Consider the following 57,158-nt stretch of genomic DNA (forward strand, 5'->3'; position numbering starts at 1 on the left):
CGGGCGCTCCCCAGTTCTTCGCCGGCATGTCGCTGTCCGCGGCCGTCCTCTTCGACCGCGCACTGAAGCAGACCCGCAAGGCCGCCCTCCGTGAGCAGGGCCTGGTGCCGCGCCCGCTGCCGCAGATCCGTATCGTCCGCTGGCTGCGTGCCCCCCGCGAGACCTACAGGGCGTGGTCGCTGATGCTGCTGGAGGGCGTGCGCAGCCTGGACGAGGCGGTCGACGAGGTGCGCGAGGACAAGCGGCAGAAGGAGACGAACCGGCTCCGCCGCCGCGAGCAGGACCGTCTGGAGCGGGCCCAGCTCAAGGCCATCAGCCGGGGCCACCGCGGCTTCGTCGGACGCGGCCGGCAGGACGAGGTGCACCAGGTGGAGCGCGCCTCCCAGCCCACTGCGGAGCCTGCCATATCGGCGCCGGAGCAGCTGCCCGTACGCCAGCGGCCCTCCCTTCAGCCCGTCCGCAAAGGGTCTGACCCGATCACGGTCGACCTGACCGCGGAGGACGACACAATGGCGCTGCCGCGCCTCGACTCCCTGGAGCGCAAGCTCAAGGACCTTGAGCAGCAGTTCGGCTGATCATCCAGTGCCGGACGGCACCTCGGGACGGGGGCGTGACCTTCAGGGTCACGCCCCCGTCCCGTTGTGTGGAGGCGCCTTCAGGCGGCGTCCGCGTCCAGTTCGAACCACACCGACTTGCCCACCTCGTGCGGCTGGACGCCCCACGCGTCCGCGAGGGAGTCGACCAGGACCAGGCCCCGGCCGTGGGTTCCGTCCCCGGAGTCCGGGGCGCACACGCGCGGCCGACGGCCCACGAAGTCCCGTACCTCCACACGCAGTTGGCCGGGTCCCACGACGGCCGTCAGCACGGCCTCGCGGTCGGTGTGGACGAGAGCGTTGGTGACGAGTTCACTGGTGAGCAGTTCCGCGATCTCCGAGCGGCCCGGTTTCCCCCAGTGGCGTAGCAGTTCCCGCAGCTCCCGGCGAGCCTCGGGCACCGCCCGCAGATCCGACCGTCCCAGCCGCCGCCTGAGCTGTGACGGGTGTCCCCGTTCCGTCGTGTCGGTCTCTTCCCCCGCCGTCTGCGCCGAGGAGGCCCCGATGGCCACGGGACCGCCCCCTCGTGCCTGACTGTTCATGACCCCCGCCCGCACGCTGTTGCCGGATCCCCTCCTGATCGAACACGTTCACGGGGATCCATGCCCGCTCGGGCACGGGCCAGTCATGTCACGCCGATGACGACCGGGTGTTCGGCCATGTCCTGAACCGGCCCCGGCCCGTACGTCGCCTCCCGGACCGTCCCGTACGCGCCAACGGTGCCGGGGACCCGGCGTGAAACAGCCCCTCGCACAACCCCCCGAGCTGATTCACGCGGTCCACGGCACCGACGAACCTGGCCGAAACCTGACCTTCCGCCTACTTGCCCCGGAGGCCCTTGGTGCCGATGTGAATGATCTTGTGGGAGCCGCGGCTCATGTCGACGAACAGCTTCGTGGTCGTGTCGCGGCTCCAGGTGAGGGTGATGACGGCCTCGGTGCGGTTCTTCGCCGTGCCGTTGTCGGTGACCTTCCACTTGAGCGGGGTGTTCTGTGCCCGCAGCACCCCGTCGGCGTGCTCCCGGTCCTCCCAGGCCTGCAACTGCTTCAGGTAGGTCGGGGCGATGTAGTAGGCGCGCAGCGCGGTCGGCAGGTCGCCGCTTCCGTCCGGGTCGCTCTCGGCGTCGATGTAGGCGCCGTAGAAGTCGGCGATCCGGGTGAGGTCGTCGGACGGATCGCCGCCGACGCTGCGCGGCGCGCCGGCCGAGGCCTGGGCGGTGACGCCGACCCCGAGGGCCACGGCGAGCACACCGGCGGTGAGGACGGTGCGGGTCTTGGTGCTCATTTCTGATACCCCGTTTTCTGCGTTTCTGCTTTTCTGCGGTGATGACTCATGACTGAGGTGGCTGATGGCTGTCGGGGCCGTCCTCCCCTCCCCCGAGCGGGAGGACGGCCCCCGTCCGTCAGTGGAGCTTGTTGACGGCCGTGACGGTCGTCCTCTTGAACGCCTTCACCGGCGCGTCCTGGAAGCCGCCCAGCTGCCCCCAGTCCACGACCGTCACGGTGCTCCCCTCCCGGCCGAGCGACAGCAGCCGGATGTCGCTGGCGCCCCAGGAGGTCTCGGTGTGCAGGGCGTAGACATGGGCGCCGTCCCCGACGGGCAGGTCGCCGTGGTCCTGGAAGGCGGCCCGGGTCTCCGGGTCCTCCATCTCGATCCGGTCCGCGCAGGACACGATGTCCTCGTCCAGCTTCGCGACCCGGCCCTTCGCCGCGCTGACACTGGCCAGTTCGACGCTGACCTGACGGGCACTGGTGTCGAGATCGGTCCGGAACTCCCGGTACCAGGTGTGCTGTCCGCCGCCGAGGGCGATGCCCAGGCAGGTGTCCTGCTTGACCGCCTCCGGCACGCCCGCGGTGACCTTGCCGGCCGTCCAGGACGAGCTGGGGTGCGGCGGCAGGTCGGCCGCCGCGAGGAAGCCGGGCGCCTTCGGGGCGGCCGCCGCCGGGACGGCGAGCGTGGTGCCTACGGCCAGTGCGGCGCCGGCGAGTACGGTGAGCGCGCCTGCTCGGGTGCGCTTGGGCATGGGTGGTCCCCCGTTGGATCGGTGCATGGGTGTGGGATGCCGCGGACGGCGCCGGCTGGTCGGTCCGGCCCTGGTCGGTGCGACACCAGAAGCATCGGCTGTCATCCGCGGCAACCGCAACGGCAACCGCCCGTTCCGCCGGCCTGGAACCATCCCAGCCCTGCTGACGTGCAGGTATATGAGTGCCTGGGATACGGACGACCGGGGGAAGGTGCCCGTGCGCGAGGACGTCGAGGAGTTCGCGGCGCTGCTGCGGCAGTTGAAGGACCGTACGGACCGGAGTTACGGCTCCCTGGCCCGCCGCCTGAACATGAACACCTCCACCCTGCATCGCTACTGCGCGGGCGAGGCGGTGCCGCTCGACTTCGCTCCGGTCGAACGCCTGGCCGCGTTCTGCGGGGCGACCCCGGAGGAACGGCTCGAACTCCACGAGCGCTGGTTACGGGCGGTGGCGGCGCGGCAGCGACCGCGGACGACGGAGAACACCGGTGCCCAGGAGCCGGAAGCCGCGGCCGAGAGCGGAGCGGACCCGGTACCGCAGCCCGGGCCCGTGGCCGGGCCCACGCCCGCACCCCGCCCCTGGTACCGCCGTCGCCGCACCCTGGTCGGCTCGGCCGTGGCCGTCGTCCTCCTGGTGACGCTGGGCAGCCTGATCGCCCCCTCGGACGACCGGCCGCCCGCCGGCACCGCCGCCCGGTCCCCCGGTTCCTCCCCCACGACCGCCGCCGGCGACGCCCGGCGCCACGACCCCACACCCACCGGCCCGGCACCGGACGCCTCCGGCCCGCCCGGCCGCCGCTCGCCGTCCTCTACTCCGGCCGGCACCAGGACCCCCTCGTCCTCCGCCCCGAGCACGTCCACCAGCCCCGCCCCGACCGGTGTCCCGCTCGCCTGGACCGCCAGTTCCCAGGTCTGGGAGCTGGGCTGCGACCACGACTACGTCATCGACAAGCAGCCGGCGCAGGTCCCGCCGCCGCCCGTCCCGCAGGACGCCGGCACCTGGGCGGCCACCCAGAACGCGGTGCACGGCCGCGACACGATCGTCCAGATCTCGGTGCAGGGCCGCTCGTCCACGGCCGTCGTCCTGGAAGACCTGCGGGTGCGGGTCGTCGGCCGTTCCGCGCCCGCACCCGGCATCGCCTACTCCATGGCCGACGGCTGCGGCGGCGGCCTCACCCCGCGCTACTTCGACGTCGACCTGGACAAGGACCGCCCCCTCGCCCGCCCGGTGGCCGGCGAGGGCCCGGACGGGCAGACCGTCTCGACCATGCGGCTGCCCTACCGGGTCTCGTCCACGGACCCGGAGGTGCTCCGCGTCAACGCGCGCACCGAGGGCTGCGACTGCCGCTGGTACCTCGAACTGGACTGGTCCTCACAGGGCCGCTCCGGCACGGTCCGGATCGACGACCACGGCCTGCCGTTCCGCACCAGCTCCATCAAGGGCCTGCCGGAGTACTGGTACGGCTTCGTGGACGGTGTCCGCCAGTGGGTGCCGGTCGAGGGCTGATCCGGACGACGCCCCTTACGGCCTCGGCACGTTGCGCAGATTGGTGCGGGCCATCTGGACCATCCGGCCCACGCCGCCGTCGAGGACCATCTTGGACGCGGAGAGCGCGAAGCCGGTGACCATGTCGGCCTTGATCTTCGGCGGGATGGACAGCGCGTTGGGGTCGGTGACGACGTCGACCAGGGCCGGACCCTTGTGCTTGAAGGCGTCCTTCAGCGCACCGGCGAGCTGCCGGGGCTTCTCGACCCGCACCCCGTAGGCACCGCAGGCCTGGGCGACGGCGGCGAAGTCGGGGTTGACGTTGGTGGTGCCGTAGGAGGGCAGGCCCGCGACCAGCATCTCCAACTCGACCATGCTGAGCGCCGAGTTGTTGAACAGGACGACCTTTACCGGCAGGTCGTACTGCACGAGCGTCAGGAAGTCGCCCATCAGCATGGCGAAGCCGCCGTCCCCGGACATCGACACGACCTGCCGCCGCCGGTCGGTGAACTGGGCGCCGATCGCCATCGGCAGCGCGTTGGCCATCGAGCCGTGCGAGAAGGAACCGATCACCCGGCGGCGGCCGTTGGGCGTGATGTACCGGGCGGCCCAGACGTTGCACATGCCGGTGTCGACCGTGAACACCGTGTCGTCGTCGGCGAGTTCGTCCAGTACGGAGGCCACGTACTCGGGGTGGATCGGGATGTGCTTCTCGACCTTCCGGGTGTACGCCCTCACCACCCCCTCCAGCGCGTCCGCGTGTTTCTTGAGCATCCGGTCGAGGAACCGCCGGTTCTCCTTGGCCCGCACCCGGGGCACCAGACAGCGCAGCGTCTCGCGTACATCGCCCCACACGGCGAGGTCCAGACGGGACCGGCGGCCCAGCACCTCGGGGCGCACGTCGACCTGGACGATCTGCACGTCGTCGGGGAGGAAGGCGTTGTACGGGAAGTCGGTGCCGAGCAGGATCAGCAGGTCGCACTCGTGGGTGGCCTCGTAGGCGGCGCCGTAGCCGAGCAGTCCGCTCATGCCGACGTCGTACGGGTTGTCGTACTGGATGTGCTCCTTGCCGCGCAGGGCGTGGCCCACCGGGGACTTGATCTTCCCGGCGAGTTCCATGACCTCCGGGTGGGCGCCGGCCGTGCCGCTGCCGCAGAACAGCGTCACCTTGTCCGCCGCGTCGATCATCGCGACCAGCTTGTCGAGTTCCTCGTCCCCGGGGCGGACGGTGGGCCGGGAGGTGACGAGCGCGCTCTCGACGGGATGGTCCGGGGCGGGCTCGTCGGCGATGTCGCCCGGCAGGCTCACCACGCTCACCCCGCTGCGGCCGACCGCGTGCTGGATGGCGGTCTGGAGCAGCCGGGGCATCTGCTTGGGGCTGGAGATCAGCTCGCTGTAGTGGCTGCACTCCTGGAAGAGCCGGTCGGGGTGGGTCTCCTGGAAGTAGCCCAGGCCGATCTCGCTGGAGGGGATCTGCGAGGCGAGGGCGAGCACCGGGGCCATCGAACGGTGGGCGTCGTACAGGCCGTTGATGAGGTGCAGGTTGCCCGGGCCGCAGGAGCCGGCGCAGGCCGCCAGCTTCCCGGTGACCTGGGCCTCCGCGCCGGCCGCGAAGGCGGCTGTCTCCTCGTGGCGGACGTGGATCCAGTCGATGGCGGAGTTGCGGCGGACGGCGTCGACCACCGGGTTGAGGCTGTCGCCGACGACGCCGTAGAGGCGGCGCACTCCGGCGCGGACGAGGATGTCGACGAACTGCTCGGCGACGTTCTGCTTGGCCATGACGGACGGATGCCCCTTCCCTGTGGGCGGATACCTCCCATCCACGCACAGGGACCGGCGTCACGCCTCCCAGACGACCGCCGCCGTACGGTCGTCGGCGTAGCCCTTCACCCGCACCTGGGCGTCCGCGAGGAACGCGGCGAGGCCCGGCGGGGTACGGCCGGACCAGCGTCGGGCCAGGTAGGCGCAGAGGGCGGGCTCGCCGCGCAGCGGGTCGGCGAGCCCGCCGCTGCACATCACCAGGGCGTCACCCGGGCGGGCTACCGAGGCCCGGAAGAGGAAGGGGTCGCGGGGCGGTTCGGGGGCCGGTTCGTAGGGGCTCGGCGGGGTCGGGATGCCGAGGTCCATGGTGAGCCGGTCGCCCTCCGGGGTCTCGGCGGGCGGCGAACCGTAGCCGACCACGGCCTCGCCGACGGTGTCGGTGTCCACGTGCGGTTCGATGTCCTGCCACTCGCCGTCCCGGAGCCGGAACAGCCCGCCCTCCCCGACCCCGAAGAAGACCCGGGTACGGCACTGGGGATGGGCGGGGATGAGCAGGCAGCGCAGGCTGGCCGCGTACTCCTCGGCGGCGACGCCCTGTTCGGCGGCGCTGGCGCGGAGTTTGCCGAGGCTGCGGTCGGTGAGCCGGTGCAGCCCGGACTTGAGGTCGCCGCGCCGGGCGGCCTGGATGTCCTCGGTGAGCCGCTGGTGGCTGCGGCCCACCGCCCGGGCGATCCACTCGCAGATCTCGGCGGCGGCCCGGTGGGCGCCGGGCGTGGCCCGGGCGCCGGTGGCCACCGCGACCAGGAGCAGCGCCTGGTCGCCGGCCCCGAACCGGGCGGTGAGCAAGGCGTCGCGGCGCGGCTCGCCCCGGTACCGGGCGGAGTCGCCGCGCTGGGAGACGGCCCGCAGGGTGCAGGTGCCGTAGCGGGCGCCGTCCAGCACGGTGTCGGCGACCAGGTCGTCGAGTTCGTCGGGGTCGGCGGCGGGCAGGGCGGTGGGTTCGGCGTCGTAGGTGGGCGGGCCGGAGCCGACGTACTCCACGGAGGAGACCGGGGCGGCGTACGGCGGGGGCGTGGCCAGGTCGGCGCGGGTGGCGGGGTGCGAGTCCGCCCAGGCGTCGTCGTCCGCCTCCGGGAACTCCTGGTCCTCCTCGTCCCACGGCCAGGGCCTCCGGGCGGTGGTGGTCTCCTCGCCCGGTGCCTCGGCGGGGGCGGCGGGCGCGCGTTGCGCGGGCACGGCCGGCGGCGCCGACGGTCCCGGCACGGTCGGCGGCGTCGGCACGGTCGGCGGGGCCGCCGGGGCGGGCGACGGCACCCGAGCGGCCGGCGGGAGCGGTGCGGTCGGGAGCCCGGACGGGCCCGGCTGCACCGGCACGGCCGGTGGGACCGGCGGAGTCGATGGGGTCGGCGCGGTCGGTGGAACCGATGCGCCCGGTGGGACCGGTGGGACGGGCGGCTCGGTGCCGGGATCCTCCGCGACGCCCCGCCGTCCCCGTCCCCGACCACGTCCCGCCACCGTGTTCTTCACCGAGGCGAAGCGGTCGTCCAGGGAATCCGGTGCGGCCGTGGGGCCGGTGTCTTCGGTGGAGTCGTCGTACAACTGCCCCCACCAGTCGTCCTCATGACGGGTGGGCCTACCCCCTGGCTGGCTCATGCCCCTAATTGTCCACCGTGCGGGCCGGATGAAAACGGGGCATCGGGAAAATCCCGCACACGCCCCGGTGTCGAACGGCGCGTCGAGGGACACGCTGAACACCCGTGCGAGGAAAGGGGGTCGACGACACGCGTGAGAGAGACGGTACGGATGACACGTGTGAGTCGCCGGGTGGTCCCACCCCCCACGGGAGAACCACCCGGCGACACCTGAGTGACCCGACCCCGGGTCACCGTTCGCACGGCCGGACGCGGTGGCGTCGGCCGGAGGCCAGATTGTGACGGGTGTTCCTTGCGACCAGCTGTGAATCGCGGATCCGGATCCCCTGTGAAGGTGCTGCGATGACGTGATCTTGGCAGAGTGACCGCCGGTACGGCGATGATGTGCGGCGGCGGGTTTGCGCCGTGGCCGGTTCCCGCCATGGTGCCCGACGGCGAGGGAGGAACGCGGGTCGATGCTGGCAGCGCTCGGTCTGGACGAGAGGGACGAGTCGGCGTACCGGACGCTGGTGTCCGTGGGCGCCGCCGATGTGCCCGATCTGGCGCGGCGCCTGACGCTGGCCGAGCCGGACACCGAGCACGCGCTGCGCCGGCTGGAGCGGCACGGCCTCGCCGCCCAGTCCTCGGGCCGGCCGGGCCGCTGGGTGGCGGCACCGCCCGGGGTGGCACTGGGCGCGCTGCTCACCCAGCAGCGGCACGAGCTGGAGAAGGCGGAGCTGGCGGCGGCGCTGCTGGCCGAGGAGTACCGGGCGGCGGCCGCCGAGCCGGCGGTGCACGACCTGGTGGAGGTGGTGACCGGCGCCCCGGCCGTCGCCCAGCGGTTCCTCCAGCTCCAGCTGGGCGCGGCCGACGAGGTGTGCGCGCTGGTCACCGGCAACCCGATGGTGGTCTCCGGGATGGAGAACGAGGCGGAGGAGCAGGCGGCCGGACGGGGGGTGCGCTACCGGGTGGTGGTGGAGCGCGCGGTGCTCGACCTGCCGCACGGGATCACGGAGTTGACGGCGGCGCTGGGCCGGGACGAACAGGTGCGGGTGGTGGACCGGGTCCCGACCAAGCTGGTCGTGGCGGACCGCGCCCTCGCGATGGTCCCGCTCACCTCGCACACCTCGGAGCCCGCCGCGGTGGTCGTGCACGCCAGCGGCCTGCTGGAGCTGCTGTTCGAACTGTTCGAGTCGGTGTGGCGGACCGCGCTGCCGCTCCGCCTCGGCACGTCCGGGGTGACCGAGGAACAGCCGGACGCCCCCGACGCCACCGATCTGGAGGTGCTGTCCCTGCTGCTGGCCGGGCTGACCGACGTGAGCGTGGCCAAACAGCTCGACCTGGGCCTCAGGACCGTGCAGCGCCGGGTGAAGCGGCTGATGGAGCTGGCCGGGGTGACGACCCGGCTGCAACTGGGCTGGCACGCCTACGAGCGGGGCTGGGTGGCCCGGGACTGACGCGCGCGGCACTCTGGGCAGATGGGAGCAGGGGAACTCCTGCTGGTCGGCCTGGTGCTGGTGCTCGGCCTGTGCGAAGTACTGGTGCCCGGGGTGCCGGGCTCGTGACTGGTGTGGGCCGCGGTGCTGTGGTGGGCGCTGTACGACCCGCGCCCGGTGGCATGGGCGGTCCTGGTCGGCGCCACACTCGTCCTCCTGCTCACCCAGGTGGTCCGCTGGACGCTGCCGCCGCGCCGGCTGCGGGCGAGCGGCGCCACCGCCCGCATGGGCGTGTACGCCGGTACCGGCGCCGTCCTCGGCTTCGTGCTGCTCCCCGTGGTGGGCGCGATCCCCGGTTTCATGGCCGGGATCTACCTGCACGAACGCCTCCGCCTCGGCCGCCGCGCGGAGGCACTGGCCGCGCTGCGCACGACGATGGACGCGGGCGGCTCCAGCGTGCTGGCCGAGCTGTTCGCCTGCCTGCTGATCACGGCGGGCTGGCTGGTGGCGGTGGTCTGGGGCGGCTGAGGGCTCAGAGCAGGTCGACGAGCCGGACGGTGGCGGCCAGGGCGCGCATCCCGGCGTCGTTGAAGTGCAGGTGGTCGCCGGGGTCGTAGGCGGGCCGGATCCGGGTCGGCTGCTCCGGGTCGCGGACGACGGCGTCGAAGTCGGCGTACGCGTCGAAGACGTGCCGGGTGCGGATCAGCGCGTTGACCCGCTGCCGTACGGCCTCCCGGGCCTCGGTGTAGCCGCTGAACCCCGCGTACGGCGTGAGCGTCGCGCCCACGACCCGGATCCCGCGTGCGTGGGCGCGGGCCACGATCGTCCGGTACGCGCGCACGAAGTCACCGGGGTCGGTGGCCTCCGGGGTGCCCTTGATGTCGTTGATGCCTTCGAGGACGACCAGGGTCCGGACACCCGCCCGGGTGAGCGCGTCGGCGTCCAGCCGGGTCAGGGCGTCCGGTCCCCCGGTGCTGTCGAGCAGCAGCCGGTTCCCGGAGATCCCGGCGTTGAGGACGCCGATCCGGAAGGGGCGCAGCCGTTCCGCGAGGCGGTCGGGCCAGCGGTGGTTGGCGCCGAAGGAGGAGCCGTTGCCGTCGGTGAGGGAGTCGCCGAAGGCGACCACGGTGCCGAGGGTCACGCTGCGCACGTCGACGCCGGTGACGTAGTACCAGTTCCCGGTGGTCCCGCTGTACGCGGCCCCGTCCTCGTCGGCGGCCCGGCCGGCGCCGTGCCTGGCGAGGTAGCTGGTCTGGAGCGCGACGCGGTGATAGGTGGCGGGACCGGAGTCGCCCGGGGTCTCGACCGTGACCAGCAGGTCGGCGGCGGCCGGGGCGGCGAGGGACACGGGATCACTGACCAGGTCCTGCCCGACGGGTACGACCGCGGTGCCGGCGCCGCCGAAGGTGGCGCCGCGCATCGACCCGGGTACGGCGTCCGCGCCGGTGCCCTGGCGCAGCGCGACGGTGACCGCGCCGAGGCGGAGCGGTGCGCTGCCGAGCCGGTTGCTGATCCGGACCCGTACGGCGCTGCCTCCGACGCTCAGGTGAACGACATTGCGGTAGGCGGCGCCGGGCACGGCGGGAGCAGTGCCGGAAGGCGCGGTCTCCCAGCTCCCCGCCCAGAGCGAGGGGCCGGATTCGGCACCGGCCCGCCCTGTCGTGCCCATCGCGATCAGCAGCGTCGCGCCGAGGACCCGCCCGACCTTGCCCATCCACACCCGCCCTTCCTGAGGCTCACTGGAGGGGAAGGTGACATACGGATGCCGAGCGGGGCGGCAACTTGACCGGGGGACCACCCGGGTGGCGGAGCGTGTTCCTGACGGAGCGGCGCCGTGGATCTGCGGGCCCCATCCCGACCGCGGGTGGTGTGTGGTTGCTCGCGCCCCGCGACGGAGCCGCGATTCGGCACAGCCCCGCGCCCCTTACGGGGCGCTGTCCTAGCCCGCCGCCACCGTTCCCTCCAGCGTCAGCAGCCGCACCTTTCGGTCAAGTCCCCCCGCATACCCGGTCATCGAACCGTCCGCCCCGATCACCCGATGGCAGGGCCGCACGATCAGCAAGGGGTTGGCCCCGATCGCCCCGCCGACCGCCCGCACCGCCATCCGGGACGCCCCGATCCGCGCGGCGATCTCCCCGTACGTCGTCGTCCCCCCGTACGGAACGGCGTCCAGCGCACCCCACACCCGCTCCCGGAACTCGGTCCCGTGCGCGCTCAACTCCAGCTGGAACTCCTTCAGTTCACCGGCGAAGTAGGCGGCGAGCTGCTCCTCGGCCGCCCGGAAGGGCCCCGCGTCCGCGAGCCACCCCGCCTCGACGCTCCGGCCGCCCTTCTGCCCGGGGACGGACAGGGACGTCAACGCCCCGTCCGTATCGGCCGTCAGGAGCAACTCCCCGACCGGCGAGGCGGTCCGCGTCCAGTACGTGACACCCATCAGTTCCTCAGCTCTCCTTCCATCAGCAGGTGCCGGACGGCGTACGACCGCCAGGGCCGCCAGTCGTCCGGTATGTCCAGGCCGGGCGCGGCCACGTCGGGGTCGCCGAGCGCCCGGAAGCGGATCTCGGCGACGACCGCCGGCTCCAGTCCGGGCAGGGCCCGCAGAGCCGCCTCCGCGTCGTCCCGGTCGGCGCCCGGGTCCAGCCGTACGGTGCCGTCCGCGAGCGCGGCGGCGAGTGTGCCGAGGCGGCCGTCCGGCTCGGCCTCGGCGAGCACGGCGGCCTCCGGGAAGAGGTGGGTGAGGCTGCCGCAGGGCGCCGCCAGCGCCTTGCCGTACCGCTGGACCAGCCGCTCGGCGCAGGCGGCGCCGGCCAGGGCCCGTACGGCGGCCTCGGCCGGATCCGCGGCGCCGGGTGAGCGCAGCCCCGGCCGCGCGGCGACCAGCGGAGCGAGCCGTGGGTCCTCGGCGAGCCGCTCGTCGACGGCGTACGGGTCGGCGTCGAGGTCGAACAGCCGGCGCAGCCGCTGGACGGCGGTGGTCAGGTCGCGTGGGTCGGTGAGGCGCAGCCGGGCGTCGAGCCAGCCGCCGGGATGGGCACCGCCGCCCGCTCCGGCCGTGGCACCGGTCCGTTCCTCGACGGCGATGACGGCATGGCCGTACGGCAGCCGCAGGGTACGGCGGTAGGTGCGGGCGCCGGGGGCGCCGGTGACCTCCTCCACGCCGGGTACGGCCTCGCGTTCCAGCAGGTCGAAGACGGGGCCGGCCTGGTAGGGGCCGCGGTGGGCGAGCCGCAGCGGGATCCCGGCGGCCGGCGAGCCGCGCCGGGCACCCCGGCCGCCGGGCGCCGCCTCGCGCAGTGCGCTCGGGGTCGTGGCGTACACGGTGCGGACGGTGTCGTTGAACTGCCGCACGCTGGCGAATCCGCTCGCGAACGCGATCTCCGTGATCGGCAGCTCGGTGGTCTGCAGCAGCACGCGTGCGGTGTGGGCGCGCTGGGCCCGGGCGAGGGCGACCGGGCCGGCGCCGAGTTCGGCGGTGAGCTGCCGCTGCACCTGGCGGGCGCTGTATCCGAGCCGGTCGGCGAGGCCGCCTACGCCTTCCCGGTCCACGATGCCGTCGCCGATCAGCCGCATGGCCCGGCCGACGACGTCGGCGCGGGCGTTCCACTCGGCGGACCCGGGCACGGCGTCCGGGCGGCACCGGCGGCAGGCCCGGAAGCCGGAGCCCTGCGCGGCGGCCGCGGTGCGGAAGAAGCGGACGTTGTGCCGCTTCGGGGTGACGGCGGGGCAGCTGGGACGGCAGTAGATGCCGGTGGTCCGCACGGCGAAGAAGAACGCACCGTCGAACCGCCCGTCCCGGCTGCGCACCGCCTCGTACCTGGTCTCTTCGTCCATCACCCGTCAAGTGTGGGCGATGCGGAAGGGGTGGGTCTGGCGGAAAACGGACGTGGTGCTACTGCCACCGCCCCCGCTTCGCCTCCATCGCCGCCTTTCCCTCCGCCCCCCTCTTCTTCCAGTCCTTCTTGATCTCGGACCGGAGCCGTGCGTCCGTCTTCGCGACGATCCACTGGTTCTCCCGCATCAGCTTGCGGTAGCTCTCCAGCCGGCGCACGGGCAGCTCCCCGGTCTCCACCGCGAGGCGCACCGCACAGCCCGGTTCGCTCTCGTGCCCGCAGTCGGAGAACCGGCACCCCTTGGCCAACTCCTCGATCTCGGAGAACACCTGCCCGACCCCGGTCCCGGCGTCGAACAGGCCCACGCCGCGCAACCCGGGCGTGTCGATCAGCACGCCCCCGCCCGGCAGCGCCAGCAGGTTGCGGGTGGTCGTGGTGTGGCGTCCCTTGCCGTCGACGTCCCGGGCGGCCCGGACGTCCATGACGTCCTCGCCGACCAGCGCGTTGGCGAGGGTGGACTTGCCCGCGCCGGACTGGCCGAGCAGTACGGACGTACCGGAGCGGACGAGGCTGGCAAGGACGTCCAGGCCGTCCCCCGCCATCGCGCTGACGGTGAGGACCGGCACGCCGGGCGCGCTCGTCTCGACGTCCTGGACCAGATGCGCGAGCGTCACCGGGTCCGGGACCAGGTCGGCCTTGGTGAGCACGACGACCGGCTGGGCCCCGGACTCCCAGGAGAGCGCCAGGAACCGTTCGACGCGGCCGAGGTCGAGTTCGACGGCGAGGGACACCGCGATGATCGCGTGGTCGACGTTGGCCGCGAGGATCTGCCCCTCGGACCGCTTGGAGGAGGTGGAGCGCACGAAGGCGGTACGGCGTGGCAGCAGTGTCCGCACGTACCGCGGATCGCTGCCGTCAGGGTCGACGGCGACCCAGTCCCCCGTGCACACCACCTTCATCGGGTCACGGGGTACGACGAACTCGGTATCGGCACGAATGACGCCTGCCGACGTGATGACATCGCACTGCCCACGGTCGACCCGCACAACACGGCCGGGCAGCAGACCCTGCTCGGCGTGCGGAGCGAACTCGGCGGTCCAGCCTTCGTCCCACCCGTAGGAAGCGAGGGCGTGCCGGCCGTCAGTAGTGGCGGAGGTGTTGAGCGAAGTGTGGAACAAGGGAAACCCTTCGAAGGGTGGCCCCGGCGGCGCGCTCGGCGCGCGGAAGATGTGTGGGTGTCAGCCGGAGACCACAGGGGTGGAAACGATGATGAACTCCTGAATGCGGGCAGCACCCGCCACCGTGACAGTCATCAATGTCCTCACCTCCTGATTCCTCAACGAACCAACGCCGTTCCCTCGGGTCCCTCGGGAACGGAACACGACCGTGCCCAGGAACGAGGAAACCGTAGCCTCGTCCCCGGGCACGGCGCCAGCGATTAACCGCGTCCCGTCAGGCGGTGGCCACCGCGCACTCGCCTCGGTCGGCCTTCATCGGTCCGGCCGCGCTGGGACGGACCTCGAAGTCGAACATCGCGGTAGGTACGTACAGCGAGCAGCAGGCGTTGGGGATGTCGACGATGCCGCTGATACGTCCCTCTATCGGGGAGGAGCCGAGCAGCAGGTAGGCCTGCTCTCCGCTGTAGCCGAACTTCTTGAAGTACTCGACGGCGTTGAGGCAGGCCCGGCGGTAGGCCAGCGTCGCGTCCAGGTAGTAGTTCGTGTCCGTGTCGTGGTCGACGGAGATCCCGATGAAGGTGAGGAACTCCGTGTACCTCGGCTCGACGTTGCCCGGAATGAACACGGGGTTGGTGGAGATGCCGTACGTCTCCATGCCGCCCTTGATCAGGTCGACGTGGAAGTCGATGAACCCGCCCATCTCGATGGCGCCGCAGAAGGTGATCTCTCCGTCGCCCTGGCTGAAGTGCAGGTCGCCTCCGGACAGCTTCGCGTCCTTGACGTGTACGGGGTAGAAGACTCTCGATCCGCGGGTGAAGTTCTTGATGTCGTGGTTGCCTCCGTTCTCGCGCGCCGGCACCGTGCGTGCGCCTTCCGCCGCGATGCGCTTGGCAAGGTCTCCGGTGGCCGTGCCGGCGAGTGCGTTGGTGCTGTCCGGAGGTACGGCCAGCGGCGGAACCCGGTTGGGGTCCGTGTCGATCAGCGCCTGCTCGCGGGCGTTCCAGCGGGCGAGCATCTCGGTGGACGGGGCGGTTCCGAACAGCCCGGGGTGGGTGATCCCGGTGAAGCGGATCCCGGGAAGGTGGCGGGAGACCGCCTGCTGTCCGTGGAAGTCCCATACCGCTTTGTAGGCGTCCGGGAAGTAGTCGGTCAGGAAGCCTCCGCCGTTGGCCTTGGCGAAGATGCCGGTGTAACCCCAGCCCTGACCTGCCGCGTCCCCGGTCTGCTGCGGCACGGGACCGAGGTCGAGGATGTCGACGACGAGCAGGTCACCGGGTTCGGCGCCCTCCACGCCTATCGGGCCGCTGAGCATGTGAGGGATGGTCAAGTCGATGTCGCGCACGTCGTTGGCGGTGTCGTTGTTTCCGACCTGGCAGTCGGTCCAGTCGCGGCACTCCATGCGGAACTCCGCTCCCGGCTTCACCATGGCGACGGTGGGGATGTCCGGGTGCCACCTGTTGTGGCCGGGCACGGCCTGGTCACGCATCGACTTGCTTTGGTCCACACTGAAGACAATCTCAGGCATGAGAACTCCTCGTTTCTGATCCGGTCACGTCGGCGCGCCCACGCCTCCGGCCCGTGGGGCAGCCGAGGACGGCCGGGGCTTTCTATGAGTGCGCGGCCACAGCCCCGCGAATGCCACGACGCCGAAGACCGCCAGCGCGATGGCGATCTCGGTGGGGTGCTTCCAGTAGCCGGAGAGCAGCAGCGCGGCGGGAATCACACCGGTGACCCAGCCTTCGATCGCCGTGACCCAACCGGTATAGACCTTGAGGTCGTCCTTCTTGAGACCGAGCAGCAGGAAGAACAGGAACCACAGGTAGGCCCAGTAGAGCCAGATGACCCCGAAGGGGTAGTCCTTGAGGAGCCGGAAATTGGCGTACGAGTATCCCAGGGCGACAATTGCCACGAACAGCGAGTAGTAGCCGACGCCCGTGCTGTCGAGACCGGCGAGCAGGCCGACACCTACATAGAGGTAGGTGAAGCCGAAGAGGTAGATGCCGGATGCCGCCAGGATCTTCATGGGGTCATCGTTGGCGGTGAAGATGAGGTAAGTCGGCGTCAGTACCTGCAGTGCGCCTATGAAAAGGTTGAACACCGCTCCCGCTCGGGCATCGACCTTCCCGAGCAGCAGCAATCCGTTCATGAAGAGCACCGCACCGACGAAGAGCAGTCCCACGTTTCCCACGGGGACACACCTCCTAAGTCCGCGTGGGGAGTGGAATCGCGTGGCGCCAGGGCCGCCGAGGAGCTGCCGAGGATACGGCTCGGCTCCCGGCCCGCGTTGCGTGATTCCGCATTCCGCACACCGCTGCGGGAACGACTTCGTGTTCCGATGCCGAAACCCGCATGAGACGTTCTGCCTTGCCGACCACCGCCTTCAGAGACGCGGCAGCCGCGAGAGCGCCGGGTGCGGGTGCGACCTTCTGCGGCGCGGCAATTGGGAGACCACTGCCGGGGCCTCACGCGCCTGCTCCTCCAGGACATGGAGGGCCGCGACCGCGTGCGAGGTCTGCGTAAGGCCGGGCGACGAGTACACACGTCTGGCAGCGCCTGTGCAAACAGGGCAGCCATACGCCTTGGGTGCCGTCCCGATCGCCAACTTCACATCGAAGGGCCCGCATCGGCTGCAAAGGTATTCATAGGTTGCCATCAGCAGCCTCCGGATGCCGGTGGACGCTGCCAGACCCGAGTGCGCGCGATGCACACCGACTGGCGCACGCCACAGCGCATTTCCTACCTTCAAGGAGACGTCTCGTAAATCCCGGTGTCAAGTTCCGGACGACCGGGCGTGGACCTTCTCATGACGACCCGATGGCGAGCGCCGCCGCTGCTGCCGCAAGACCCACCGCAATACTCGAAACGGCATACAGCAGGGCTTTGCCGACCTGCCCTATCTCACACAGGTGGATCAACTCGTAACTGAATGTGGAGAATGTCGTATAGGCACCGCAGAAACCGACACCGGCAATGACCACGACCTGCTCCGGCAGTGCGTGCCGTGCGCCGAGACCCACCAGCAGCCCCAGCACGAAAGAGCCGGTCACGTTGATCAGCCAGGTGCCGCGCGGGAACACGCCCGGGCTGCGGTACTGCACGTACTGGCCGAGTACGTAACGCGCGACCGCCCCGACGGCGGCCGCCGCAGCGACGGCGAGCAGGGTGATCACCGTACCCACCAGCCGTGCCGGCGGGCGCGCCCGCGTCGCGCGTCGAGCCGAATGCGCCGGGCGCCTGTCAGCCTGCCGATGACCAGGCCCAGAACGGTGGCGGCCAGGCCGGCGAAGAGGCTCCCGAAAATGTTCAACGCCGCGGCCGCGTAGTGGCCGTGACCCAGCAGGCGATCGGTGTCGACCATCCAGGTCGAGAAGGTGGTGAAGGCGCCGAGGAAGCCGACGGCGGCGAACGGCCGCACGTACCGGGTCGGCGGCCAGATCTCGAGCACATACACGAGCAGCACCGCCAGCACGAACGCCCCGGACACGTTGACGGCGAACGTCGTCCACGGGAACGCCGCCCCCGGGGCGGGGAAGGCCAGCACCAGTGCGTAACGGGCCGTCCCGCCCAGCAGACCGCCGAGCGCGACCGCCGCCAGGACGCCCCCACGCACACGTACGCGGAACGGCTCCCGAACTCCTGTCAAAAGCCACATCGAAATAGCCGCATCCCTGTGCACCGGAACACCTCCCCATTATCCCAGGGGATTGCAGTGCCGGCGCGCACTCGACTAAAATTCAAGATCATCGGTGTTACCCGCTTGCCGGTGCCCTACCTGTTCACAGGAGCAATGGCCCCACCGATGGAGGACGGCCATGGCGAAAATCCTTGCGGTGCTCTACCCGGACCCCGTGGGCGGTTATCCTCCCGACTACGCCCGCGACGAGATCCCCACCATCAGCGGCTATCCGGGCGGTCAGACCGCGCCGACCCCGCAGGCCATCGATTTCACCCCGGGGCACCTCCTCGGCTGCGTCTCAGGAGAACTGGGGCTGCGCCGGTTCCTGGAGGGCCAGGGGCACACCCTCGTCGTCACGAGCGACAAGGAAGGGGCGGACTCCACCCTGGACCGCGAGCTTCCCGACACCGACGTGGTCGTCTCGCAGCCGTTCTGGCCCGCCTACCTGACCGCCGAACGCATCGCCGCGGCCCCCCGGCTCAGACTCGCGATCACCGCGGGGATCGGGTCGGACCACGTCGACCTGCCGAGCGCCATCGACCACGGCATGACCGTGGCCGAGGTGACGTTCAGCAACAGCATCAGCGTGTCGGAGCACGCCGTGATGCAGATTCTCACCCTGGTGCACAACTACATGCCGGCTCACGAGTGGGTGACCGCCAAGAAGGGCTGGAACATCGCCGACAGCGTCTCGCGCGCCTACGACCTCGAAGGCATGGACGTCGGCGTCCTCGGGTCCGGCCGCATCGGCCAGGCGGTACTGCGCCGCCTCAAGCCGTTCGACGTCACGCTGCACTACTGCGACGTGCACCGGCTGGACAAGGAGGTCGAGGAGGAGCTGGAGCTGACCTGGCATCCCGACGCCCGTTCGCTGGCCTCCTCCGTCGACGTGCTCTCGATCCACACTCCGCTGCATCCACAGACACAGAACCTCTTCGACGACGAACTGATCGGGGCCATGAAGCGCGGTTCGTACATCGTCAACACCGCACGGGCGCTCATCGTCAACCGGGATTCCGTGGTGCGGGCCCTCAACAGCGGACAACTGGCCGGTTACGCCGGTGACGTCTGGTACCCGCAGCCGCCACCGCCCGACCATCCCTGGCGCACCATGCCCTACGAGGCGATGACGCCGCACGTGTCCGGGTCGACCCTCTCGGCGCAGGCACGCTACGCGGCCGGTGCGCGGGAGATCCTGGAGTGCTGGCTCGACGGCCGTCCCATCCGCCCGGAGTACCTGATCGTCGAGGGCGGTGGGCTCGCCGGGACGGGAGCGAGCTCCTACACGGTCGCCGGATGACCGGCACGGGCGGGGGTGACGTCCGACGGACAAGAAATCAGCGGCAGATCGAATAGAAGATCCACCAATCCGGCTGTGAGCCGATTCACCCACGGTTTACTGGACGGGCACAGGCGAAACCCTTAGCGTCCATAAATAGATTGTTTTCCACATACAGGGATACCGGCGCCGCGGGTAATCTCTCGTAAGAAAACCAGGCGGACGCCGGGAAGGTGGATCAGTGAGCATGGACGCAGTGTGGGTCCGGGGCGTGACCGGCATTCAGATGCACCACGTGACCGACCTTCAGGATGCCGGCAGGTTTTTGGGCAACGCAGCGATGGCGCTGCGGGCCGCGCACGTACGGACCGGCGCCGACCGGTACTCCGGCATCGCCGCCGAGCTCAAGGCTCTGGTGGAGCGGGTGCGGGAGCTGGAGGACGAGGCGCGGTCGAGCATGCACGAACTGCACTCCACCGACCCCGAGCGGTTCGTCCGCTGCCGGGACGGCCACGAGCCGTGGCCCGGCGAGATCCCGGCAGGATTCATCCCGCGCCACACCTGCAAGGACGAGTGCCTCTACCACGACCGCCAGGTCCTCGACGCCATCATGCAGTGCACCTGCGGCCGACCGCCGTGCCGGGCCTGTGAGATCGGCGGGAAGCTCTGACAAGCGCCGGGGCTCCCGGCGATGATCCACGTCGACGTGCCGCCGAGTCGTGCTAGACTGCTTACGTTGCAGTTGTGGTACCCATAAGCCTATGTGCGCCTGACGGGAATGTATCTCCTGCAGGCGCATTATTTGTTTTCCGGCATCTCCGGATGGGGCCTCTGCCTACGGAACGGAGAAGGTCATGGCACAGGGAACCGTGAAGTGGTTCAACGCCGAAAAGGGTTTCGGCTTCATCGAGCAGGACGGCGGCGGCCCCGACGTCTTCGCCCACTACTCGAACATCGCGTCCCAGGGCTTCCGTGAGCTCCAGGAGGGCCAGCGGGTCTCCTTCGACGTCACGCAGGGCCAGAAGGGCCCGCAGGCGGAGAACATCGTCCCCGCCTGATCGCCGGACGCGTATCCCCTGACCGGGGTCGGCACCGACATGGTGCGGACCCCGGTTTGTGCTGTTTCCAGGAAGGCAGAAAGCTGTATGCCCCGCAGGCCCCAGAAACCGAACCGGCGCGCTTCGTCCCCTACACCGCCCGCGTCCTCACCGAGGGAATTCCGGCTGCCGGAAAGCACGACACCCGCACTTCCCGCAGTCGAGGACTTCGCCGAGCTGGACATGCCGGCGGGACTGCTGAAGACCCTGACCGCGCAAGGCCTCACCATCCCTTTCCCCATCCAGGCCGCCACGCTGCCCAACTCGCTTGCCGGCCGTGACCTGCTGGGACGGGGGCGCACCGGCTCCGGCAAGACCCTCGCGTTCGGTCTCGCGCTCCTGGCCCGCACGGCCGGACTGCGCGCGGAGCCCAAGGCGCCCCTCGCCCTCGTGCTGGTACCCACCCGCGAACTCGCCCAGCAGGTGACGGACGCGCTGACCCCCTACGCGACCGCCGTGAACCTCCGGCTGGCCACCGTGGTCGGCGGGCTGTCCATCACCAAGCAGGCCGGTGTGCTCCGGCGCGGCGCCGAAGTACTCGTGGCGACTCCCGGCAGGCTCAACGACCTCGTGGAACGCGGGGACTGTGCGCTCGGCAGCGTACGCATCACGGTGCTGGACGAAGCCGACCAGATGACCGACATGGGCTTCCTGCCGCAGATCACCAAGCTGATCCAGCAAGCGCGGCCCGACGGACAGCGCTTGCTCTTCTCGGCCACCCTGGACCGCAACATCGACCGCCTGGTGCAGCGGTTCCTGACCGACCCCGTGGTGCACTCCGTGGACCCGTCCGCGGGGGCGGTGACCACCATGGAGCACCACGTGCTCCACGTCCAGGACGAGACCGACAAGAAGGCCGTCACCACGCGCATCGCCGCCCGTGACGGCCGGGTCATCCTCTTCCTCGACAGCAAGAGGTCCGCCGACCGGCTCGCCAAGCAGCTCCTGGCCGTCGGCGTCCGAGCGGCGGCACTGCACGGCGGCCGCTCCCAGCCGCAGCGGAACCGGACGCTGGAACAGTTCAAGAACGGCCAGGTCACCGCGCTGGTGGCGACGAACGTCGCGGCCCGGGGCATACATGTCGAGGACCTCGACCTCGTCGTGAACGTCGATCCCCCCGCCGACCACAAGGACTACCTCCACCGGGGCGGCCGCACGGCCCGCGCCGGCGACTCCGGCAGCGTCGTCACACTGGTCCTGCCCGACCAGAAACGGGACGTCACCCGGCTCATGTCGGATGCGGGCATCCGCCCCCGGACGGCCCGCATCACGTCCAGCGACGCGGAGCTGGTCACCATCACCCGAGCCCGCGAGCCTTCCGGCGTGCCCGTCGTCATCGAGGTCCCGCAGCCGGCGACACCGACGGCATCCCGCCCGGACCGGAAGGCCGGCACCGGGCGCGGCAGGCGGTCCGGCCGCCGCCGGAACGGCGGCGAGCCCGGAGCGGCGACGGGTGCCGCCACCGGGACGGGCGGCCGGGGCTCGGACCGCCGGGCCGCGGCCGGGGCGGCACCGGCTGGTGGCACTTCCGGAACCGGTGGGCGCGGTGCTGTCCGCCGGGCGGGAACCGCCGGGGCCACGGGTGGTGCCGTTGCCGCGGGCAGCCGCGGTTCCGACCGCCGGGCCGCGGCCGGGGCGGCGACCGGCGCTGCCTCCGGCAAGGACTCCCGCGGTTCCCGCCGACGAGCGGCGGCCGGCGGAGCCACAGGCGGCGCTGCCGGCACCGGCGGCCGCGACTCCGGGCGCCGAGGCGGCCGCCGCACCTCAGCCACCTAGGGGCACGGCGTAGGGCCAGTGCCGAGGTCGGCCTCGACGGCGAGGGTTGCCGCCGGATTCCACGGCGACCCGGTCGCCGGTGCAGGGGACGGTGTCGTACCGGGCACGGAATGATTGCGGCATGGGCTTCCCGGCACGACGGCGCCGGGGCTGCGGCAGCATGACGGCCCATGAGCAGAGACCGCTACGTCGACTTCCTGCGCGCGTGGGCCATCGTGCTGGTGGTCCTCGGCCACTGGCTGATCACAGCCCTGGTCCGGGAGCCCGGTGGACAGATCACCGCCCCGGAGCTGTTGGCGACCGTTCCCTGGACCCAGTGGCTGACGCTCGCGTTCCAGATCATGCCGCTGTTCTTCCTGGCCGGGGGCCATGCCGCGGGCGGTTCCTGGCCGCGTGCCCAGGCGGCGGGCGGGACGGCCGCCGGGTGGCTGGGGCGGCGGGCGCTGCGGCTGCTGCTGCCGACGGGCCTCTACAGCGGTCTGGTGCTGCTCGCCGTGGGTGTCTGTTCGACGGCCGGCGTGGACGCGGGCACGCTGTCGCTGGTGGGATGGGCGATGGCCATGCAATTCTGGTTCCTGCCGGTGTATCTGCTGCTCAGCGCCCTGACGCCGCTGATGTACGCGGCACACCGGCGCTGGGGGCTCCTCGTCCCGCCGGTGATGGGGGCGGTTGGCCTGGTAGCCGACGTGCTCGTGGTGACGGTGCACGCGCCGTATGTGGGGCTGCTCGACTACGTGCTCGTGTGGGGTGTCGCCTATCAGCTGGGCTTCTGCTGGCGGGACGGTCTGCTGACCGGGCGCCGGCTCGTGCCGGTCGTGATGGCGGCGGGCGGCGGGGTGGCCTTTGCCGCGCTCGTGGCCCTCGGGCCGTTCCCGGTCAGCCTGATCCTGGTGACCGGGCAGGACCCCAGCAACACCGATCCGCCGTCGGCCGCGATGCTGGCGTGGGTGGTGGCCCAGGTCGGGCTGTGCCTCCTCGCCGCGCCTGCGGTGCGGCGGCTGCTGGACCGCGAGCGGGTGTGGCGTGTGGTCCGCCCGGTGGGGGCGGCCAGCATGACCCTGTATCTGTGGCACATGCTGCCGGTGCTGGTCGTCGCCGCCGTGTTCTACCTGACCGGCCTCGCGCCCGAGCCGGTCCTCGGGTCCGCCGCGTGGTGGGGGCTGCGGATCCCGTGGCTGCTGGTGCTCGGCCTCGTCCTGACCGGCGTCGTGTCCGCGCTCCGGCCCCTGGAACGCGGGCTGGCCGTGCTGTACGAACGGACCGCTCCGGCCGCCGGCCTGCAGCGTGCCTGGCCGCTGTGGCTCGGCCTGGCCGTGGACATCGCCGCTCTGGGCCGCTTTGCCGTGCGGGGCTTCGCGCCCGACGGCCGGCTTCCCGTACTGCCCACCATGGGGCTGGCGTTGGGCACGGCGCTGGTGATGCTGACCCGGTGGACGACGGCACGCCGGCTCGACCGGCCCAGGGCGGCCCGGGCTCCGGACCGGGTGTGAGAGCAGCGGCCTGACGAACGCCGTGACGAGAGACCCCGGCGCGCGGCTCGCCGTTCACCCGGCGGGCAGCGGCTCTCCGGACGCGGTCCGCCCGCCCCGCCGCCACCGGATTCCGCCCGGCCGCCGGACAGGCCCTAGGTGGCGAACGGTCCCGGCAGCTCCCCCGACCCCCGCTGGATCAGCCGGGTCGGCATGACCACCGTGCGCGGTGGAGAGACGTCGCCGTGGATCCGGGCGAACAGCAGGTGTGCCGCGCTGGTCGCGAGTGCCACCGGGTCCTGGGCGATCACGGTGACGGGCGGGGTCAGCCGGTCGGCGAGTGCGAAGTCGTCGAAGGCGATGAACGCGAGGCCGGCGGGGAGGACGGTGAGGGCGCTGAAGGCGAGGATCTCGTTGCCGGCCAGCAGGGCGGTGGGCGGGTCGGGCAGTGCCAGCATCGCGTTGACGGCCCTGGCCGCCTCCGGGCCCGGCCGCAGGCCGTCGCCGATCAGCGCCGGGTCGGCGGCGACACCGGCCGCCGCGAGCGCGGCCAGGTAGCCCCGCCGGCGTTCGCCGAACGTCCAGATCCGCGGTGTTTCGCCGATGTACCCGATCCTGCGGTGGCCGTGTGCCACCAGCCGGCCCACCGCCTCCCGCACCGCGCCGAAGTTGTCGACCACCACGGCGTCCACGTTCAGCCCGGGTGCCGCCCGGTCCACGCAGACGATCTTCGTCCCCTGTGCCTGGGCCGGGCGCAGGAAGCGGTGGCTGCCGGCGGCCGGGGTGAGCATCAGGCCGTCGACGCGGCGGGCGGTGAACGCGGCGATCACCTCGCGTTCCCGGCGCGGGTCGGCGCGGCTGGAGCCGATGAGCATGACGCTGCCGCGCTGCCGGGCGACGTCCTCGGCCGCGGAGGCGACGGCGGCCATGAAGGGGTCGGCGACATCGTCGACCAACAGCCCTATGGTCTGGCTCAGTTCGTGGGCGCGGCGCAACTGGCGTGCCACGTCGTCGCGTTGGTAGCCCAGTTTGCGGACCGCGGCCTCCACCCGCGCCGCGGTCCGCGGGGCGACGGCCGCATCGCCGTTGACGACCCGGGACACCGTCATCGCGCTGACGCCCGCTTCCGCGGCAACGTCCTTCATGGTCGGCCGGGTGGCTGCCACGCCACGTCCTCCACCTGCGTCACGTTTGAGCGTCGACTCGTTAACGTTACCAACTCGACGGCATATCAACAGACGTGCAAGTACGAGGAGTTGGGGAGCCCGACCACACGGTCCGGGAACGGCTGCACCACCCTTGACACCCCGCTGCGAGCGCCCCAAGAATCAGCCAAGCTGTTAACGATACCAACCAGAAGGCACAACATGGCCTCTGCAAGGGAACCACTGCTCACCGCACATGGCGTGGTCAAGCGTTTCGGCCACGTCCAGGCGCTCCAGGGCGCCGATTTCACGGCATACCCCGGCGAGGTCGTCGCCCTCATCGGCGACAACGGCGCCGGCAAGTCCACTCTGGTGAACGTCCTGTCGGGCGTCCTCTCCCCCGACGCCGGCGAAGTCCGCCTGGACGGAGCGCCGGTGCGGTTCTCCGGGCCGATGGACGCACAGCGGCAGGGCGTGGAGACCGTGTACCAGGATCTGTCGCTCGCACCGGATCTCGACGCGGCGGCCAACCTCTATCTCGGCCGGGAGATCGTACGCGGCGGCCTGCTCGGGCGGGTCGGCGTCCTCGACCGGCCCGCGATGCGCCGGGAGGCGGTCAAGGCCTTCGCCGAACTCGGCGTGGAACTGAAGGATGTGACGGCTGCTGTGACAACGTTGTCCGGCGGGCAGCGGCAGTCCGTCGCGGTGGCTCGGGCGGTCGCCTTCGCCAACAAGGTCATCTTCATGGACGAGCCGACCGCCGCCCTGGGGGTGGTCCAGCGCGCCCGGGTCCTGGAGACCGTCCGCAGGGTCGCCGACCGGGGCATCTGCGTGGTTCTGATCAGTCACAACATGCCCGAGGTGCTGTCGGTCGCGGACCGGGTGGAGGTGCTGCGGCTGGGCCGGCGCGTCGCGTCGTACACCGCGGCGGACACCACGATCGAGGAGCTCGTCGGGGCGATGACCGGGTCGCTGGACGGCCCGGACGGGGGCAAGGAAGCGGAGGGCGCACGATGACGGCCGAGAGCGAGAAGGCCCCCGTGGCCGTCGGCAGCCGTGCCGGGGTGCCGGACTGGCTCCGGCGCGCGGCAACGCTCAACGAACTGTGGACCTTTGTGATCCTCCTGGCGCTGGTGGTGTTCTTCACCATCGCGGCGCCGGGCAAGTTCTTCACCACGTACGACATCACCCAGATCGCCGTGAACGCGGCCATCTACCTGGTGCTCGGCGTCGGCATGACGTTCGTGATCATCACGGCGGGCATCGACCTGTCGATCGGGTCGGTGCTGGTGCTGGCCGCGGTGGCGGCGGGCGAGTACAACCTCCATCACGGCGGCCCGGCGTCGGGCTGGGGCACGGTCGCGATCTGCGTCGTGATCGCGCTGGCCGTGGGCACGGCCTGGGGCGCGCTGCAGGGCGTGGTGGTGGCCAGCGGCAAGGTGCCGCCGCTGATCGTGACGCTGGGCGGGCTCGGCGCGGCGCTGGGGATCGCCGAACTCGCCACCGGCGGCCAGGACCCGGCCGGCGCGGCCTCCACGCATCTGCAGAACAGCCTCGGCTTCGGCAAGCTGCTCGGCATCCCGTGGATGGTGATCCTGGCCGCCGTGGTGACCGCGATCTTCGGCGCGGTGCTGGCCGCCACCCGGTTCGGCGACCACACCCTCGCCATCGGGTCGAATCCGACCGCGGTACGGCGGGCGGGTATTCCGGTGGGCCGGCATCTGGTGAAGGTGTACGGCCTGATGGGGCTGCTGGCCGGACTGGGCGCGGTGATGTGGCTGGCCTCGTACGGCACGACGTCGATCGCCGGGCACTCCACCGACAACCTCAAGGTGATCACCGCGGTGGTCCTGGGCGGTACCAGCCTGTTCGGTGGGCGGGGTTCGGTGCTGGGCACGGTGATCGGTGTGTTCATTCCGGCGGTGCTGACCACCGGGCTGATCGTGATCGGCGTCCAGCAGTACTGGCAGGACGTGGCGGTGGGCGTGGTACTGGTCGTGGCCGTCTACATCGACCAGATGCGCAGGAAGACCCGGGAACGCGCATGACGCCGTCAGGCATGACCGCATCGCGGGGCACGGAATCGCACAGGACAACTCGATCGCGCAGGACAACTCGTTCGCGTAGGACAAGGAGAACTCTGTGATGGGGAGCATTCGCAGCAGGCGCGGGTTGCTGGTCGCGGTGGGCACGGTGCTGGCCCTCGGCGCGGCCTCGGCATGCGGTTCGTCGGACGACGGTGGCGGCTCGGGGAGTTCGGGCGGCGCCAAGGGCAAGAAGGTCCGGCTGATCACGGGGGTGAAGAGCGACCCCTTCTACATCACCATGACCTGTGCCGCGCAGCAGGAGGCCAAGGCCAAGGGGATGGACTTCACGGCCGACGGTTCCGCGCAGTGGGACGTGTCGGTGCAGCGCCCGCTCCTCGACTCGGTGGCTGCGGCCCGGCCCGACGGGCTGCTGATCTCACCGGTGGACACCAGCGCGCTGACCCCGTCGCTCAAGCAGATCCAGTCGGCGGGCACCAAGGTGGCGCTGGTGGACACGACGGTGAGCGACGACTCCGTCGGGATCACCCGGATCTCGTCGGACAACGAGAAGGGCGGCCGGGTCGCCGCCGACGCGCTGGCCAAGCTGATGAACGAGAAGGGCTCGGTCATCGTCATCAGCGTCAAACCCGGTGTGTCGACGACGGACGCCCGGATCAAGGGCTTCACCGAGGAGATGGGCAAGTACCCGAATATCAAGGTGCTGCCGACGCTCTACGACAACGACCTGCCGGCCACCGCGGCCTCCCAGATCCAGTCGACGCTCGCCGCCCACCCGGACCTGGGCGGTGCGTTCGCGGGCAACACCAACACCGGTACGGGCATCGCCACCGGGCTAAAGCAGGCCGGCAAGCAGGGCAAGGTGAAGGTGGCCGCGTTCGACGCCGAGCCCGACGAGGTCGCCGCGCTGAAGGCGGGCACCCTCCAGGTGCTGGTCGCCCAGGACCCGGCGGCGATCGGCCGGCAGGCGGTGGACCAGCTCGCCGACGCCTTCGAGGGCAAATCGGTGAGCAAGACGATCGGCACCAACATGGTGGCGATCACGAAGGACAACATGAACGACCCGTCGGTCAGCAAGTACTTCTACAAGTCGCAGTGCTGACACCGGGTCTGACACCGGGTCTGACATGGGGTCTGGCAGGGGTGTCTGACGTGCGTGTCTGACATGCCTGTCCGACACGACCTTCTGACAGACGGTCAGCGGCCGAGTGGACCCGCCCTCTTGGGTCCGCCCGGCCGCCGGTTCGTACCGCCTGTCCGGCTCAACTCGACGAGCAGGAGCCGCCGTTCAGCGTGAAGGCGAACGGCGAGGAGTTCTTGCCGCTCCAGGTGCCGAGGAAGCCGAAGGACAGGGTGCCGTTCGCGGAGACCGACTGGTTGTAGTCGGCGGAGTCGGCGGTGACCCGGCCGCCGCTCTGGCTGACGCTCGCGTCCCACATCTGGGTGACCTTCTGGCCGTCCCGGAAGGACCACTGGACCCGCCAGCCGGACAGGGCCTGGGTGGTGGTGACGGTGACGGTGGCCTGGAAGCCGTCGGTCCACTGGTTGACCAGGTCGTAGGAGACCTGGCAGGTGGCCGCCGCGGGTTCCGTGGGCGAGGGAGCGGGAGCGGCGGAGGCGGTGGAGTTGCCGCCGGTGCTCGCCGTGGCGCTGGAGGTGCCCTGGGGCTCCGGGTCGGGGTTCTTGTCGACCGGCTTGCCCGCGGTGGCCGAGGAGGACGGCGCGGCGGAGGCCGTGGGGGTCGCGGAAGGGTCGGCGGACGGGGACGGCGCGGAGGTGGGGTCGGCGACCGGCTGGCGGTCGTCGTGCGAGGCGGTGGCCGTGTCGTCGCCGGAGCCGCCGCCCATCGGCATCATCGACACGCCGAGCGCCACCAGCGAGATCATGACCGCCGCGCCGAGCAGCCCGTGGCGCAGCACCCGGCCCCGGCCGGTGCCCTCCTTGGGGTCGCCGCCGTCGTGGTCGCCGGTGCCCGGGCGGCCCGCGCCGAGCCGTACCTCGGCCGCACGGCGGCGGCGCTCCAGGTAGGCGAGGCCGCCCCAGCCGATGACCCCACCGGCGAGCGCCGCGGGCAGTCCGCCGCCGTGCAGCCGCAGACAGGCTGCGGCCTCGGCGCACTGCACACAGGTGGCGAGGTGCCGGGAGAGGTCCTCGGGCGTGTCGGCGCCGGCGGACCGGGTGACCGCGTCCAGGAGGCGGGCGTAGCTGCGGCACTCGGCGGCCATCGGCGTGTCGAGGTGCGCGCGATGGCAGCGGTCCCGGAACAGGCCGCGCACCTGCTCCAGTTCCTGGGCGGCGACGGCCGGGTCGATGCCGAGCCGGCGTGCCACCGAGGGCAGCGGCAGCGCCTCCACCTCGGCCAGCCACAGCAGTGAGGCGTCCGCCTCCTGCATGTCGCGCAGGCCGCGCAGGGCGACGGGCCGCTGCAACGGCGGACCCGTAAAACGCGCGGCCTTCTCGGAGTTGAGCCACAGCCTGAGGTCCGGGTCGAGCTTGTGGCCCAGACCTTCGGCCTCCCAACTGGAGGCAGTGGTGCGGACGGCGGTGAGCAACAGCGGGATCATCGGCAGCCGGGCGGCGCGCCGTCCGAGACTGCGGACGGGGGTGAAATCCGTGTCACGGGCCTCACGCATACCGAGGGCGAAGGCCTCGGTGGCCAGTTGATTGGCCGTCAGAGAGCCGGACGTGCACAGGTCGGCGTAGGAGAGCACTGCGTCCCAGCATTCGGAGAACAGCGCTGCCTCGGCGGCGTCCTGGGGGATCGGCAGGTCGGGCATGGGTCTCCTGCATCGAAAGCGAGGTCAACTCACCACATCGGCAATGGAGTTGGGGGGAACCTCGCGGCAGGACCCGAGCTTTTCACGTCTCCTGCACAACTGACAAGCGGCATATTCAAAACCGGTTACCGGTGGTCGTGCCACGGATCCTCCGTGTCACCCGTACCACCGGCCCCCGGCGTCATGTCAACCGCCGTGCTCAGCTGCCCGACCGCGCCTCGGCCACCACCCGCCCCCACCCGTCGAGCGCCCGCACCGGGTGTGCCGACCGCGCGGGATCCTCGCGGTCACCGTACCGGGCGAAAGGAGCGCTGACGGCCGATGCGGGTGCATGGCCGTGGTCGCGGTCCGGGCGGAGAACGTGTTCGTGTCCGCCGTGGCCCACAACTCCGAGCTCCTATACGCACCGCAACCGCGTTCCGACTCAGCGTCCTCGTCAGTCTCTCGCATATCGATGCCCGGGAGGCAAGCGCGGTCGCCGCGAAGGGAGGCGCGGGGAGCCCGGCCGACGCCCCCTGGAACGCCAGGAAGGGCGTCGGCGGTCCGCCTGACGCCCTCCTGTATCCGGAGCCCCCACGGGGGGTACACCTTGGGTCACACCTTCGTAGGTTCCTCCGCCGGAAGACTGTCCATGAAGGAGCTGACGGAGAAGACGGCGTTGCCGGGGCCGGGCGGGCCGTAGCCGGGGGGCGAGGACAGGCCGAAGTCCTCCATCGTCTGACGGTAGGCCTGGAGCAGGCGGATGTGGTACTCCAGCGGGGCGCCCTGCGGATTGGCCTTGCCGAGCGGGGTCGTCGGCTCGGGGCACCAGGTGGTGAAGCGGGGCGTGATGCCGTGCGACATGAAGAAGCGCAGGCCCTCGGTGGTGGACTCGATCGCCTCGTCGACCGTCTTGAACCCGAACGGCTCGGCCATCTCCACACCGGCCACGAAGTTGGGGATCACGTTGCGCGCGCCGAAGACGTCGGCGGAGTCGAGGATCCGCTTGTGCCACTCGTCGCGGCCGACGTAGCGCTCCTTGCCCGGGCAGTACATCTTGAACAGGTACTCGTCCCACACCTCGTAGTTGGGGTGGTAGATCTGCACGCCGTAGTCCTTGAAGCGCTGGACGTCGTCCTTGGGCAGCGCCTGGGCGACGACCTTGCCGATCCAGCGGTTCGGGAAGTGCTCCTCGATGGCCTTGGCGTACATGCCGTAGAAGTCGGCCTCGTCACGGCCCTGGAGCTTGGAGGTGATGGCGCCGCCGGTGAGGGTGTAGGCGGTGGAGGTCTTCGCCGTGTCGTACCGGTCGATGATCTCCAGGGCCTCCAGGACCTCGTCGACGTCCTTCACTCCCGTGTACGGTCGGCCGGCGGCCTTGTGCTGTCGCCAGTTGTGGTTGATGTCGCAGTACTGGCACTCCTCCTTGGCGCCGAAGTACTGGCAGACCCGGAAGACCGTGAGGTAGATCAGGTAGCCCCACTGGATGGTCGGGGCGACCTCCATCACGGACTTCCCGCTGGCGAGCTTGTGCCGGTAGTACTCCGGCATCGGCGGCACCCCGACGTCGGCGATCCGCTTGCCGTCGAGGTAGAGCCCGAGCAGCCCCTCCTCGTCGGCGGCCACGCGGTACGGCGAGGTGGGGTTCACGCGCACGGACACGACGGTCCGGCGCAGGTCATACGGGCCGCCCGTGAGGATGATCTCCTCCGGCGGCCGGCGCAGCGCGGCCTCGCCCAGCTCGGGCAGGGTGCCGTGGTCGAAGGAGAAGATGAAGTACGACTTCGGCTTGACCTCGCCGTTCTCGTTGTCGCTCAGGGCGGACGGGTCGAAGGCGACACCGCCCCGGAGCAGGTCCTCCTTGAAGACGGCTTCCCTCGGTACGTGCGGGAACCTCTCCATCAGATCCTCGACCAGCGCGGTACGGCTGCCCATCCCGTGTCTCCTTCCGACTCAGGCGTTCGACTCCTCACGGTATGCCCCCGCTCGTTCGCCGGCCGTGCCGGGTCCCCTCAGGTCGTGCGATTCGTCCTGGTCAGTGATGTTTCGTCACTCTTCCTCAGCTGCCGCCGGCCCGCCGCGTCGACTCCCGCAGCACCACATGTGTCCCCAGCACCAGGTGCTGCCCGTCCGGCAGGTCGTCGCGGTGCAGGGCGAGGCGGACCGCCGCGCGGCCCAGTTCCTCCTGGGGCACGTGGACCGTGGTGAGCGTCGGGTGGACGTCCCGGGCGACCGGGATGTCGTCGTACCCGGCGACCGCGATGTCGTCGGGGATACGGCGGCCGGACTCGCGCAGGGCCTGGATCACGCCCGCGGCGATCATGTCGGTGGCGGCGAAGACCGCCGTGAACTCCCTTCCGGAGGTGAGGAGTTCGCGGGTCGCCTGGTAGCCGTAGGAGCGGGAGAAGACACCGTCGGTGATCAGGCCGGGGTCGGGGGTGAGGCCGAGGAGTTCATGGGCGCGGGTGTAGCCGGCGATGCGCTGGGCGCTGGTGGAGAGGCCTGGGACGCGGCCGAGGTAGGCGATGCGCCGGTGACCGCCGGAGAGGAGGTGGCTGGTGAGGGCGAAGGCGCCGCCCTCGTTGTCGTAGTCGACGACCGTGGCCGGGACGCCGGGGCCGAGCGGTGGCCGGCCGACCAGGACGAGCCGGGAGCCCGCCCGGTCCAGGGCGTGCGCGAAGTGGGTCATCCGGTCGTGGTACGCCTTGTCCTCCAGGGCGCCGCCCACCACGATCACCGCGTCCGCCCGCTGCTCCCGCATGGTCTCGACGACGGCGAGGATGCGCCGCGGGTCGCCGTGCGTGGTGCAGAGCATGCAGAGCCGGCCCTCCGCCGAGGCCTGCTCCTCGACCCCGCGGGCGATGTGCGCGTAGAAGGGGCCGGTGACGTCGTCGACGACGAAGGCGACCGTCTTGTTGGTGGCGCCGCCGAGCGCGCGGGCGTGCGCGTTGACCACGTAGTCCAGCTCGCGCATCGCCTTCAGGACCTTGGCGCGGGTGGTGGCGGCCACCGGGTAGGTGCCGCCCAGCACCCGGGAGACGGTCGACGCGGAGACCCCGGCCCGTGCGGCCACGTCCCGTACCGTCGAGGCGTCCCCGTTCAGCGCCGGCTGTGTCCGCTTCGCCACCGCTCGGCTCCCTTTCGTCATGTGTTCAGGTCACCCTACGAGACGGCCGTCACGCGGCCCGTTCGAGGACCGAGTGGTCGACCGCGTACCGCAGGCCGTCGCCGGCCAGCAGCCGTTCGGCCTCCGTCACGACGGTGAGCCCGAGCCTGGCCAGCTCGTTGCCCTGCGAGCCGGCGAGGTGCGGGGTGAGGTACGCGTTGGGGAGGTCGAAGAGTGGGGAGCCGGCGGGCAGCGGCTCGGGGTCGGTGACGTCGAGGATCGCGGTCAGGCGGCCGGTGCGCAGCTCCTCGACCAGGGCGTCGTGGTCGACGAGCGAGCCGCGCGCGGTGTTGATCAGTACCGATCCGTCGGGCATCAGGGCGAGTTCGCGGGCGCCGACGAGACGGCGGGTCTCGGGGGTCTGCGGGGCGTGCACGGTGACGATGTCCGAGGTGTGCAGCAGCTCGTCAAGGGGCAGCAGCGGGACGCCGAGCCGTGCGGCCTCCGCCTCGTCGACGTAGGGGTCGGCGAGGCTCACCACCAGGTCGTGGGGGCGCAGGAGTTCGATGAGGCGGCGGCCGATGCGGGAGGCGCCGACGACGCCCACCCGGCGGTGGAAGTTGCCGATGCCGGGGACGATGCCGCCGTAGGGGTAGGTGCGCCGGGTGCGCAGCAGGTCGCGGAAGGCGAAGACGTCCTTTCCGGCGAGGAGGATCATCGCGAGGGTGTACTCGGCGACGGGCAGCGCGTTGGCGGCGGCCGCCGAGGAGACCAGGATGCCGCGCTTCCACACCTCGGGCGTGGTGAAGCCCTTGACCGAGCCGGCCGCGTGCAGCACGGCGCGCAGTGCGGGCGCCGCGTCCAGGGCCGCCGCGTTCAGGGTCGGGCAGCCCCAGCCGGTGACGAGGACCTCGGCGCGGGCGAGCGTCTCCCGGGCCCGGGGATCGGTGAAGTCGTCCACCACCAGAGTGGGATCGATTTCTACGCACGCGCGCAGTCGTGCGAGCACCTCCGGCGGGAAGATGTGCGGCACGTTCTGGGCTGTCATGGCGAACACTGCCTGGGGACGCTCGGGCAAGGAAGTGACCTTCCGGCTCGGTGACGCGCGGATAGCAACCGGTCTCTACCGTAGGTCTCGGCGAATGAGAGGGTCAATGCACACGCACTCTCCGGCGGACGAGCAGCGGGGAGCACAGGGATGGGAAGACAGCGATGACGGATCCGGCGCAGACGGTCACCAACTGGGCGCGCAACATCACGTACACGGCCAAGGAGTTCCACCGCCCGGACTCGCTCGAAGCGCTCCGGTCGCTGGTGGCGGGCGGTACGCGGGTGCGGGTGCTGGGCAGCGGGCACTCCTTCAACCGCATCGCCGACCCTGGTCCGCAGGGCCTGCTGGTCTCGATCGCCGGGCTGCCGCCGGTGATCGAGGTGGACACGGCGGCCCGTACGGTCCGGGTCGCGGGCGGGGTGCGGTACGCGGAACTGGCCCGCGCGGTCGACGCGTACGGTCTGGCGCTGCCCAACATGGCCTCGCTGCCGCACATCTCGGTGGCCGGTTCGGTGGCCACCGGCACGCATGGCTCGGGGGTGGCCAACGGGTCGCTCGCGGCGCCCGTGCGGGAGGTGGAACTGGTCCTCGCCGACGGTTCGACGGCGACGATCGCACGCGGCGACGCCCGCTTCGAGGGTGCCGTGACCTCACTGGGCGCGCTCGGGGTCGTCACCGCGCTCACCCTCGACCTGGAACCGGCCTACGAGGTCGCGCAGACGGTGTACGTCGAGCTGCCGCTGGCGGGGCTGGACTTCGCGGCCGTGTCCGGGGCCGGGTACAGCGTGAGCCTGTTCACCGACTGGCGGGAGCCGGGCTTCCGTCAGGTGTGGGTGAAGCGGCGCACCGACCGGGCCACCGTGGATTTCGGCTGGGCCGCGCCCGCGACGGAGGCGATGCACCCGGTGCCGGGCATGCCGGCGGGCAACTGCACCGAGCAGTTCGGGGTGCCGGGGCCCTGGCACGAGCGGCTGCCGCACTTCCGGGCGGAGTTCACGCCGAGCAGCGGGGACGAGCTGCAGTCGGAGTACCTGCTGCCGAGGCCGGCGGCCGTCGAGGCACTGCACGCGGTCGACGCCGTCCGGCAGGCGGTCGCCCCCGTTCTGCTGACCTGCGAGGTGCGGACGATCGCCGCCGATCCGCAGTGGCTCAGCCCCGCCCACGGCCGGGACTCCGTCGCCCTGCACTTCACCTGGGTCGACGACCTGGCGGCCGTACTGCCCGCCGTGCACCGGCTGGAGGAGGCGCTGGCGCCCTTCGAGCCGCGTCCGCACTGGGGCAAGGTGCACACCGTCCCCGGCGAGGTGCTCCGCCGCCGCTACCCGCGCCTCGACGACTTCCGCGCGCTGGCCAGGAGCCTGGACCCCGAGGGGAAGTTCGCCAATCCCTTCGTGCACGATGCGCTGGCTCTGTGACGGAAACCAATTTCACGGACTTAATAAAGCCCTTTTCCTAATACCTTGTCGAAAGCCTGCCGCAGCCCATAGCGTTGCGCCGTGTGAAGCACACATCACGTGACATCCGCACCGCGAACCGCTACGAGGTGCTGCGGCACATCATCGCCGAGTCTCCCACCTCCCGGCAGGAGCTGGCGTCCGTCACCGGGCTGAGTCTGGCCACGGTCGCCACGCTCGTCGGCGAGCTGCTCGACCTGCGGATGATCACGGAGGTCGGCTTCGAGGACTCGGCGGGCGGCCGGCCCCGGGGACTCGTGGCGGTCAACGCCTCGGGGGGCGCGCTGATCGGCGTCGACATCGCGGAGACGTACGTCCATGTGGAGCTGTTCGACCTCGCGCTGAACGTACTGGCCCGCGCCGAGGAGGACATGCGCCCCGGCGAGCACCGGCCCGAGCAGGTGGTGAGCCATGTCGCCGCCACCGTCGGCTCGGTGGTGGCGCAGGCCGGGGTGGAGGGCGCGCGGGTGCTGGGCGTCGGGGTGAGCGCGCCCGGGCAGGTGGAGCGGGACACGGGCATCGCCGAGTACGCGCCCAACTGGGACTGGCACGACGTGCCGTTGCTCGACCTGCTGTCCGAACACATCGCCTACCCGCTCCACCTGGACAATCCGTTGCGCGCCTGCGCGGTGGCCGAGCAGTGGTTCGGGGCGGCGCGCGGGCGCGGGGACACGGTGGTGGTGAACCTCGGCACCGGGGTCGGCGCCGGGCTCGCCCTCGGCGGCGGACTGCACCGGGGCGTCAGCAACAGCGCCGGGGAGTGGGGGCACACCACGCTCGTCCTGGACGGGCGGCCGTGCCACTGCGGAAACCACGGCTGTGTGGAGACCTATGTCGGCGCGCCCGGCATCATGCTGAACCTGCGCGAGTCGAGCCCGGACAGCCCGCTGCTGCACCCCGATGACCAGACGGCCACGATCGAGGCGCTGGCGCGGGGTGTGGCGGCCGGTGACCCGGTCGCGGTCCAGGTGGTACGCGACACGGCCCGGTACATCGGCGCCGGTGTCGCCAATCTGGTCAACCTGCTCAACCCCGAACTGGTGGTGCTCAGCAGCTGGGTCGCCCGCAGGCTCGGTGAGCCGCTGCTCGGCGAGGTCCGCGAGGCCGTCCGGCGGCATGCGCTCGGGCGGCCGTTCGCCGCCGCCGAGATCGTCCTCTCCCCCATCCCCACCGACCCGGTGTGCCTCGGCGCGGCCACGTTCGCGCTGGAGGGCGCGCTGCGGTCGGTGGGGCAGCGCAACGGGGTGCGCCCGGGCCGCGCCGCGTCCGCCTCCCGGTGATCGATTAGTCCAACTCGCGGGTCCTTTAATCCATTGCCGGGCTCGTCGGCGCTCTGCGACCGTCGTTGCGTATCCGCGGCCGGTCGGCCTCCCGAAACCGGCCGGCCGTACGTCGTGTACGGAACGAGGGGGTCCCCAGCGTGGCCGGAAGCATCGAGGTCCGCGGCCTGTCCCGCACCTTCCACACCACCGTCCGGCGCCCGGGTTTCTCCGGCGCCCTGCGATCCCTGGTCAACCCCGAACGCGTCGAGAAGCACGCGGTCTCCGACATCACCTTCGACGTCGCCCCCGGCGAACTCCTCGCCCTGCTCGGCCCGAACGGCGCGGGCAAGTCGACCACCATCAAGATGCTCACCGGCATCCTCACCCCGAGCTCCGGCCACGCCCGGGTCGCCGGCGTGGTGCCGTACCAGGAGCGGGAGCGCAACGCCCGTAACATCGGGGCGGTGTTCGGGCAGCGCACCCAGCTGTGGTGGGACCTGCCGGTGCGGGAGTCGTTCACGATCCTGCGGGACATCTACGAGGTACCGAAGGCCGAACACGCGGCCCGGCTGCGGGAGTTCGACCAACTTCTTGATCTGTCCTCGTTCTGGGACACCCGGGTCCGGCACCTCTCGCTCGGCCAGCGGGTGCGCTGCGACCTGGCGGCGGCCCTGCTGCACGATCCGCCGGTGGTGTTCCTGGACGAGCCGACCATCGGCATGGACGTGGTGGTGAAGGAGCAGGTCCGCGAGTTCCTGCGGTACCAGGTGGCCGAGCGCGGCCGTACCGTGCTGCTGACCACGCACGACATGACCGAGGTCGAGCGGCTCGCCGAGCGGGTGGTGCTGGTCAACCACGGGCGGCTGGTGCTCGACGGCACCCTGGACGAGATCCGCCGCACCTTCGGCTCGACCTGGCAGGTGCGGGCCACCCTCGCCGACCCGCACACCCCGGTCGGCCCACTGCCGGGCATCACCCTGGTGAGCCGGGACGGCCCCCAGGTGGTGTTCGGCCCGGACGGCCCGGCCGCGCCCACGGTCCACAAGGCGCTGAAGCTGGTCATCGAGCGGTACGAGGTGACGGGCGTGGCGGTGGACGAGGCCGACCTGGAGGACGTCATGCGGGCGGCCTACGTGCAGGCCGAGGCGGTCTGAGATGGCCCTGTCCTACGGCTGGCGGGCCGCCCGGGTCACCCCGCTCGGCGAGCTGTACACCCCGCCCCGGATGACCGGGGTCCTGCTGCGGCTGACCGTGCAGGTGGTGCTGGTGGCCTCGCTGTGGCGTGGCCTGTACGCCCAGTCCGGTACGACCGCGGGTCTCGACCGCGGCCAGGCGGTCACCTACGCGGTGATGGCCGTACTGGCCTCCCGGCTGCGGGAGCTGGACCAGTACGCGGGCCGCGACACGGTCATGCAGCATGTGCACTTCGGCACGATCGTCTACTGGTATCTGCGCCCGATGTCACCCCGGCGCTACCACGCCCTGCGCGCGATCGGCGAGCAACTGTACGGTCTGACGTGGGCGTTGACCGGGTACGTGGTCTGCCTGGCGGCCGGAGTCGTGCAGCCGCCGGGTTCGGCGGCGGTGGCGGGCGTCTTCGTACTCAGCCTCGCCCTGGGCCAGTTGGTCCTCTACCACGTCATGCTCCTCATCGACCAGCTGTGCTTCTGGACGCTGCGGAACACCGCCGCGATGCTGATCCTGGTCTTCGCGCAGAACCTGCTGTCCGGGGTGTACGCGCCGCTGTGGTACTTCCCGCACTGGTTCATCACGCTGAGCTCCCTCCTGCCCTTCCAGGCGACCCTGAGCGTGCCGCTGTCGCTGTACGTGGGCCGCATCCCGCTGTCGGACGCCCCCTTCCAGCTGGGCGTCCAGGCCGCCTGGGTCGTGGCCCTCTACCTGTTCACCCGTTTCGTGTGGCGGCGGGCCGCCCGCCGTGTGATCTCGCAAGGAGGCTGAGGCCGATGAACGCCGTACGGATCATGTGGCGCATCACGCGCCTCAACTTCCGCGCCCAGCTGGAATACCGCACCGAGTTCCTGATGATGATCGCGATCGGCGCGGTCTGGCAGGTGTCGGTGATCGTGTTCGCGACGGTGCTGCTCACCCGGTTCGCCGGGATGGGCGGCTGGGACAGCAGCGACGTCCTGCTGATCCCGGCGACCCGCATGCTGTCGCACGGCCTGTTCGTGCTCCTCCTGGGCCGGGTGCACGGTCTGGGCCGGAGCATCCAGGAGGGCAGGATCGACGCCTATCTCCTGCGCCCGCTGCCCGTCTACCGCCAGGTCCAGCTGGAGTTCTTCCCCACCAACGCGATCGGCGACCTGACGGTGGCGGCCGGCCTGATGGCGGGCGCGCTCGGCCGCAGCGACCTGGACTGGACGGCGGGCCGCATCGGCTACCTGGTCGCGGCGGTCCTGGGCGGGATGCTCCTGGAGGCGGCCCTCTTCACGGTGGTGGCCTGCGCCTCGCTGCGCTACCCGGCCGCCGACTACTGGAGCCGCTGGCTGGAGGAACTCCTCGGCACCTTCGGCAGCTACCCCCTGAACGTCCTCCCCCGCGCGGTCGGCGGCCTCCTCACCTACGGCCTCCCCCTCGCCTTCGTCGCCTACTTCCCGGCGGCGGTCCTCACCGGCCACGGCCACTCGACCGGCGCCCCCTACTGGCTGGCGGCCGGATCCCCGCTCCTCGGTCTGCTCGCCTACCTGGCGTCCCGCCGGCTGTGGCGGTGGGCGCTGGGCCACTACACGGGGGTGAACGGCTGACCGGCGGGCGGGGCCGTCAGCCGAGCAGCACCTCCCCGACCCGCTCCGCGAAGGCGGCCGGGTGTTGCACGGTGCCCAGGTGCCCGCCGGGGAACTCGGCGAAGGCCCCGCCGGTGTACTGGGCAGTGAACTCCGCCGTGCGGTGGAGGAGTTGGTCGCGGGAGTCGGTTCCGGCGGCCACCGTGAGACAGGGCAGGCCGGTCGCCGGCCGGTAGGCGGTGAACGGGCGCAGGACGTGGTCGAGGAAGACCCCGAAGGGCGTCGGTTCGCCGGCGGGCGGGCGGCCGCCCGCCAACTGCCCGATGAGCTCGGCCCGCAGCCGCTCCCCGTCGGGCAGCAGGGTGACGCACGGCGGTTCGTGGGCGATCACGCCCCGCAGCCGCCCGGGGTGGCGGGCCAGCAGGTCGAGGGCGGTGATGCCGCCGGAACTGGTCCCGAGGACGTACGCCGCCCCGTCCTCGCCCGCCACCTTCTCCAGCACGCGGTGGGCGCCCTCGCTCCAGTCCGCCACCCGCTGGTCGGCGACCGGTTCGCCGAGGCGGCCGTGGGCGAGGCCGAGCGGGTCGTACGTCACGACGGTGAAGTGCGGTGCCAGGTGGCCGATCAGCGGGTCCAGGCCCATGGGATGGCCGGCGCCGCCCGGGAGGAGGAGCAGGACGGGTCCGGTGCCGGTGATGTCGTAGTGGAGTTCAGGCATGACGGTCGGTCTCCTCCTGGGGCCAGTTCTCAAGGGCGATGTGCAGGGCGTCGATCGCCCGGTCCCAGGACGCGCGGACGTTCCTGGGGGCGTTGAAGCCGCCGCCCGCCTCCAGGGCGCAGTAGCCGTGGAAGGTGGCGCGCAACAGGCGTACGGCGTCGGTGAGATCGGGTTCGGCGAGGCCGTAGCCGCGCAGCATGCCGTAGGTGATCTCGACGGTGCGGCGCATGGCGGGGTCGCCCGGGTCGACGAGGGCGGGGTCGATCCGGATCTGGGTGGCCGCGTAACGGCCGGGGTGGGCGAGGGCGTAGGCGCGGTAGGCGCCGGCGTAGGCGGCGAGCGCGTCCTTGCCGGAGCGTCCGGCCACGGCGACGGCGATGCGGTCGATCAGCTCGCCGCCCGCGAGCCGTGCGATCCGGTGCCGCAGGTCCTGGAGGCTCCTGACGTGCGAGTAGAGACTCGCGTCCTTCACTCCGAACCGGCGGGCCAGCGCGGACAGCGTGACCTGCTCGAAGCCGGCCTCGTCCGCGAGTTCGGCCGCCGCCGCGACCAGCCGGTCGACGGTGATTCCGGCACGGGCCATGCGCCACCTCCCTAGGCTTTCCAGGCTGAATCCTAGAGGTCCTAGGTTTCGAGGTCCAGGCGATTATCAACGGGACGCAGGCGGCGTAGGGTTTCCAGGACTCGGAAGGGGGAGCCGTGACACGTGAGGCGCGACGGGCGGAGCGGGCGGCGCGCGCCAAGGAGGCGGCGACCGGGCAACCACTGTGGAGACAGCGGGACTTCGGCTTCTTCTGGCTCGCCCAGACGCTGTCCGTGCTCGGTGACTCCTTCAGTCTCGTCGCGCTGCCCCTGCTGGTCCTCCAGGCGACCGGGTCGGTGGCCCGGATGGGCCTGCTCACCGCCGTCGGCGGGGTCGCGATGGTGCTGGCGGCGGTCTTCGCCGGGGTGGTCGTGGACCGGGTCGACCGGCGGAAGCTGCTCATCGCCTGCGACCTGGTCCGTATGGTCCTCTACGGCCTGGTCCCGGTCGTCTGGCTCGCCGGACCGCACCTCTGGCTGCTCTACGTGGTCCTGCCGCTGTGCGAGGCCGTCGGCATGCTCTTCGCCGTCGGATACGTCACCGTCGTACGCGGGCTCGTCGACGTCACCCGGCTCACCGAGGCCAACGGGCGGGTCAACGCCACCGCGGCGGCGGCCGGTGTCCTCGGCCCCCTGGGCGCGGGTCTGATGGCCGCCTGGACGGGGCCGGCCGACGCGGTGGCCGTGGACGCGGCGAGCTATGCCGTGTCGGCCGCCCTCCTGTTCCTGGTCCGGGTCCGGGAGCGCACCGGGGACGACCAGCCGGCCGGGAAGCGGGGCGTGTGGCGCGACCTGCGCACCGGGATCGGCTACCTGGTGCGGCACCCCGTCCTGCGGTCGGTCACCGGGCTGCTGGCCGTCTTCAGCTTCCTCAGCCTCGGCATCAACGACCTGGTCATCTACCACCTCAAGCACGACCTCGGCCACGACGACGGCACGGTGGGCACGGTGCTGGCGATCGGCGCGGTCGGCACGATCACCGGGGCGCTGCTGGTCGCCCGGCTCCGGCGGCGGCTGGGCTTCGGGCCGACCTGGATCGCGTCGATGACGGTGTGCGGGCTGGCCTTCGCCGGGCTCGGCCGGGTGGGTTCGGTGCCCGTGGTGGCCGTCCTGTGCGCGGTCTACCTGGCCTGCGTGGGGGTGGCGGGCACCTGTTCCATGTCCCTGCGCCAGGAGATCACCCCGGAGCCCCTGCTGGGCCGGGTCACCTCCGCCCACTGGACCCTCCAGTACGCGCTGGCCCCGGCCGGCGCCGCCCTTCTCACCTGGGCGGCCGAGCGGTACGGCACCGCCGCCGTGGCCGCCGTCGCCGGTGTCTGCTGCACGCTGACCGGCCTCGCCGCCTTCGGCACCCCGATCAGAAGGGCGGCGCCGGTGCCCGCGACGGCCGCGCCGGAACACGGCAACCTTCCCCGCGTCGGCGACGACCAGGAGGCATGACTTCCGCACCGCGCACCACACGTCACCGCCGCGTCCACGCCTTCCGCAAGCCCGCGATCGGGGCCCTCGCGGCCGCCGGTCTGCTGGCCGGCGCCTGGTACGCCACCGCCGGCGCGGCGACGACCCCCGCTCTCCAGGTCACGTCCACGGCGGTGCGCCTCAGCGCCAAGTACCCCTATCTGTCGGCCGGTTACAACAACACCCGGGAGTGGAACCGGACCGCCACCGCGGTCGCCCCCAACGGCACGATCCGGGTCGCCTGGCCCGCCGCCGACGGCGTCCATGTCACCCCGCTCACGACGGCCGGCAAGCGGTCCGGGGCCGACACGGTCGTCAAGGGCGCCAAGGAGGTCGGCGGCCTGGTCGCCCACAACGACGGCTTCGCGCTGCTCACCCGGGTCTCCGACACCAACAAGTGGAAGGAGACGGCCGCCGCGATCGTCCGCTACACGGGCGGCAGGAAGACCTGGTCCGCCAAGCTCACCGGCACCGCCTCCCACGACACCTCCCCCACCCTCGACGGACAGCTCACCTGGAACGGCTCCAAGTACGGCGCCTACTTCGTGGTGCACGGCGCGGGCGGCTTCGCCGACGGCCACTACGGCGACAAGCTGTCGTACGTCAGCGCCAAGGGCGCCAAGCTCAGCGGCGGTTGGAGCGGACGACTGGCGGTCGGGCCTGTTCGTCTCCACCGGCATCGGCGCCCCGGACGTCGCTCCGGTGGTCCAGCGCGAGCAGTGCTGGGCGGCGTGCAGGGCTATGCCCTCGTTGTGGCTGCACCCCCGCGTTCGCCTCCCGGGGCGCCGCCTCCGCGAAGAAGAACCCGGACGACAGCAGCGGCCGCGGCTGGACGGTCACCCCGAAGACCGCCACCCACCAGGTCGCCGTCGCCTTCCTCAAGAACCGCAACTCCGGCCCCGGCAAGGCCGTGTACCTCACCAGCGCCAAGACCGTAGAGAACGTCAATGTCCACCTCGCTCCCTACGGCAAGGACAAACTCCTGCTCTCCTGGGAGTCGCTGAAGAACACCAAGTGCTCGGCGGGCACCTGCAGCGGCACCTTCACCGGCACGCATCTACGGCTGGTCGACTGGAGCGGCAGGTTCGTCAGCGCCGACAAGGTGGTGAGCGCGCGGATCACCGGTGACATCGCGGTCCTCAAGGACTCCGCCCTCACCTGGGCCTACGCGCCGGCCACCCCGGCCTACGGCACTCCGCTCACCGGGGCGTCCCCGACCACGACGACGCTGCGGATCGCCCGTCTCACGCCGTGACGGGTGCCGCCCCGCCCAGCGCCTCGGCCATCCGGCGCATGACCTCGACGGGCAGCGCCGGATTGTTGGCGGCCTCCTCGGCGGTGTCATGCTGCCGCAGCAGTCGGGTCAGCAGCCTTACCGGCAGGTGAGGGTGGCGGGTGGCCGCGTGTCGGATGTTTTGGTGGGGGTCCTCCAGCAGCCGCGCGGCGGCGACGGCGGACAGCCGGGGGTCGGTCGCGGCTCGGTAACGCACTTCCTCACTGGGGTCGCGGCTGAGCCGTTCCACCAGGTCGGGCGTCGACGCCGGGTCGTCCAGGGCCAGTCGGCGCATGCGCGGGCTCGGGTCGTCCGCGTGGCGGAGGAGGTCGTGGCGGGGGAAGTTGGGGTGGCCGCGGGGGCGGTCGGGGACGCTCAGGCTGCCGGTCCACCACTGCCACACCCGCAGCAGCATGTCGGCGGGCGCGTCGTCGCAGGACTCCGCGAGAAAGAGCTGTACGACCTGGTCCTCGTCGTCGGCGAGGCGGGCGACGACGTCCGGTGGCAGGTGCCGGGCGTGGGCGACGCTTCGGCGGACGAGCGGGTGGCTGGAGGCGGCCAGGCGGCGCATGGCCTCGTGGTCGTCATGGAGCGCCACGACCCACGGGAGTGCGTGGTGGCGGCTCTCCGGATGGAAGTCGATGAGGACCGCCTCGCGTTGCTCCTCGGTGAGGTCGCCCCGGATGGACACCTCCCAGCGCACGCGGGCGTCGGGGTCCTCGGCGAGCAGGGCGACCAGGTCGGGGTCCAGTCGCGGGTTCCTGGCGAGGGAACTGCGCTCGTCCGGTTCCCCGTGCCGTGCCAGGTGTTCCGCGAGACCGCGCTCCAGCCGGCAGCTCTCCAGCACCTCGGTCTTCGGGCGCCGGGACTCGTACACCGAGCGGGGCATCGGGTGGTCCCGGTGGTGCAGCGCCTGGGCCCGCTCGCGTACCGTGCCGTCGGGGTCGGCCAGGAGCGCCGCCCGTGCCGCCGCGTCGAGACGCGGCCAGGCGACCGGGCAGGCCGCCGCCCGCACCTCACCGTCGGGGTCGGTGGTGGCCAAGGCGACCAGCACGGCGGTGGGCAGATCCTTGAGGCGTACGGCCTCGCGGCGCACACGTGCGGACGGATCCGCGGCGAGCCCGCGGCGGGTGCCCTCGGGCAGTTCGGCCTGGCGGTCGGCGGCTATCAGCGTGAGGACCCACCGGTACCGCTCCTCCCGCTCGCCCTCGATCACGCGCACCCACTGCTCGGGGGTGATGTTCAGCTGGACCTCGGCCGCGTGCGACCGGATCTTCCAGTCCGGGTGGGCCAGCATCGCGTCCACGACGTCCTCCGGCATGGCGCCGTACCTGGCGACGTGGGATCTCTCCAGCAGCAGCGGCCGAAGGTCCTTCGGGAAGGCCCGGTTGTACGAGAGACCGCGTGCCCAGGCGTCCAGCAGCTTCTCCGTGGGTCCGGGCCCCCGGAACAGCCCCTCCCAGGCGGCCGCCCGGTCCTCCTCGGTCTCCGCGGCGGCGGCCTGCGCGATCGCCTCCTGCCGCTCCCTGATCCGGTCGACGGCGACCAGCCAGACCGTGTACTCCTCCGTCGTGGCCCCCACCAGGGCGTCCCCGTCCAGGGAGAGCGTCACGAACTCCGGCTGCCCGGGCCGTTCACCGAAGACTCCCGCGAGGTCCCAGGCGTCGGTGAGCCGGACCCGTACCCAGCGCCTGCTCGGATTGCCGGAGAAGTTGACGAGGAACACCCCGTCCCCGTCGAGCAGGCCCGCCTCGGACGCCAACCGGTGCCACTGCGCGTTGAGTTCCGCGACCGAATCGGGCCGGTCGAGCGCGACCTCCACGGTCGGCTCCGCCTCCCACGCGATCACGTACCGCCACGCCACCGACGGCGGCACCACCTCCTCGACACACGGGTCCGCCACCAGCTCCAGCCCGGCCCGCCCCAGCAGTTCGGTCAGTTCGTCTCGCCACCCCATGATCCGCATCATGCCCGACGCGGCTCAGCCCGGCGCGATGTGCTCCACATCCACTCCGTCGCCCTGCCGGCGGACCCGCAGCCCGGGGCCCCCGCTCCACAGCACGGTCAGCTCCTCCGCCCCTTCGGCGCGTACCGTCACCGTCTTCCCCAACGGCTCGGCATCCGCCGCCCCGGTGAGCCGGCTCAGCGCGACGAACAGGGTCGGGTCCTCCCCCGTGACCCCGGTCAGCGCCTCGTCGAGGCCTACGACGGGCAGCAGTTCGGCCCGGAGCCCCTCCCGGGCTGCCCACCCCGTCACCCGTACCGGTGTCCCGGGCGCCGCCCCCGCCACCAGGAAGGCCCGCACCTCCACGGCGCCGCGCACCAGCACGGCACTCGTCACGCGGGCCCCCGAGGCGGCCGTGTGCCGGGAGGCCACCCAGCCCTGCCCGACGCCCAGCGGCACGATGTCCGTCCGGCTCGGATCGCCGCCGACGATGAGACTGTTGTCGTACGACGCCGACGGCTCGGTCACGGTCGAGTAGCCGAGCCGGGTGTAGTAGGGGTCGTAGCGGACGTCCTCGCTGCCGTGGTTGTGGAGGCGGACGACCCCGTCCGAACTCGTGGACTGCAGGAGCCAGTTGGCGGGCGCGATCGGCGTGACCGCGTCGCTGCGCTCGGCCGGGCCCGGTTCCTCCGGGGCCGTCCACACCTCGTGGTCCGGCGGGAGCAGCAGGCCGAGGAAGCCCTTGCTCGCCCAGTACGGGGAGGCTGGGCCCGAATAGCCCTGCAGGACGGCGGAGTCGGGGCCGTGCCAGCCGAGGGTCAGAAGGCCTCGCGCGTCCAGGGCGCCCCGGTCCAGGAAGTACTTCAGCGCTCCGGAGGCCAGCCGTCGGGTCTCCCCGGGGGCCAGGGGCGTACGGCCGGTGAGGGCGCCCAGCCAGAGCGGGGCCGTGGTCGCGAAGCGGTAGGTCAGCGAGCGGCCCTGGTGCATCGGGGCGCCGTCGCCGCCGAACAGCCGTGCGTAGTCGGCGAGATGGCTTTCCAGACGGCCGCCGTACAGGTCGAGCAGCTGCTCGTCGCCGGCCAGCCAGGCGTGCAGCACCGGATAGAGGTGCATCGCCCAGCCGTTGTAGTAGTCGAACTTGCGGCCGTCGCCGTCGGTGTACCAGCCGTCGCCGACGTACCACTCCTCGATGCGGGCCAGGCCGTGGTCGACCGCCTTGTGCGCGGCCTCCGGCTCGTGGCCGACCTCGGCGAGGAAGCCGCCGACCGTCACCGGGAACAACTCCCAGTTGCAGGGCCAGGGTTCGGCGGTCAGCGCGTCGGCGAGCCAGGCCGCGGCACGCTGCTGCACCCCGTCGTCGAGGCGGTCCCACAAAAGGGGGCGGGTCAGGCGCAGGGCGAGGGCGACGGAGGCCGCCTCCACCAGCGGCTGGCCGCGGTCCTCGATGCGCGGCCAGACGCCCGACACACCGGCCGCGAGCCCGTCGGCATACCGCTGGAGCGCGGTCTCGTCCCGGCGGAAGGCCGCGAGGAGCAGGGTGCGGGCGTAGCCCTCCAGGCCGTCGGAGAGGCGCCCCGACCAGCTCTGGTGGTCGCCGGGGAGGTGGTAGAGGGCACGGTCCGGGGTGGCGTACGGCTCGACGGCGGCGAGCAGGGCGTCGGCCGCGGCCTCCCAGTGGGCGCGGGTGTAGCCGGTGCGCGGGCTGGGGCCGCGGTCCTCGGGAGGCAGCTGCATCGGTGCTCTTTCTCGCTCGTACCGGACCTCATGCCCGACCGCGTGCCGGACCTCGTACCGAACCTCGTACCGAACCTCGTGCCGTTTGAACCTGGGGCGCCCCGGTTCCGGTCGGGACGCCCCAGGGGCTCATCCCACCCGCACGGTGCCCCGGGGCACCAGATGCCGGGCGAGCAGTTCGTCACGCACCAGGCCCGCGTAGACGGTGGCTCCGTACGCGGAGGTGTGCGTGTTGTCCTTCTTCTCGTTGTACAGGTACAGCGCCTTGGAGCCCTCCACGCCGAGGGACTCCACGAGCGCCTTGGTCTTCGCCGTGAGGTCGATCAGCGGAACGTCCTCGGCGGCGGCGACCGAGCGGATCACCTCAGGATGATTGACGCCGAGCCCGTTGACCAGAAGCGTGATGTCGTTGTTCAGCGTGCCGTCGGAATTGAACCAGCGGCGCACGATCGGTGTCACCAGTACCGGCCGTCCGCCCTTCTCCCGTACGCCCGCCACCAGCGTCTCCAGATTCGCGCGGTAGGTCACCTCGTCGGTCGTCTTGTCGTTGTGCGCCAGCTGGATCAGGACCAGATCGCCCCGGCCGATCAACGGCTGGACGGTACCCCAGAGTTGAGGATTCTGGAGGTAGGTCGCCGTACTTTCCCCGGAGTCCGCGTAGTTGGCGACCGAGACGCCCCGGCGCAGGAACTGCGGGAGCTGCTGGCCCCAGCCGGAGTACGGGTTGGCGGGCTGGTCGCAGACGGTGGAGTCGCCGACCAGGAAGAGCCGGCGGGCGTGCCGGGCGGCGGTCACCCGGATGCCGGCGAGCGCGGGTGCCGAGCCGCCGATCGCCAGGTCGAGGCCGGGCGTTCCGTCGGGTCCGGTCGGCTCGCCCTCCGGCGTCCGGACGTTCACGGTGAAGCTGCGGGTGACGTGCCGCCCCGCCGCGGCGGGCGTCTCGGGGAGCAGCGAGCGCCGGGTCTCCCCGCTGATGCTGGTGCTGGACGCGGCCGCGCCGCCGAGCCGGACCGTCACGTCGTAGTCGCCCGGCGGGACGTCGAAGTGGCAGGCGCCGGCGGTGCAGTCCGCGAGGGAGAACGGCGGCCGCCGTTCCCGGGCCTGGGCCGGGGAGCCCGCCAGGCCGGTGGCTGCGCTGAGGACGACCGCCGCGGCCACGGCGGCACGGACACCGTTGAAACGTCTCACTCGGGACTCCTCCGTCACGGTGACAGGGCCTGGCGGGGACCGTACCGCCACTCACAAGCGCTTTCTAGACCTTGTACCGATTTCACAAGACTGCCAACCCCGGGAAGGCGAAAGCCCTTTCGCGAAATCGATTCAACTGCCACTCTCACAGTCACCCGCAACCCCGCCCCCCGAAGGAGGCACCCCCATGTCCGGAGTCAACGGGAGACCCCTCGGACGCCGTACCTTCGTCCTCGGCAGCGCGGCCGCCGCCGGTACCGCCGCCCTCACCGGCCCGCTCGCCACCACCGCCGCGGCCGCGAGCTTCGGCTGGTCCGACGACGGCTCCAACTACGTCGTCGACACCGGCGCCAGCCTGGTCTTCAAGGTCAGCAAGACCAACGGCGACCTGACCTCGCTGGTCTACAAGGGCACCGAGTACCAGGGCTACGGCGGCAAGAACTCCCACGTCGAGTCGGGCCTCGGCACCTCCACGGTGACCATCGCCCAGTCCGGCACCACGATCCTGATCTCGGTCGCGTACGGCACGCTGAAGCACTACTACGCGGCCCGCAGCGGCGAGAACAACGTCTACCTGTGGACCAACAAGGCCGACTCGTCGGTCAGCGCCACCCGTTACATCGTGCGCGTCAAGGCCGGCCTGTTCCTCAACGACGAGCCGGACTCCTACACCTACGCGCCCACCGTCATCGAGTCCGCGGACGTCTTCGAGAAGTCCGACGGCCAGACCCGCGCGAAGCACTACTCGAAGCTGCGGGTGATGGACTACGACTACATCGGCTGGACCACCGGCAGCGTCGGCCTGTGGATCGTGCGCAGCAACCACGAGAAGGCCTCCGGCGGCCCGTTCTACCGCTCGCTGCTGCGCCACCAGAGCGCGGACGGCGGCGGGCTGTACGAGATCCTGTACTACGGCGAGAACCAGACCGAGTCGGAGCGTTACGGCCTCCAGGGCCCGTACGTCATCGCCCTCACGGACGGCGGCGCGCCCTCCTCCGCCCTCTACCCGGGCACCCTCACCACCTCGTGGGCGGACTCGCTCGGCATCTCCGGATACGTCGCGGCGAGCGGCCGGGGCAAGGTCGCGGGCGTCGGGATCAGCGGCCGGAACACGGCGTACGCCTATACCGTCGGACTCGCCAACTCCGCCGCCCAGTACTGGGGTTCGGCGCGTGCGTCGGACGGCTACTTCTCCATCGGGGGCGTGCTCCCGGGTACGTACACGCTGACCGTCTTCAAGGGCGAACTGGCCGTGTACACCACGTCGGTGACGGTGACCGCGGGCGGCACGACCACCCTCAACACCATCACCGTCCCGTCCTCCAACGACCCCGGCAACGCCTCCGCGATCTGGCGGATCAACAACTGGGACGGCACGCCGGGCGGGTTCAAGAACGCCGACCTGATGACATACGCCCATCCGTCGGACGTGCGGGCCGCGTCCTGGACCGGGAACGTGGTCATCGGCAGCGGCACGGAGACCTCGGCCTTCCCCTGCTATCTGTGGAAGGACGTCAACAGCGGGATCATCGTCTACTTCAGGCTGACGGCCGCCCAGGCCGCCGCAGCGCACACCCTGCGGATCGGCGTGACGACGGCCTACGCGAACGGCCGGCCCCAGGTCGTCGTCAACGACACCTGGACCTCCGCCGTCCCCTCGCCGCCCACCCAGCCGAGCACCCGGTCGCTGACCGTGGGCTCCTACCGGGGCAACAACCACACGTTCACCTACAGCGTGCCAGCGTCCGCCTGGCTGACGGACACCAGCGCCTACAACACGCTGAAGATCTACGTGGCGAGCGGCTCGGGAACGACGTCCTTCCTCAGCGCCGGCACCTCGATCGACGCGATCGACCTGCTGGCCTGATCCGATCCGGCATCAGGTACCGCGCGTCCACTGCTGGTTCGTGCCGCCGTTGCACGTGTACGTGATGAGGGCGGCCGAGTTGGCGGTGGACGCGCCGTTCACGTCCAGGCACTCACCGCTGGTCCGGGCCTTGATGTTGACGTAGGAGCCGGAGGTGACGACCGACCACTGCTGGGCCGTGGCACCCGTGCAGTCCTCCTGGGTGACGTCGGTGGAGTTCTCCTGGAGGCAGAGCGAACTGCCCCGGCCCATCAGCTCGTAGTAGCCGGTGCCCAGGTCCTTGAACCACCACTTCTGGTTGGTACCGCTGTTGCAGGTGTACTGGCTGATCGCGACGCCCTCCCAGAGGGACTGGTTCGGGACGTCGGCACACTTGGCGCTGTGCCGGGCGATCAGCGTGTTGTAGGTGGCGCCGGTGCCGGAGACCGTCCCGGCGGTCGTGTCGACCGACACCTCCGGGTACCAGGACATCGACATCGTGGTGGTGGTCGGGAAGGTCAACGGCAGCCAGACGTAACGGGAGTCGTTGACGGTGCCGCCGAAGGAGTTGCCCCAGCGGTCGCCCAGGTAGAGGTACGAGGTGCCGGACGTGCCGGCGACCGGGAGGACGTACGCGGTCTGGGAGTTGTAGGCGGTGGAGTCGCCGACGTTGGTGAACGCCGTCCAGGGGCCGGAGAGCGAGGTCGCGGTGGCGTACTGCTGCTGGTTGGCGCTCCAGCCGGTGGCGCCCGAGGTCAGCATGAAGTACACGCCGTTGCGCTTGAAGAGGGCCGGCGCCTCGCGGTGGCCGCCCGCCCAGGGGTTGGCGACCAGGCTCGCGATGGCGGTGTAGTCGGCGGTGAGCCTGTAGATGTGCAGGTCGTAGTTCTCGTTGGCGGCCGAGACCATGTAGGCGGTGCCGTCGGTGTCGACGAACGTCGTGATGTCCCGGGACATGTACTGGCCGAGCGGCTGGAAGCTGCCCTGGTAGGTGTAGGTCCCGTCGACGGTGTCGGAGACGGCGACGGCGGCACGGGCCTCGCTGTAGTCGACGCCGTTCTCCTTGTGCATCCACATGACGAACTTGCCGGTGGCGGCGTTGTAGATGACCTTCGGGCGCTCGATGTAGGCGGTGCCGAGTTCGGAGGCGGAGGACTGGGTGAGGACGTGGTTGCGGAACTCCCAGGTCTTCAGGTCGGTGGAGCGGTAGGCGTCCACGTACTTGAAGGTGTTGTCGGAGTTGCGGTCCTCGCCGAACCAGTAGTAGTACGAGCCGACCTTGATGACCCCGCCGCCGTGGGCGTGGACGATGTTCCCCGAGGTGTCGGTGAACTGTGTGCCGTTGGTGACGGTCTGGGCGGCGGCCGCGGCCGGGCCCGCGGTGGCCAGGGCGCCGATCACCGCCAGACAGAGGGACAGCAGGATCGCGTACGCACGTCTCATCTCACACACGCTCCTTCAGGTTCGAGATCACGAACGGCGGTTGCCATCACGAACGTTGTGATCGCCGAAAAGGTAAGGGTGTGTTACGGACAGGTCAACGGGTCTGACGAGACAAGGGGGAAAGCGATTTCCAACAGATCGCGGCCCGCCCGCGTTTTTCTGTTATCCGGCGCCTTCCACCACGTCTCCGATGACGTGCGCAGCCACCTCCACACCACCGCAGCGGCCGCCGGCGCCCTCGCCGCCCTCCTGGCCTCCGCTCCCCCGGCGTCCGCCGCCGGCCCCCGGGACGTCACCGCCGACGTACTCGCCGACCGGGACGTGACCCTCACCGGCGACACGGTCGTCACCGTGCCGGCCGGGACGACGACGTACGACGGCGTCCTGCACGGCGAGGGCACGCTCACCGTGCGCGGCGGCGGCACGCTGGTCCTCACCAGGGACAGCGACTTCACGCTGCCGACGCCCCGGCAACGGCAGGTCGTGCGCACCCAGGGCGGCAACCACCCGTACACGACGGTCACCCACCCCGACCCGCCCGCGATCACGGTCGCGCGCGGTACCACCCTCCAGTACGGCACGGGCGGCGGCACCGGCCTGATCGGCCACTTCCCGTACAACACCCCCGGCTACCAGCTGAACCAGCTCAACGTCCGGGTCGACGGCACCCTGCGCCTGTCCCTCACCCGCACCTTCAACATCGGCACGATCAGCGGCTCGGGCCTGGTCACCCAGCCCCGCAACATGTGGGGCACCCTCGACCTGGCCGGCACCCACCCCTTCACCGGGGTCATCGACAACGGCACCGGCATGGCCGTCGGACGCCCCGAATACCCGGTGGCGCTCCCCCACGCCCGCGCGATCCTCAACCAGGGCTCCTGGATCATCGACACCCCGCTGAACCAGACCATCACCCTGCGGCAGGACTTCTACCAGCGGGAGTACGGCAGTGACGTCAACGTCCACTCGCGGCCGGGCAGCAAGGTGGTCCTCACCGGCCAGTACAGCTACAGCGACCGGGGCGGCGACACCCACCCGTCGCTCAGCGACCCGGCCCTGAACTGGAAGTCGATCGCACACCAGTTGAACAAGCGGGGCACCAACATCGAGGGGGCCGACGTGCGGTGGGGCGACGGCACCACCCATCGCATCTTCATGCCGGGAACGAAGGACACCGTATACATCAATCTGCACGAGGCCAGTGGGCGTCGATCGCGGCTCACCTTCGACTACGACGGCCCCGTGACGCTGGGCGCCCCGATCGGCGGCGGCCGCTACCACGACACGCTGGCCGCGCCCGGCGCCGGGGACATCGTGATCGCGGGGACGCGCGGCAACGACGTGACCTTCGCGGCAGCCCAGGACTACGACGGTTCGACCACGGTCGAGAAGGGCGCGGTACTGCGCCTGGGTTCGGGCGCGAAGGGCGGCGACGGCTCCCTGCTGACCGGCACCGAGCAGCGCCGGATCGTGAACGACGGCACGCTGTACGTCCGCAACACGTCGGCTCCCGTGACTCTGGAGTACGTGGGCGGCGCGGGGTCACTGGTCCAGTCGGGCACGGCGACGACCACGCTGAGCGGGAGCGCGGTGACGTACACGGGAACGACGACCGTGAGCAGGGGCACGCTGGCGCTGCGGTCCGGAGCGACTCTCGTGCACAGCAAGGCGATCCGGCTCACGTCGGCGACCGCGCGGCTGGACGTGGGCCGGGCCGGCCTGCGGGTCGCCACCGCGCTGTCCGGCAAGGGCACGGTGCGGGGCGCGGTGACCAACGACAGCCTGGTGGCGGGCGGGTTGACGGTGCAGGGCGACTACACCCAGCACAAGCAGGGCGAACTGGTCCTGCGGGACAAGCCGTTGAAGGTGACGGGCCGCCTCACCCTGGCCGGCGCCCTCGACATGTCCGCCGCGGGCAGGTCCCCGGCCGGCCGCATCACGGTGATCGCCCACACCGGCACCGCCCGCACCACCGGGTCCTTCGACGGGCTGCGCGAGGGCGCCGAGGTCAAGCTGGCCGACACGGTGCACCGGATCACCTACCGGGGCGGCGACGGCAACGACGTGGTCCTGGACCCGCGGCCGGTGAAGGCCGCCCCGAGGACCGACAGCGCCGGTGCCCCGTCCACCGCTCCCCCGACGGTGACCACCCGCACCGCCGCCGACTCCTCACAGGCCTTCGGCTGGTGGCCGTACGCCCTGGCCCTCGGCCTCCTCGGCGGCCTGATGGTCCCGGCGGGCCTGCGCACCCGGAAGAAGGGGCGGCGGAGGGGCGGCGGGCGACACGCGGCATGACCCGGGACCGGCACCCGGTCGGCCGCGGGCCCCTGCCGCCGGCCGCCGACGCGGATCGGCCGGCGGCCCTCGACCCGCGCCCCGGGTTGCCGTACTCGTGCCCACGACGCCAGTGGGATCACCAGCGGCGGCGCCACTGCCATGATGGCCACACGACGCCATGACCCGTTTCCCTCCGACGGGGTCCGCACGGCCTCACCCCCTGAAAACGAATGACCGCTCTCCAGGAATCCGGCCTGCTAGGCTCTCGGCCGGAGAGCCAAGACGAACATTCGTTTTTCTTTGAAGAGGGGTGCCCCCATGCCGAAGGTGTCCCAGGAGTACATGGACGCTCGCCGTACCGAGATTCTGGACGCGGCCCGCCGCTGCTTCCTGCGCGACGGATTCCACTCGACGTCGATGCAGGATCTGTTCGCCGAGTCCGGGCTCTCGGCGGGCGCGGTGTACCGGCACTTCGCGAGCAAGGACGAGATGATCCTGGCCATCGCCGAAGAGAACATGGACGAGGTCCTGACCCTGGTCCACACCGTCGCCACGACTCGGCCCAGCGGTTCCGTGGGGGCGGTCGTCGCCGATGTCCTCGACCTCGTGTCGGCCCGGTCCGCGGAACACGACACCGCCAGGCTGGCCGTGCTGGCGTGGTCCGAGGCCCTGCGCAACCCCACGCTGGCGGGACAGTTCAGCACCCTGCTGACCCAGATGCGCTCCGACCTCGCGGAGGTCGTACGGGAGCACCAGGAAAGCGGCGCCCTGCCCGCCGAGGTGACCGCCGAGTCGATCGCCGGTGCGCTGGTCTGCCTCCTGCCCGGCTACATCCTCCAGGTCGCCATGCTCGACCCCACGCTCGTGGAGGGAGTGGGCGAAGCGGTACGGGCCCTGTGGCCGGACCCGGCCACGACCTGACCGACTCCGCCGCCGGACGAGCGAAGCTGTCACAGATCGGGACGCCATTCGGTCAATCACCCCATATGGCGTAAAAGCCGCCAAACAGGCACCTCCCGCATCTAAGGACACGAGTTCGATGGCCAGTACTCACGAGGCGACACTCGGTAAGCAGATGAACACGCGCGAGATATCCGACTCGGCGGTCGCGATGCTCGACGAGCAGGGGACGGTGCTCGGATGGACGCGGGCCGCCGAGCGGCTCGTCGGACACCCCGCCGGGGACGTGGTGGGCCGGTCCGCCGCACTCGTGCTGCCGTCCCCCGAGGAAGCGCCGACGATATCGGCGTTCGTCGAGCGATGCCGCGCCCAGAAGGGCTGGTCGGGCACTACGGCGGTGCGCCACCGGGACGGCCGCACGCTCACCGTCAGCCTGCGGATGTCGATGGTGTGGGGGCAGGACGGAGCGGTCCGGTGGCTCGTGTCCGTGACCGACACCCACAAGCTCTCCCAGGAGGCGACGAACGGATCGGTGCGGGAGTCGCTCCTCACCCGCGCGCCGATCGGCATCGTCGTCAGTGACCCGCAGCTGCGGTGCGCCTGGGTGAACGACACGATGGAGAGCCACGACGGCGTCTCCCGCGACCAACGGCTCGGGCGTCGGGTGACCGACGCGCTGCCCGGTGTCGAGGCCGAAGCACTCGAGGCAGTGCTGCGGCAGGTACTCCGCAGTGGCACCACCAGGGTCCACGAGTTCTGGAGGTGGGTGCCGACGACCTCGCGCCAGGAACGCGTCCTCGCGGCTTCGTTCTTCTGCCTCCTGGACGCCGAAGGCCAGGCGCTGGGGGTGTGTGCCATCAGCGTCGATGTCACCGAGAGCCGGCGGGCGCACGAACGCCTCGCCATTCTCACCGAGGCCGGTACGCGTCTCGGGGGCACCCTGGACGCGATGCAGACCAGCCAGGAACTGGTCGACCTCGCCGTGCCCCTGTTCGCCGACTTCGCCTTCGTCGACCTGGAGCATTCGGTCCTGTCCGGCGAAGGGCCCCCGGTCCGAGTCGGCCCGATCGGCGAGCGCCTCCCCGTCTTGCGGCGGGCCGGTCTGGCCTCGATCCGTCAGGGGGTCCCGGAATCCCCGTGGGGTCGCGGTGAGCCGGTCCCCGTGCCGCCCTCCGCACCCTTCACCGAGGTTCTGCGCACCGGGAGGTCCCATCTGGAGCCGGTCCTGGACACCGCCCCGGGCACCTGGATCGACCAGGACCCGGTACGGGCGCGGAAGATCCACGAGAACGGCATCCACTCCCTGATGGTCGTGCCCATTCGGGCGAGGCAGGTCCTGCTGGGGGTGGCGGTGTTCATCCGCACCGCGAACCCGATGCCGTTCCAGGAGAACGATCTGCTCCTCGCCGAGGAACTCGTCACTCGCGCCGCACTGTCGTTGGACAGTGCTCGCCTGTACGCCCGCGAACACGCCACGGCACTCGCGCTCCAGCGCAACCTGCTCCCGCAGCGCCTGAGGGGCAGCACGGCGGTCGAGACGGCCTCGCGCTATCTGCCCGCCGACCTCGACATAGGTGTCGGGGGCGACTGGTTCGACGTGATCCCACTGTCCGGCGCCCGGGTCGCGCTCGTCGTCGGCGACGTGGTCGGCCACGGCATCAACGCCACCGCTGCCATGGGCCGGCTCCGCACCGCCGTACACATGCTCGCCGAGATGGAGCTGCCCCCGGACGAACTGCTGACCCGCCTCGACGACACGATCCAGCGACTGGGCGAGGGAGCACCCGACACCCCGGGCCAGATGACCGCCGTGATGGGCGCCACCTGTCTGTACGTCGTCTACGACCCGGCCACCCGGAAGTGCGCCATGGCACGGGCCGGGCACCCCCCGCCCGCGATCGTCGACCCGCGGGGCCGGGTCGTCTTCCCCGACCTCCCCGCGGGAACCCCGCTCGGTATCGGGTCGGGGGTCCCTTTCGAGGCTGTGGAGCTGGAACTGCCCGAGGGAAGTCTCCTCGCCCTCTACACCGACGGCCTCATCGAGACCCGCGACCACGACATCGACGCGGGAATGCACCGCCTCGGGACCGCCCTGGCTCAACCGCGGCGCTCCCTGGAAGACCTCTGCACCCGCGCGATGGAGAACGTCCCGGGCCGGGCACCGTCCGACGACGTCACCCTGCTCCTCGTTCGCACCCTCTCCCTCAGCCCGAGCCAGGTCGCCTCCTGGACGCTGCCGTCCGACCGGAGCTCTGTCCGCAGCGCCCGCCACATGGCAGCCCGTCAGCTGGCCGAATGGGGCCTGGACGACCTTGAGGACGCCACGGAGCTGATCGTCAGCGAACTGGTCACCAACGCCGTCCGCCACAGCACCGGCCCGATCGGTCTGCGACTGATCCAGCATCAAGCCCTGACCTGCGAGGTGTTCGACACCAGCGACTGCCTCCCGCGGCCGCGTCGCGCACACCCCACCGACGAGGACGGCCGCGGTCTCTTCCTGGTCGCCCAGCTGTCGCGCAGATGGGACTCCCGGCCGGTGTCGGGCGGCAAGGTCGTCTGGTCCGAACAGGACCTCGGCCCGGCTCACACCCGCGGGCCCGCGGCCCGCCGCCCGCACCACAGGAGCGGAATCGCCCGGGGACGGCAGTGGATCGAAGCTATCTTCGGCACCCGCAGAAGGCCGACCACAGCCCTGGACAGCACGGGGGCCGGGCACCCGGCGGAGCGTCCGCCCGAACCGGCCTGCGCGTGTACGACCCGGCCGGGGTGACGGACGGCGAGTCCGCGGGCTCAGGACCCCGGTCGCCGTGTGAAGTGCGGTCTGTTCATGCAGTGGACGCACTCGCTCCGTCCGTCACCGGGTCGACTAGCGTCGAAGGCATGACCAGCGACAACTCCCCCAGCCTCGCCGACGCCCTCACCACCGGGACGGTCGTACTCGACGGCGGTATGTCCAACCAGCTGGCCTCCGCCGGTCACGACCTGAGCGACGAGCT

The 57,158-nt window shown here is 71.4% G+C and carries 49 protein-coding genes and 1 pseudogene (2 of these 50 cut by a window edge); 25 read left to right on the top strand and 25 right to left on the bottom strand.

Features of this window, described 5'->3' with window-relative positions:
- A protein-coding gene (locus ACGFZQ_RS16170; protein ID WP_382530997.1) for a DUF2637 domain-containing protein crosses the window boundary here: on the top strand, positions 1-575 show its 3' portion. 457 nt of this gene lie to the left of the window's left edge; only the last 575 of its 1,032 coding nucleotides appear in the window; its start codon lies beyond the left edge, outside the window; its stop codon occupies positions 573-575.
- An 80-nt stretch (positions 576-655) separates the two neighbouring features.
- Here ACGFZQ_RS16170 and ACGFZQ_RS16175 read toward each other — a convergent pair whose 3' ends face one another.
- The 3 genes from ACGFZQ_RS16175 to ACGFZQ_RS16185 form a co-directional block, all read right to left on the bottom strand.
- The gene (locus tag ACGFZQ_RS16175) at positions 656-1,105 is read right to left on the bottom strand and encodes an ATP-binding protein (protein ID WP_393840912.1); all 450 of its coding nucleotides are present in this window, start codon (positions 1,103-1,105) and stop codon (positions 656-658) included.
- Positions 1,106-1,412: 307 nt separating this feature from the next.
- A complete protein-coding gene (locus ACGFZQ_RS16180; RefSeq protein ID WP_393840913.1) occupies positions 1,413-1,877 on the bottom strand; it encodes a hypothetical protein in 465 nt (154 codons plus the stop codon).
- Positions 1,878-1,995: 118 nt separating this feature from the next.
- A complete protein-coding gene (locus ACGFZQ_RS16185) occupies positions 1,996-2,616 on the bottom strand; it encodes a hypothetical protein (protein WP_393840914.1) in 621 nt (206 codons plus the stop codon).
- A 178-nt stretch (positions 2,617-2,794) separates the two neighbouring features.
- On the opposite strand from ACGFZQ_RS16185, the gene ACGFZQ_RS16190 reads away from it, so the two are divergent.
- Positions 2,795-4,123, top strand: a complete 1,329-nt coding sequence (locus ACGFZQ_RS16190) for a helix-turn-helix domain-containing protein (RefSeq protein ID WP_393840915.1) — start codon at positions 2,795-2,797, stop codon at positions 4,121-4,123.
- Positions 4,124-4,138: 15 nt separating this feature from the next.
- Here ACGFZQ_RS16190 and ACGFZQ_RS16195 read toward each other — a convergent pair whose 3' ends face one another.
- The gene (locus ACGFZQ_RS16195; protein WP_393840916.1) at positions 4,139-5,881 is read right to left on the bottom strand and encodes a pyruvate dehydrogenase; all 1,743 of its coding nucleotides are present in this window, start codon (positions 5,879-5,881) and stop codon (positions 4,139-4,141) included.
- A gap of 60 nt (positions 5,882-5,941) precedes the next feature.
- Positions 5,942-7,516: a protein phosphatase 2C domain-containing protein gene (locus tag ACGFZQ_RS16200; RefSeq protein ID WP_393840917.1), complete on the bottom strand. Its 1,575-nt coding sequence runs from the start codon at positions 7,514-7,516 to the stop codon at positions 5,942-5,944.
- A gap of 454 nt (positions 7,517-7,970) precedes the next feature.
- Between ACGFZQ_RS16200 and ACGFZQ_RS16205 the strand changes: the two genes are divergently transcribed.
- Together ACGFZQ_RS16205 and ACGFZQ_RS16210 are read left to right on the top strand one after the other, a co-directional pair.
- On the top strand, positions 7,971-8,951 hold the full coding sequence (locus ACGFZQ_RS16205) for a helix-turn-helix domain-containing protein (RefSeq protein ID WP_351729425.1): 981 nt from the start codon (positions 7,971-7,973) through the stop codon (positions 8,949-8,951).
- A gap of 21 nt (positions 8,952-8,972) precedes the next feature.
- Positions 8,973-9,458 (top strand): annotated as a pseudogene (locus ACGFZQ_RS16210) (DUF456 domain-containing protein).
- 4 nt (positions 9,459-9,462) lie between these two features.
- Here ACGFZQ_RS16210 and ACGFZQ_RS16215 read toward each other — a convergent pair.
- The 9 genes from ACGFZQ_RS16215 to ACGFZQ_RS16255 all read right to left on the bottom strand — a co-directional run bounded on the left by ACGFZQ_RS16215 (position 9,463) and on the right by ACGFZQ_RS16255 (position 17,548).
- Positions 9,463-10,644, bottom strand: coding sequence for an SGNH/GDSL hydrolase family protein (locus ACGFZQ_RS16215; protein WP_393840918.1), 1,182 nt, complete (start codon positions 10,642-10,644; stop codon positions 9,463-9,465).
- Between the two features lie 225 nt (positions 10,645-10,869).
- Positions 10,870-11,364 (bottom strand): methylated-DNA--[protein]-cysteine S-methyltransferase, encoded by a 495-nt coding sequence (locus tag ACGFZQ_RS16220; RefSeq protein WP_393840919.1) that lies wholly within the window; start codon positions 11,362-11,364, stop codon positions 10,870-10,872.
- Positions 11,364-12,761: a DNA-3-methyladenine glycosylase 2 family protein gene (locus ACGFZQ_RS16225; protein WP_393841195.1), complete on the bottom strand. Its 1,398-nt coding sequence runs from the start codon at positions 12,759-12,761 to the stop codon at positions 11,364-11,366. The genes ACGFZQ_RS16220 and ACGFZQ_RS16225 overlap by 1 nt, the downstream gene beginning before the upstream one ends.
- A gap of 58 nt (positions 12,762-12,819) precedes the next feature.
- Positions 12,820-13,938 (bottom strand): ribosome small subunit-dependent GTPase A, encoded by a 1,119-nt coding sequence (gene rsgA, locus ACGFZQ_RS16230; RefSeq protein WP_393840920.1) that lies wholly within the window; start codon positions 13,936-13,938, stop codon positions 12,820-12,822.
- Between the two features lie 274 nt (positions 13,939-14,212).
- Entirely contained in the window at positions 14,213-15,463 is a 1,251-nt protein-coding gene (gene fmdA / locus ACGFZQ_RS16235; protein ID WP_393840921.1) for a formamidase, read from the bottom strand.
- Positions 15,464-15,487: 24 nt separating this feature from the next.
- A complete protein-coding gene (locus ACGFZQ_RS16240) occupies positions 15,488-16,126 on the bottom strand; it encodes an AmiS/UreI family transporter (RefSeq protein WP_393840922.1) in 639 nt (212 codons plus the stop codon).
- 192 nt (positions 16,127-16,318) lie between these two features.
- Positions 16,319-16,591 carry an FmdB family zinc ribbon protein gene (locus ACGFZQ_RS16245; protein ID WP_351729404.1) on the bottom strand — a complete coding sequence of 91 codons (273 nt, stop codon included), beginning with the start codon at positions 16,589-16,591 and terminating at the stop codon, positions 16,319-16,321.
- A gap of 148 nt (positions 16,592-16,739) precedes the next feature.
- Positions 16,740-17,108: a fluoride efflux transporter CrcB gene (crcB, locus tag ACGFZQ_RS16250; protein ID WP_393840923.1), complete on the bottom strand. Its 369-nt coding sequence runs from the start codon at positions 17,106-17,108 to the stop codon at positions 16,740-16,742.
- Positions 17,105-17,548: a fluoride efflux transporter FluC gene (locus tag ACGFZQ_RS16255; protein WP_393840924.1), complete on the bottom strand. Its 444-nt coding sequence runs from the start codon at positions 17,546-17,548 to the stop codon at positions 17,105-17,107. Before ACGFZQ_RS16255 ends, crcB begins: the two co-directional genes overlap by 4 nt.
- A 202-nt stretch (positions 17,549-17,750) precedes the next feature.
- On the opposite strand from ACGFZQ_RS16255, the gene ACGFZQ_RS16260 reads away from it, so the two are divergent.
- From ACGFZQ_RS16260 to ACGFZQ_RS16280, 5 genes are all read left to right on the top strand, one after another.
- Positions 17,751-18,914 carry an NAD-dependent formate dehydrogenase gene (locus ACGFZQ_RS16260; protein WP_393840925.1) on the top strand — a complete coding sequence of 388 codons (1,164 nt, stop codon included), beginning with the start codon at positions 17,751-17,753 and terminating at the stop codon, positions 18,912-18,914.
- A gap of 226 nt (positions 18,915-19,140) precedes the next feature.
- A complete protein-coding gene (locus ACGFZQ_RS16265) occupies positions 19,141-19,563 on the top strand; it encodes a hypothetical protein (RefSeq protein ID WP_393841196.1) in 423 nt (140 codons plus the stop codon).
- Between the two features lie 184 nt (positions 19,564-19,747).
- Positions 19,748-19,951, top strand: a complete 204-nt coding sequence (locus tag ACGFZQ_RS16270; RefSeq protein ID WP_351697444.1) for a cold-shock protein — start codon at positions 19,748-19,750, stop codon at positions 19,949-19,951.
- A gap of 87 nt (positions 19,952-20,038) precedes the next feature.
- A complete protein-coding gene (locus ACGFZQ_RS16275) occupies positions 20,039-21,766 on the top strand; it encodes a DEAD/DEAH box helicase (protein WP_393840926.1) in 1,728 nt (575 codons plus the stop codon).
- 170 nt (positions 21,767-21,936) lie between these two features.
- A complete protein-coding gene (locus ACGFZQ_RS16280) occupies positions 21,937-23,256 on the top strand; it encodes an acyltransferase (protein WP_393840927.1) in 1,320 nt (439 codons plus the stop codon).
- A gap of 134 nt (positions 23,257-23,390) precedes the next feature.
- Here the strand turns inward: ACGFZQ_RS16280 and ACGFZQ_RS16285 are convergent, their stop codons facing one another.
- Positions 23,391-24,401 (bottom strand): LacI family DNA-binding transcriptional regulator, encoded by a 1,011-nt coding sequence (locus tag ACGFZQ_RS16285; protein ID WP_393840928.1) that lies wholly within the window; start codon positions 24,399-24,401, stop codon positions 23,391-23,393.
- 201 nt (positions 24,402-24,602) lie between these two features.
- Between ACGFZQ_RS16285 and ACGFZQ_RS16290 the strand changes: the two genes are divergently transcribed.
- The 3 genes from ACGFZQ_RS16290 to ACGFZQ_RS16300 all read left to right on the top strand — a co-directional run bounded on the left by ACGFZQ_RS16290 (position 24,603) and on the right by ACGFZQ_RS16300 (position 27,527).
- Entirely contained in the window at positions 24,603-25,397 is a 795-nt protein-coding gene (locus ACGFZQ_RS16290; RefSeq protein WP_393840929.1) for an ATP-binding cassette domain-containing protein, read from the top strand.
- The gene (locus ACGFZQ_RS16295; protein WP_362566015.1) at positions 25,394-26,428 is read left to right on the top strand and encodes an ABC transporter permease; all 1,035 of its coding nucleotides are present in this window, start codon (positions 25,394-25,396) and stop codon (positions 26,426-26,428) included. The genes ACGFZQ_RS16290 and ACGFZQ_RS16295 overlap by 4 nt, the downstream gene beginning before the upstream one ends.
- Before the next feature lie 97 nt (positions 26,429-26,525).
- A complete protein-coding gene (locus ACGFZQ_RS16300; RefSeq protein ID WP_351729374.1) occupies positions 26,526-27,527 on the top strand; it encodes an ABC transporter substrate-binding protein in 1,002 nt (333 codons plus the stop codon).
- 160 nt (positions 27,528-27,687) lie between these two features.
- Here the strand turns inward: ACGFZQ_RS16300 and ACGFZQ_RS16305 are convergent, their stop codons facing one another.
- The 4 genes from ACGFZQ_RS16305 to ACGFZQ_RS16320 form a co-directional block, all read right to left on the bottom strand.
- Positions 27,688-29,202 carry a cellulose binding domain-containing protein gene (locus tag ACGFZQ_RS16305; protein ID WP_393840930.1) on the bottom strand — a complete coding sequence of 505 codons (1,515 nt, stop codon included), beginning with the start codon at positions 29,200-29,202 and terminating at the stop codon, positions 27,688-27,690.
- Between the two features lie 594 nt (positions 29,203-29,796).
- Positions 29,797-31,116, bottom strand: a complete 1,320-nt coding sequence (locus ACGFZQ_RS16310) for a radical SAM protein (protein ID WP_351697422.1) — start codon at positions 31,114-31,116, stop codon at positions 29,797-29,799.
- A gap of 124 nt (positions 31,117-31,240) precedes the next feature.
- Positions 31,241-32,308: a LacI family DNA-binding transcriptional regulator gene (locus tag ACGFZQ_RS16315; RefSeq protein ID WP_393840931.1), complete on the bottom strand. Its 1,068-nt coding sequence runs from the start codon at positions 32,306-32,308 to the stop codon at positions 31,241-31,243.
- Between the two features lie 49 nt (positions 32,309-32,357).
- A complete protein-coding gene (locus tag ACGFZQ_RS16320) occupies positions 32,358-33,365 on the bottom strand; it encodes a hydroxyacid dehydrogenase (RefSeq protein WP_393840932.1) in 1,008 nt (335 codons plus the stop codon).
- A 134-nt stretch (positions 33,366-33,499) separates the two neighbouring features.
- On the opposite strand from ACGFZQ_RS16320, the gene ACGFZQ_RS16325 reads away from it, so the two are divergent.
- The 5 genes from ACGFZQ_RS16325 to ACGFZQ_RS16345 all read left to right on the top strand — a co-directional run bounded on the left by ACGFZQ_RS16325 (position 33,500) and on the right by ACGFZQ_RS16345 (position 38,819).
- Complete coding sequence (locus ACGFZQ_RS16325; protein ID WP_393840933.1) at positions 33,500-34,753, top strand: FAD-binding protein; 1,254 nt, start codon at positions 33,500-33,502, stop codon at positions 34,751-34,753.
- An 83-nt stretch (positions 34,754-34,836) separates the two neighbouring features.
- Positions 34,837-36,072 (top strand): ROK family transcriptional regulator, encoded by a 1,236-nt coding sequence (locus ACGFZQ_RS16330; RefSeq protein WP_393840934.1) that lies wholly within the window; start codon positions 34,837-34,839, stop codon positions 36,070-36,072.
- 140 nt (positions 36,073-36,212) lie between these two features.
- Positions 36,213-37,208, top strand: coding sequence for an ATP-binding cassette domain-containing protein (locus ACGFZQ_RS16335; RefSeq protein ID WP_393840935.1), 996 nt, complete (start codon positions 36,213-36,215; stop codon positions 37,206-37,208).
- 1 nt (position 37,209) lies between these two features.
- Positions 37,210-38,013, top strand: a complete 804-nt coding sequence (locus ACGFZQ_RS16340) for an ABC transporter permease (protein WP_393840936.1) — start codon at positions 37,210-37,212, stop codon at positions 38,011-38,013.
- Between the two features lie 5 nt (positions 38,014-38,018).
- Complete coding sequence (locus ACGFZQ_RS16345) at positions 38,019-38,819, top strand: ABC-2 family transporter protein (RefSeq protein WP_351729350.1); 801 nt, start codon at positions 38,019-38,021, stop codon at positions 38,817-38,819.
- 16 nt (positions 38,820-38,835) lie between these two features.
- Here ACGFZQ_RS16345 and ACGFZQ_RS16350 read toward each other — a convergent pair whose 3' ends face one another.
- Together ACGFZQ_RS16350 and ACGFZQ_RS16355 are read right to left on the bottom strand one after the other, a co-directional pair.
- Positions 38,836-39,516, bottom strand: a complete 681-nt coding sequence (locus tag ACGFZQ_RS16350) for an alpha/beta fold hydrolase (RefSeq protein WP_393840937.1) — start codon at positions 39,514-39,516, stop codon at positions 38,836-38,838.
- Entirely contained in the window at positions 39,509-40,099 is a 591-nt protein-coding gene (locus ACGFZQ_RS16355) for a TetR/AcrR family transcriptional regulator (protein ID WP_393840938.1), read from the bottom strand. The genes ACGFZQ_RS16350 and ACGFZQ_RS16355 overlap by 8 nt, the downstream gene beginning before the upstream one ends.
- A 116-nt stretch (positions 40,100-40,215) precedes the next feature.
- Between ACGFZQ_RS16355 and ACGFZQ_RS16360 the strand changes: the two genes are divergently transcribed.
- Genes ACGFZQ_RS16360 through ACGFZQ_RS16370 form a run of 3 tightly spaced genes read left to right on the top strand, consistent with a single transcriptional unit; the run spans position 40,216 to position 42,811 of the window.
- The gene (locus ACGFZQ_RS16360) at positions 40,216-41,538 is read left to right on the top strand and encodes an MFS transporter (RefSeq protein WP_393840939.1); all 1,323 of its coding nucleotides are present in this window, start codon (positions 40,216-40,218) and stop codon (positions 41,536-41,538) included.
- Positions 41,535-42,494, top strand: a complete 960-nt coding sequence (locus ACGFZQ_RS16365) for a hypothetical protein (RefSeq protein WP_393840940.1) — start codon at positions 41,535-41,537, stop codon at positions 42,492-42,494. The genes ACGFZQ_RS16360 and ACGFZQ_RS16365 overlap by 4 nt, the downstream gene beginning before the upstream one ends.
- Positions 42,467-42,811 (top strand): hypothetical protein, encoded by a 345-nt coding sequence (locus tag ACGFZQ_RS16370; RefSeq protein WP_393840941.1) that lies wholly within the window; start codon positions 42,467-42,469, stop codon positions 42,809-42,811. Before ACGFZQ_RS16365 ends, ACGFZQ_RS16370 begins: the two co-directional genes overlap by 28 nt.
- Here ACGFZQ_RS16370 and ACGFZQ_RS16375 read toward each other — a convergent pair.
- The 3 genes from ACGFZQ_RS16375 to ACGFZQ_RS16385 form a co-directional block, all read right to left on the bottom strand.
- Positions 42,801-44,786 carry a PE-PGRS family protein gene (locus tag ACGFZQ_RS16375; protein ID WP_393840942.1) on the bottom strand — a complete coding sequence of 662 codons (1,986 nt, stop codon included), beginning with the start codon at positions 44,784-44,786 and terminating at the stop codon, positions 42,801-42,803. The genes ACGFZQ_RS16370 and ACGFZQ_RS16375 overlap by 11 nt on opposite strands.
- Before the next feature lie 24 nt (positions 44,787-44,810).
- Positions 44,811-46,508, bottom strand: coding sequence for a DUF2264 domain-containing protein (locus ACGFZQ_RS16380; RefSeq protein WP_393840943.1), 1,698 nt, complete (start codon positions 46,506-46,508; stop codon positions 44,811-44,813).
- A 129-nt stretch (positions 46,509-46,637) separates the two neighbouring features.
- Positions 46,638-47,696: a rhamnogalacturonan acetylesterase gene (locus tag ACGFZQ_RS16385; protein ID WP_393840944.1), complete on the bottom strand. Its 1,059-nt coding sequence runs from the start codon at positions 47,694-47,696 to the stop codon at positions 46,638-46,640.
- A 187-nt stretch (positions 47,697-47,883) separates the two neighbouring features.
- Between ACGFZQ_RS16385 and ACGFZQ_RS16390 the strand changes: the two genes are divergently transcribed.
- Positions 47,884-49,563 carry a rhamnogalacturonan lyase B N-terminal domain-containing protein gene (locus ACGFZQ_RS16390; RefSeq protein ID WP_393840945.1) on the top strand — a complete coding sequence of 560 codons (1,680 nt, stop codon included), beginning with the start codon at positions 47,884-47,886 and terminating at the stop codon, positions 49,561-49,563.
- Positions 49,564-49,575: 12 nt separating this feature from the next.
- Here ACGFZQ_RS16390 and ACGFZQ_RS16395 read toward each other — a convergent pair whose 3' ends face one another.
- Positions 49,576-50,985, bottom strand: coding sequence for an RICIN domain-containing protein (locus tag ACGFZQ_RS16395; RefSeq protein WP_393840946.1), 1,410 nt, complete (start codon positions 50,983-50,985; stop codon positions 49,576-49,578).
- Between the two features lie 195 nt (positions 50,986-51,180).
- On the opposite strand from ACGFZQ_RS16395, the gene ACGFZQ_RS16400 reads away from it, so the two are divergent.
- From ACGFZQ_RS16400 to mmuM, 4 genes are all read left to right on the top strand, one after another.
- Complete coding sequence (locus ACGFZQ_RS16400; RefSeq protein ID WP_393840947.1) at positions 51,181-53,280, top strand: autotransporter; 2,100 nt, start codon at positions 51,181-51,183, stop codon at positions 53,278-53,280.
- Between the two features lie 300 nt (positions 53,281-53,580).
- Positions 53,581-54,183, top strand: a complete 603-nt coding sequence (locus ACGFZQ_RS16405) for a TetR/AcrR family transcriptional regulator (RefSeq protein ID WP_393840948.1) — start codon at positions 53,581-53,583, stop codon at positions 54,181-54,183.
- Between the two features lie 118 nt (positions 54,184-54,301).
- A complete protein-coding gene (locus tag ACGFZQ_RS16410; RefSeq protein WP_393840949.1) occupies positions 54,302-56,932 on the top strand; it encodes a SpoIIE family protein phosphatase in 2,631 nt (876 codons plus the stop codon).
- Positions 56,933-57,042: 110 nt separating this feature from the next.
- Positions 57,043-57,158 carry the start of a homocysteine S-methyltransferase gene (gene mmuM, locus ACGFZQ_RS16415; protein ID WP_393840950.1) on the top strand. It continues 802 nt past the right edge of the window, so only the first 116 of its 918 coding nucleotides appear in the window; the start codon lies at positions 57,043-57,045; its stop codon lies beyond the right edge, outside the window.

Source organism: Streptomyces sp. NPDC048254 (genome assembly GCF_043201895.1).
GTDB lineage: Bacteria > Actinomycetota > Actinomycetes > Streptomycetales > Streptomycetaceae > Streptomyces.

Coding starts and splice junctions, on each gene's coding strand:
- ACGFZQ_RS16180 (WP_393840913.1), bottom strand. CDS start 1,877: ATGAGCACCAAGACCCGCACCGTCCTCACCGCCGGTGTGCTCGCCGTG.
- ACGFZQ_RS16185 (WP_393840914.1), bottom strand. CDS start 2,616: ATGCCCAAGCGCACCCGAGCAGGCGCGCTCACCGTACTCGCCGGCGCC.
- ACGFZQ_RS16190 (WP_393840915.1), top strand. CDS start 2,795: ATGAGTGCCTGGGATACGGACGACCGGGGGAAGGTGCCCGTGCGCGAG.
- ACGFZQ_RS16195 (WP_393840916.1), bottom strand. CDS start 5,881: ATGGCCAAGCAGAACGTCGCCGAGCAGTTCGTCGACATCCTCGTCCGC.
- ACGFZQ_RS16200 (WP_393840917.1), bottom strand. CDS start 7,516: ATGAGCCAGCCAGGGGGTAGGCCCACCCGTCATGAGGACGACTGGTGG.
- ACGFZQ_RS16205 (WP_351729425.1), top strand. CDS start 7,971: ATGCTGGCAGCGCTCGGTCTGGACGAGAGGGACGAGTCGGCGTACCGG.
- ACGFZQ_RS16215 (WP_393840918.1), bottom strand. CDS start 10,644: ATGGGCAAGGTCGGGCGGGTCCTCGGCGCGACGCTGCTGATCGCGATG.
- ACGFZQ_RS16220 (WP_393840919.1), bottom strand. CDS start 11,364: ATGGGTGTCACGTACTGGACGCGGACCGCCTCGCCGGTCGGGGAGTTG.
- ACGFZQ_RS16225 (WP_393841195.1), bottom strand. CDS start 12,761: ATGGACGAAGAGACCAGGTACGAGGCGGTGCGCAGCCGGGACGGGCGG.
- fmdA (WP_393840921.1), bottom strand. CDS start 15,463: ATGCCTGAGATTGTCTTCAGTGTGGACCAAAGCAAGTCGATGCGTGAC.
- ACGFZQ_RS16245 (WP_351729404.1), bottom strand. CDS start 16,591: ATGGCAACCTATGAATACCTTTGCAGCCGATGCGGGCCCTTCGATGTG.
- ACGFZQ_RS16260 (WP_393840925.1), top strand. CDS start 17,751: ATGGCGAAAATCCTTGCGGTGCTCTACCCGGACCCCGTGGGCGGTTAT.
- ACGFZQ_RS16265 (WP_393841196.1), top strand. CDS start 19,141: ATGGACGCAGTGTGGGTCCGGGGCGTGACCGGCATTCAGATGCACCAC.
- ACGFZQ_RS16270 (WP_351697444.1), top strand. CDS start 19,748: ATGGCACAGGGAACCGTGAAGTGGTTCAACGCCGAAAAGGGTTTCGGC.
- ACGFZQ_RS16275 (WP_393840926.1), top strand. CDS start 20,039: ATGCCCCGCAGGCCCCAGAAACCGAACCGGCGCGCTTCGTCCCCTACA.
- ACGFZQ_RS16280 (WP_393840927.1), top strand. CDS start 21,937: ATGAGCAGAGACCGCTACGTCGACTTCCTGCGCGCGTGGGCCATCGTG.
- ACGFZQ_RS16290 (WP_393840929.1), top strand. CDS start 24,603: ATGGCCTCTGCAAGGGAACCACTGCTCACCGCACATGGCGTGGTCAAG.
- ACGFZQ_RS16295 (WP_362566015.1), top strand. CDS start 25,394: ATGACGGCCGAGAGCGAGAAGGCCCCCGTGGCCGTCGGCAGCCGTGCC.
- ACGFZQ_RS16300 (WP_351729374.1), top strand. CDS start 26,526: ATGGGGAGCATTCGCAGCAGGCGCGGGTTGCTGGTCGCGGTGGGCACG.
- ACGFZQ_RS16305 (WP_393840930.1), bottom strand. CDS start 29,202: ATGCCCGACCTGCCGATCCCCCAGGACGCCGCCGAGGCAGCGCTGTTC.
- ACGFZQ_RS16310 (WP_351697422.1), bottom strand. CDS start 31,116: ATGGGCAGCCGTACCGCGCTGGTCGAGGATCTGATGGAGAGGTTCCCG.
- ACGFZQ_RS16325 (WP_393840933.1), top strand. CDS start 33,500: ATGACGGATCCGGCGCAGACGGTCACCAACTGGGCGCGCAACATCACG.
- ACGFZQ_RS16340 (WP_393840936.1), top strand. CDS start 37,210: ATGGCCCTGTCCTACGGCTGGCGGGCCGCCCGGGTCACCCCGCTCGGC.
- ACGFZQ_RS16345 (WP_351729350.1), top strand. CDS start 38,019: ATGAACGCCGTACGGATCATGTGGCGCATCACGCGCCTCAACTTCCGC.
- ACGFZQ_RS16350 (WP_393840937.1), bottom strand. CDS start 39,516: ATGCCTGAACTCCACTACGACATCACCGGCACCGGACCCGTCCTGCTC.
- ACGFZQ_RS16355 (WP_393840938.1), bottom strand. CDS start 40,099: ATGGCCCGTGCCGGAATCACCGTCGACCGGCTGGTCGCGGCGGCGGCC.
- ACGFZQ_RS16365 (WP_393840940.1), top strand. CDS start 41,535: ATGACTTCCGCACCGCGCACCACACGTCACCGCCGCGTCCACGCCTTC.
- ACGFZQ_RS16375 (WP_393840942.1), bottom strand. CDS start 44,786: ATGGGGTGGCGAGACGAACTGACCGAACTGCTGGGGCGGGCCGGGCTG.
- ACGFZQ_RS16380 (WP_393840943.1), bottom strand. CDS start 46,508: ATGCAGCTGCCTCCCGAGGACCGCGGCCCCAGCCCGCGCACCGGCTAC.
- ACGFZQ_RS16390 (WP_393840945.1), top strand. CDS start 47,884: ATGTCCGGAGTCAACGGGAGACCCCTCGGACGCCGTACCTTCGTCCTC.
- ACGFZQ_RS16395 (WP_393840946.1), bottom strand. CDS start 50,985: ATGAGACGTGCGTACGCGATCCTGCTGTCCCTCTGTCTGGCGGTGATC.
- ACGFZQ_RS16405 (WP_393840948.1), top strand. CDS start 53,581: ATGCCGAAGGTGTCCCAGGAGTACATGGACGCTCGCCGTACCGAGATT.
- ACGFZQ_RS16410 (WP_393840949.1), top strand. CDS start 54,302: ATGGCCAGTACTCACGAGGCGACACTCGGTAAGCAGATGAACACGCGC.